Origin of the sequence: Nocardia coffeae (genome assembly GCF_019890715.1) — a bacterium.
Taxonomy (GTDB): Bacteria; Actinomycetota; Actinomycetes; order Mycobacteriales; family Mycobacteriaceae; genus Nocardia; species Nocardia jiangxiensis.
The window spans coordinates 229717-287095 of sequence record NZ_JAINZY010000001.1; the positions used below are offsets into that span (position 1 = coordinate 229717).

General features: G+C 67.4%; 55 protein-coding genes and 2 tRNA genes (2 of these 57 running past the window's edge). 20 read left to right on the forward strand and 37 right to left on the reverse strand.

All coding sequences use genetic code 11. The features are described 5' to 3' along the window. The 5 genes from K7711_RS01065 to egtA form a co-directional block, all read right to left on the reverse strand. A protein-coding gene (locus K7711_RS01065) for a Pls/PosA family non-ribosomal peptide synthetase (protein WP_308014384.1) crosses the window boundary here: on the reverse strand, positions 1-937 show its 5' end (the start). It extends 2870 nt beyond the left edge of the window; only the first 937 of its 3807 coding nucleotides appear in the window; it begins with the start codon at positions 935-937; its stop codon lies beyond the left edge, outside the window. A gap of 239 nt (positions 938-1176) precedes the next feature. Further along, positions 1177-2148, reverse strand: a complete 972-nt coding sequence (egtD, locus tag K7711_RS01070; protein WP_222964034.1) for an L-histidine N(alpha)-methyltransferase — start codon at positions 2146-2148, stop codon at positions 1177-1179. Further along, on the reverse strand, positions 2148-2942 hold the full coding sequence (gene egtC, locus K7711_RS01075; RefSeq protein WP_222964036.1) for an ergothioneine biosynthesis protein EgtC: 795 nt from the start codon (positions 2940-2942) through the stop codon (positions 2148-2150). The genes egtD and egtC overlap by 1 nt, the downstream gene beginning before the upstream one ends. Further along, on the reverse strand, positions 2942-4282 hold the full coding sequence (egtB, locus tag K7711_RS01080; RefSeq protein WP_222964038.1) for an ergothioneine biosynthesis protein EgtB: 1341 nt from the start codon (positions 4280-4282) through the stop codon (positions 2942-2944). Before egtB ends, egtC begins: the two co-directional genes overlap by 1 nt. 55 nt (positions 4283-4337) lie before the next feature. Continuing rightward, complete coding sequence (gene egtA, locus K7711_RS01085) at positions 4338-5588, reverse strand: ergothioneine biosynthesis glutamate--cysteine ligase EgtA (RefSeq protein ID WP_222964040.1); 1251 nt, start codon at positions 5586-5588, stop codon at positions 4338-4340. 340 nt (positions 5589-5928) lie between these two features. On the opposite strand from egtA, the gene K7711_RS01090 reads away from it, so the two are divergent. Beyond that, on the forward strand, positions 5929-7125 hold the full coding sequence (locus K7711_RS01090; RefSeq protein WP_222964042.1) for an aminotransferase class V-fold PLP-dependent enzyme: 1197 nt from the start codon (positions 5929-5931) through the stop codon (positions 7123-7125). Positions 7126-7141: 16 nt separating this feature from the next. Here the strand turns inward: K7711_RS01090 and K7711_RS01095 are convergent, their stop codons facing one another. From K7711_RS01095 to K7711_RS01110, 4 genes are all read right to left on the reverse strand, one after another. Further along, positions 7142-8227 carry an ADP-ribosylglycohydrolase family protein gene (locus tag K7711_RS01095; RefSeq protein ID WP_222964044.1) on the reverse strand — a complete coding sequence of 362 codons (1086 nt, stop codon included), beginning with the start codon at positions 8225-8227 and terminating at the stop codon, positions 7142-7144. Between the two features lie 88 nt (positions 8228-8315). Further along, complete coding sequence (gene pth / locus K7711_RS01100; protein ID WP_040827941.1) at positions 8316-8906, reverse strand: aminoacyl-tRNA hydrolase; 591 nt, start codon at positions 8904-8906, stop codon at positions 8316-8318. A 55-nt stretch (positions 8907-8961) separates the two neighbouring features. Beyond that, positions 8962-9561: a 50S ribosomal protein L25/general stress protein Ctc gene (locus tag K7711_RS01105; protein WP_222964046.1), complete on the reverse strand. Its 600-nt coding sequence runs from the start codon at positions 9559-9561 to the stop codon at positions 8962-8964. 372 nt (positions 9562-9933) lie between these two features. Continuing rightward, positions 9934-10287, reverse strand: coding sequence for a lysophospholipid acyltransferase family protein (locus K7711_RS01110; protein ID WP_308014385.1), 354 nt, complete (start codon positions 10285-10287; stop codon positions 9934-9936). Here K7711_RS01110 and K7711_RS01115 point away from each other — a divergent pair. The 3 genes from K7711_RS01115 (at position 10280) to K7711_RS01125 (ending at position 13093) form a co-directional block, all read left to right on the forward strand. Next, positions 10280-10546: a hypothetical protein gene (locus K7711_RS01115; RefSeq protein ID WP_222964050.1), complete on the forward strand. Its 267-nt coding sequence runs from the start codon at positions 10280-10282 to the stop codon at positions 10544-10546. The genes K7711_RS01110 and K7711_RS01115 overlap by 8 nt on opposite strands. Before the next feature lie 180 nt (positions 10547-10726). Then, positions 10727-12346 carry a peptide chain release factor 3 gene (locus K7711_RS01120; protein WP_222964052.1) on the forward strand — a complete coding sequence of 540 codons (1620 nt, stop codon included), beginning with the start codon at positions 10727-10729 and terminating at the stop codon, positions 12344-12346. A 312-nt stretch (positions 12347-12658) separates the two neighbouring features. Then, positions 12659-13093 (forward strand): ester cyclase, encoded by a 435-nt coding sequence (locus tag K7711_RS01125; RefSeq protein ID WP_222964054.1) that lies wholly within the window; start codon positions 12659-12661, stop codon positions 13091-13093. 6 nt (positions 13094-13099) lie between these two features. Here the strand turns inward: K7711_RS01125 and K7711_RS01130 are convergent, their stop codons facing one another. Continuing rightward, positions 13100-13636: a nuclear transport factor 2 family protein gene (locus K7711_RS01130; RefSeq protein WP_222964056.1), complete on the reverse strand. Its 537-nt coding sequence runs from the start codon at positions 13634-13636 to the stop codon at positions 13100-13102. Positions 13637-13721: 85 nt separating this feature from the next. Beyond that, positions 13722-14576 (reverse strand): Abi-alpha family protein, encoded by an 855-nt coding sequence (locus K7711_RS48825; protein WP_308014386.1) that lies wholly within the window; start codon positions 14574-14576, stop codon positions 13722-13724. Positions 14577-14901: 325 nt separating this feature from the next. On the opposite strand from K7711_RS48825, the gene K7711_RS01140 reads away from it, so the two are divergent. Both K7711_RS01140 and K7711_RS01145 read left to right on the forward strand, forming a co-directional pair. Then, entirely contained in the window at positions 14902-16224 is a 1323-nt protein-coding gene (locus K7711_RS01140; RefSeq protein ID WP_222964058.1) for a DUF445 domain-containing protein, read from the forward strand. Further along, entirely contained in the window at positions 16215-16955 is a 741-nt protein-coding gene (locus K7711_RS01145; protein ID WP_235746504.1) for an Abi-alpha family protein, read from the forward strand. The genes K7711_RS01140 and K7711_RS01145 overlap by 10 nt, the downstream gene beginning before the upstream one ends. A 28-nt stretch (positions 16956-16983) precedes the next feature. Here K7711_RS01145 and K7711_RS01150 read toward each other — a convergent pair whose 3' ends face one another. The 3 genes from K7711_RS01150 to K7711_RS01160 all read right to left on the reverse strand — a co-directional run bounded on the left by K7711_RS01150 (position 16984) and on the right by K7711_RS01160 (position 20130). Continuing rightward, positions 16984-18804: an ABC-F family ATP-binding cassette domain-containing protein gene (locus K7711_RS01150; protein WP_222964060.1), complete on the reverse strand. Its 1821-nt coding sequence runs from the start codon at positions 18802-18804 to the stop codon at positions 16984-16986. A 249-nt stretch (positions 18805-19053) separates the two neighbouring features. Beyond that, positions 19054-19127 (reverse strand) — tRNA-Met (locus K7711_RS01155). Positions 19128-19209: 82 nt separating this feature from the next. After that, positions 19210-20130, reverse strand: a complete 921-nt coding sequence (locus K7711_RS01160; protein ID WP_222964062.1) for a 4-(cytidine 5'-diphospho)-2-C-methyl-D-erythritol kinase — start codon at positions 20128-20130, stop codon at positions 19210-19212. A gap of 168 nt (positions 20131-20298) precedes the next feature. On the opposite strand from K7711_RS01160, the gene K7711_RS01165 reads away from it, so the two are divergent. Together K7711_RS01165 and K7711_RS01170 are read left to right on the forward strand one after the other, a co-directional pair. After that, a complete protein-coding gene (locus tag K7711_RS01165; protein WP_222964064.1) occupies positions 20299-20505 on the forward strand; it encodes a heavy-metal-associated domain-containing protein in 207 nt (68 codons plus the stop codon). Between the two features lie 58 nt (positions 20506-20563). Further along, positions 20564-22831, forward strand: coding sequence for a heavy metal translocating P-type ATPase (locus tag K7711_RS01170; protein ID WP_222964066.1), 2268 nt, complete (start codon positions 20564-20566; stop codon positions 22829-22831). A 112-nt stretch (positions 22832-22943) separates the two neighbouring features. Here K7711_RS01170 and rsmA read toward each other — a convergent pair whose 3' ends face one another. Then, a complete protein-coding gene (gene rsmA / locus K7711_RS01175; RefSeq protein ID WP_222964068.1) occupies positions 22944-23825 on the reverse strand; it encodes a 16S rRNA (adenine(1518)-N(6)/adenine(1519)-N(6))-dimethyltransferase RsmA in 882 nt (293 codons plus the stop codon). 254 nt (positions 23826-24079) lie between these two features. Then, on the reverse strand, positions 24080-25237 hold the full coding sequence (locus K7711_RS01180) for an alpha/beta fold hydrolase (RefSeq protein ID WP_222964070.1): 1158 nt from the start codon (positions 25235-25237) through the stop codon (positions 24080-24082). A gap of 186 nt (positions 25238-25423) precedes the next feature. Here K7711_RS01180 and K7711_RS01185 point away from each other — a divergent pair, with 186 nt between their 5' ends. Then, positions 25424-26191: an SDR family NAD(P)-dependent oxidoreductase gene (locus K7711_RS01185; protein ID WP_222964072.1), complete on the forward strand. Its 768-nt coding sequence runs from the start codon at positions 25424-25426 to the stop codon at positions 26189-26191. A 459-nt stretch (positions 26192-26650) separates the two neighbouring features. Here K7711_RS01185 and K7711_RS01190 read toward each other — a convergent pair whose 3' ends face one another. Beyond that, positions 26651-27778, reverse strand: a complete 1128-nt coding sequence (locus tag K7711_RS01190; protein ID WP_222964074.1) for a resuscitation-promoting factor — start codon at positions 27776-27778, stop codon at positions 26651-26653. Positions 27779-27982: 204 nt separating this feature from the next. Next, positions 27983-28816: a TatD family hydrolase gene (locus K7711_RS01195; RefSeq protein ID WP_222964076.1), complete on the reverse strand. Its 834-nt coding sequence runs from the start codon at positions 28814-28816 to the stop codon at positions 27983-27985. A 58-nt stretch (positions 28817-28874) separates the two neighbouring features. On the opposite strand from K7711_RS01195, the gene metG reads away from it, so the two are divergent. Then, on the forward strand, positions 28875-30434 hold the full coding sequence (gene metG / locus K7711_RS01200) for a methionine--tRNA ligase (protein ID WP_222964078.1): 1560 nt from the start codon (positions 28875-28877) through the stop codon (positions 30432-30434). Between the two features lie 67 nt (positions 30435-30501). Here metG and rsmI read toward each other — a convergent pair whose 3' ends face one another. Further along, positions 30502-31320 (reverse strand): 16S rRNA (cytidine(1402)-2'-O)-methyltransferase, encoded by an 819-nt coding sequence (gene rsmI, locus K7711_RS01205; RefSeq protein WP_222966524.1) that lies wholly within the window; start codon positions 31318-31320, stop codon positions 30502-30504. A gap of 69 nt (positions 31321-31389) precedes the next feature. On the opposite strand from rsmI, the gene K7711_RS01210 reads away from it, so the two are divergent. Continuing rightward, positions 31390-32970 (forward strand): dolichyl-phosphate-mannose--protein mannosyltransferase, encoded by a 1581-nt coding sequence (locus tag K7711_RS01210; RefSeq protein WP_222964080.1) that lies wholly within the window; start codon positions 31390-31392, stop codon positions 32968-32970. Positions 32971-32994: 24 nt separating this feature from the next. Here K7711_RS01210 and K7711_RS01215 read toward each other — a convergent pair whose 3' ends face one another. The 3 genes from K7711_RS01215 to arcA all read right to left on the reverse strand — a co-directional run bounded on the left by K7711_RS01215 (position 32995) and on the right by arcA (position 35805). After that, positions 32995-34062, reverse strand: a complete 1068-nt coding sequence (locus K7711_RS01215; RefSeq protein ID WP_222964082.1) for a CHASE3 domain-containing protein — start codon at positions 34060-34062, stop codon at positions 32995-32997. Positions 34063-34210: 148 nt separating this feature from the next. Then, entirely contained in the window at positions 34211-34567 is a 357-nt protein-coding gene (locus tag K7711_RS01220) for a GntR family transcriptional regulator (RefSeq protein ID WP_040827954.1), read from the reverse strand. An 8-nt stretch (positions 34568-34575) separates the two neighbouring features. Further along, positions 34576-35805, reverse strand: coding sequence for an arginine deiminase (gene arcA / locus K7711_RS01225; protein ID WP_222964084.1), 1230 nt, complete (start codon positions 35803-35805; stop codon positions 34576-34578). A gap of 124 nt (positions 35806-35929) precedes the next feature. Here arcA and soxR point away from each other — a divergent pair, with 124 nt between their 5' ends. After that, a complete protein-coding gene (gene soxR / locus K7711_RS01230) occupies positions 35930-36451 on the forward strand; it encodes a redox-sensitive transcriptional activator SoxR (RefSeq protein WP_222964086.1) in 522 nt (173 codons plus the stop codon). 83 nt (positions 36452-36534) lie between these two features. Here the strand turns inward: soxR and K7711_RS01235 are convergent, their stop codons facing one another. The 5 genes from K7711_RS01235 to K7711_RS01255 all read right to left on the reverse strand — a co-directional run bounded on the left by K7711_RS01235 (position 36535) and on the right by K7711_RS01255 (position 42031). Continuing rightward, positions 36535-37398 carry an SDR family oxidoreductase gene (locus tag K7711_RS01235; RefSeq protein ID WP_308014390.1) on the reverse strand — a complete coding sequence of 288 codons (864 nt, stop codon included), beginning with the start codon at positions 37396-37398 and terminating at the stop codon, positions 36535-36537. 114 nt (positions 37399-37512) lie between these two features. Next, entirely contained in the window at positions 37513-38640 is a 1128-nt protein-coding gene (locus K7711_RS01240) for a glycosyltransferase (protein WP_222964090.1), read from the reverse strand. Positions 38641-38803: 163 nt separating this feature from the next. Beyond that, positions 38804-40618, reverse strand: coding sequence for a putative bifunctional diguanylate cyclase/phosphodiesterase (locus tag K7711_RS01245; RefSeq protein ID WP_222966526.1), 1815 nt, complete (start codon positions 40616-40618; stop codon positions 38804-38806). Between the two features lie 538 nt (positions 40619-41156). Then, positions 41157-41591, reverse strand: a complete 435-nt coding sequence (locus K7711_RS01250) for an effector binding domain-containing protein (protein WP_222964092.1) — start codon at positions 41589-41591, stop codon at positions 41157-41159. After that, on the reverse strand, positions 41588-42031 hold the full coding sequence (locus K7711_RS01255; protein ID WP_222964094.1) for a GyrI-like domain-containing protein: 444 nt from the start codon (positions 42029-42031) through the stop codon (positions 41588-41590). Before K7711_RS01255 ends, K7711_RS01250 begins: the two co-directional genes overlap by 4 nt. Positions 42032-42349: 318 nt before the next feature. Here K7711_RS01255 and K7711_RS01260 point away from each other — a divergent pair. Further along, positions 42350-42422, forward strand: a tRNA-Ala gene (locus K7711_RS01260). 115 nt (positions 42423-42537) lie between these two features. Here the strand turns inward: K7711_RS01260 and K7711_RS01265 are convergent. Further along, entirely contained in the window at positions 42538-42996 is a 459-nt protein-coding gene (locus K7711_RS01265) for a MarR family winged helix-turn-helix transcriptional regulator (RefSeq protein WP_222964096.1), read from the reverse strand. 14 nt (positions 42997-43010) lie between these two features. On the opposite strand from K7711_RS01265, the gene K7711_RS01270 reads away from it, so the two are divergent. Then, on the forward strand, positions 43011-43454 hold the full coding sequence (locus tag K7711_RS01270; protein ID WP_222964098.1) for an SgcJ/EcaC family oxidoreductase: 444 nt from the start codon (positions 43011-43013) through the stop codon (positions 43452-43454). 84 nt (positions 43455-43538) lie between these two features. Here K7711_RS01270 and K7711_RS01275 read toward each other — a convergent pair whose 3' ends face one another. The 3 genes from K7711_RS01275 to K7711_RS01285 form a co-directional block, all read right to left on the reverse strand. Beyond that, the gene (locus K7711_RS01275) at positions 43539-43874 is read right to left on the reverse strand and encodes a YnfA family protein (protein WP_222964100.1); all 336 of its coding nucleotides are present in this window, start codon (positions 43872-43874) and stop codon (positions 43539-43541) included. 9 nt (positions 43875-43883) lie between these two features. Continuing rightward, positions 43884-44024 carry a hypothetical protein gene (locus K7711_RS01280; protein ID WP_222964102.1) on the reverse strand — a complete coding sequence of 47 codons (141 nt, stop codon included), beginning with the start codon at positions 44022-44024 and terminating at the stop codon, positions 43884-43886. Positions 44025-44160: 136 nt separating this feature from the next. Next, on the reverse strand, positions 44161-44607 hold the full coding sequence (locus K7711_RS01285) for a nitroreductase/quinone reductase family protein (protein WP_222964104.1): 447 nt from the start codon (positions 44605-44607) through the stop codon (positions 44161-44163). A gap of 132 nt (positions 44608-44739) precedes the next feature. On the opposite strand from K7711_RS01285, the gene K7711_RS01290 reads away from it, so the two are divergent. Then, positions 44740-45429, forward strand: a complete 690-nt coding sequence (locus tag K7711_RS01290; protein ID WP_222964106.1) for a TetR/AcrR family transcriptional regulator — start codon at positions 44740-44742, stop codon at positions 45427-45429. 147 nt (positions 45430-45576) lie between these two features. Here the strand turns inward: K7711_RS01290 and K7711_RS01295 are convergent, their stop codons facing one another. Beyond that, a complete protein-coding gene (locus K7711_RS01295; protein WP_222964108.1) occupies positions 45577-46440 on the reverse strand; it encodes a DUF427 domain-containing protein in 864 nt (287 codons plus the stop codon). 168 nt (positions 46441-46608) lie between these two features. On the opposite strand from K7711_RS01295, the gene K7711_RS01300 reads away from it, so the two are divergent. Both K7711_RS01300 and K7711_RS01305 read left to right on the forward strand, forming a co-directional pair. Next, positions 46609-48309 carry an MOSC and FAD-binding oxidoreductase domain-containing protein gene (locus K7711_RS01300; protein WP_222964110.1) on the forward strand — a complete coding sequence of 567 codons (1701 nt, stop codon included), beginning with the start codon at positions 46609-46611 and terminating at the stop codon, positions 48307-48309. A 100-nt stretch (positions 48310-48409) separates the two neighbouring features. Further along, positions 48410-49354 (forward strand): NADP-dependent oxidoreductase, encoded by a 945-nt coding sequence (locus K7711_RS01305; protein WP_222964112.1) that lies wholly within the window; start codon positions 48410-48412, stop codon positions 49352-49354. Between the two features lie 4 nt (positions 49355-49358). Here the strand turns inward: K7711_RS01305 and K7711_RS01310 are convergent, their stop codons facing one another. The 3 genes from K7711_RS01310 to K7711_RS01320 form a co-directional block, all read right to left on the reverse strand. Beyond that, positions 49359-51248, reverse strand: coding sequence for a hypothetical protein (locus tag K7711_RS01310; protein WP_222964114.1), 1890 nt, complete (start codon positions 51246-51248; stop codon positions 49359-49361). Continuing rightward, positions 51245-51466, reverse strand: a complete 222-nt coding sequence (locus tag K7711_RS01315; protein ID WP_222964116.1) for a hypothetical protein — start codon at positions 51464-51466, stop codon at positions 51245-51247. The genes K7711_RS01310 and K7711_RS01315 overlap by 4 nt, the downstream gene beginning before the upstream one ends. 693 nt (positions 51467-52159) lie before the next feature. After that, a complete protein-coding gene (locus K7711_RS01320; protein ID WP_222964118.1) occupies positions 52160-53128 on the reverse strand; it encodes an AsnC family transcriptional regulator in 969 nt (322 codons plus the stop codon). 251 nt (positions 53129-53379) lie between these two features. On the opposite strand from K7711_RS01320, the gene K7711_RS01325 reads away from it, so the two are divergent. From K7711_RS01325 to K7711_RS01335, 3 genes are all read left to right on the forward strand, one after another. Beyond that, complete coding sequence (locus K7711_RS01325; RefSeq protein ID WP_222964120.1) at positions 53380-54213, forward strand: LLM class F420-dependent oxidoreductase; 834 nt, start codon at positions 53380-53382, stop codon at positions 54211-54213. Between the two features lie 117 nt (positions 54214-54330). Beyond that, a complete protein-coding gene (locus tag K7711_RS01330) occupies positions 54331-54936 on the forward strand; it encodes a nitroreductase family protein (protein ID WP_222964122.1) in 606 nt (201 codons plus the stop codon). A 53-nt stretch (positions 54937-54989) separates the two neighbouring features. Beyond that, the gene (locus K7711_RS01335) at positions 54990-56090 is read left to right on the forward strand and encodes an FAD-dependent oxidoreductase (RefSeq protein ID WP_222964124.1); all 1101 of its coding nucleotides are present in this window, start codon (positions 54990-54992) and stop codon (positions 56088-56090) included. 39 nt (positions 56091-56129) lie between these two features. On the opposite strand, the gene K7711_RS01340 is transcribed toward K7711_RS01335, so the two are convergent. Further along, on the reverse strand, positions 56130-57026 hold the full coding sequence (locus tag K7711_RS01340; RefSeq protein WP_308014392.1) for an SAM-dependent methyltransferase: 897 nt from the start codon (positions 57024-57026) through the stop codon (positions 56130-56132). Further along, a protein-coding gene (gene ltrA / locus K7711_RS01345) for a group II intron reverse transcriptase/maturase (protein ID WP_222964126.1) crosses the window boundary here: on the reverse strand, positions 56996-57379 show its 3' end. The gene runs 1371 nt beyond the window's last position; 384 of the gene's 1755 nt are visible here — the last part of the coding sequence; the start codon falls outside the window, past its right edge; it ends in the stop codon at positions 56996-56998. Before ltrA ends, K7711_RS01340 begins: the two co-directional genes overlap by 31 nt.

A 57379-nucleotide genomic window follows, 5' to 3' on the forward strand; every position in this document is an offset into this window, starting at 1 on the left:
CGACCACGGCCAACTGCCAGCCGTCCAGCGGCAGTCCGATCCGCACCGGCTCGCCGTCGCGCAGCCGGGCCGCGCAGCTCACCACGGTGGCCTCCGTCGGCCCGTAGGTGTTCCAGACCTCGCGATCGTCATCGGCGAAGCGCCGCACCACTTCTGGCGGGCAGGGTTCGCCGCCGACGATCAGCAGCCGCACCCCGGCGAGCATCTCCGGCGACCACAGGGCGGCCAGACTGGGCACCGTGGACACCACGGTGATCCGTCGCCGCACGAGCCACGGGCCGAGATCCGCCCCGGTGCGCACCAGCGACCGCGACACCGGGACCAGACAGGCGCCGTGCCGCCAGGCCAGCCACATCTCCTCGCAGGAGGCGTCGAACGCCACCGAGAGCCCCGCCAGCACCCGGTCCCCGGGACCGATCGGCGCGTCGCGCAGGAACAACCGGGCCTCGGCATCCGCGAAAGCCGCGGCCGAGCGATGACTCACCGCGACCGCCTTGGCCTTCCCGGTGGAACCGGAGGTGAAGATGATCCACGCGTCGTCACCGGGTTCGAGCTCGCGGACAGAACAGACCCGCTCGGTGAGCTCCCGCACCGTGATACCGCCGTCCGCGCCGAGCACGGCCCGCACGCCCGCCTCCTGCCAGATCAGCTCGGCGCGTTCATCCGGATCGTCGGCATCCACCGGCACGTACGCCGCACCCGCCGCCAGCACGGTCAGGATCGCCACATACAGCTCGGTCGAACCGGACGCCATCCGCACGCCGACCCGATCACCGACCTGGATCCCCCGCATCCGCAGCGCACCGGCCCCCGCACGCACGACGCGATCGAGGCGCCGATACGACAGCCGATGTTCCCCGTCATCGATCGCCATCTCGTCCGGCCAGGCGCACACCGAGTGGTTCAGCACATCGAGCAGAGTCGTGGACCTCGGCACCGACCTACCGGGGTAAACCGCTGCATCGGAAGTTGAGATAGGCGTGTCGACTGTCACCGCGAAACCTTTCCGTGGCGACAAGTCGGCCACAAATCGGGTTCCACCACATTTTATCCACGGTCCCACCAGGGAATACAGGGAAGAAAGCACCCGTGCGGCGGCCTTTCGCCCCCGAGGTCGCAGGAACGCGGACGCAGCCCGGACCATGAGCGGTCCGGGCTACGTGGATGTGCGGTGCGTCAGCGGCGGGCGGCCAGCACGAGGGCGAAGCGATCGTCCGGGTCGGTCCAGATGCGCTCGGTGTCGAAACCCGCGGTGTCCAGTTCCGCGGCGAGTCCCTCGCGGCGGAATTTCGCGGAGATCTCGGTGCGCATCTGCTCACCCTTCGCGAAGTGGACGGTGAGGTCCAGGTCGGGGACGGTGACGGTCATGTCCCGGGTGGCTTCCAGGCGCATCTCGATCCACTCGTTCCGCGCGTCCCACACCGCGACGTGGGTGAAGGCGTCGGGGGCGAAATCGGCGCGCAGGCGAGAGTTCAACACGTGCAGGACATTTCGGTTGAATTCGGCGGTGACTCCGGCGGCGTCGTCGTAGGCGGGGACGAGGACGGCGGGGTCGATGACCAGGCCCGCGCCGAGCAGCAGCTGCTCCCCCGGTTCCAGGACCGCGGCGACACCGGCGAGGAATTCCGCGCGCTCGGCGGGGATCAGATTGCCGATCGTGCCGCCGAGGAAGGCGATCATGCGGCGGCCCCCGCGCGGCAGGTTGTGCAGCGTGTCGGTGAAATCGCTGACCACGCCGTGCACGGCCAGGCCCGGGAATTCCGCACCGACCTGCTCGGCCGCACCGCGTAGCGCCGACTCCGAGACATCCTGGGGCACATATGTTTTCAGCGGTCCAGCCGCGCCGAGGGCGGACAGCAGCAGGCGGGTCTTGGCTGCGGACCCGGCGCCGAGTTCCACCAGGACCTCGGCCTGCGCGAGCTGTGCGATCTCCCCGACGACGCGTTCGAGCAACGCACGCTCGGTGCGGGTCGGGTAGTACTCGGGCAGACGGGTGATCTCCTCGAACAGCTCGCTGCCGCGGGCATCGTAGAACCACTTGGGCGGCAAGGTCTTCGGATCCGAGGTCAGCCCGCGTCGCGCGTCCGAGCGCAACGCCTCGGTGAGATCGGCATCGGTGAGGTGAATTTCCAGCGTAGGTGCGGTCATCACAGCGCCCTTTCGGAATCTTCGGTATCGAGCGGAACGATCGACAGGTGGCCGGGACGCAGCGTCACCAGCTGCCGGTCCGCGACCGCCCGCCAGCGCGGATCGTCGTCGTACGGTTCGGAGGCCACCACCGCCGTCTCCTCGGTGACCAGCACCGACAACGCATGGTGAACGGTTGTGGCCCAGAGTGTTTCGCCATCGCCCAGCAGCAGGTTCAGGCGCGATTCGGGCGAGAGGTCCAGTACGGCCCGGATCACCCGCGGCAGCACCGCGGCCGGATCCGCGACCGACGAACCGAATTCGCCCGCATCGCCGGACTTCTCCAGCAGATCACGCACGATCACCCACAATGTCGCCGCATCCGTGCGTGATTCGGCCTCGATCAACGACGGCGTGCCGAATTCCGCGGCCAGCCGGGTGAGCACCGGCTGCCAGTCCGGTATCCGCCCGTTGTGGCTGAACGCCCAGCGCCCACCGGTGAACGGCGCGCACGCATTGCGTTCCACCGACAGCGAATTGGTGGCCGAGCGGACCGCACCCAGCACCGCGGTCGAATTCAGTTGCGGCAGTACTTCTTCCACGGCCGGATCGGTCCAGATCGCCGAAGAGTTGCGATACCGGCTCACCTCGCCGCCGGGCAGCCACCAGGCCACCCCGAAACCGTCGGCGTTGATGGTGCCGCCGCCGCGCATGTCGTGCGGGGCCCATGCCTGCGTGTACAGCGAATGCGCACCGCGCGTGAGGATCTCGCCGACCGGTGCGAGCGGACCGAGATATCCCAGATGACGGCACATCAGCGTTCCACCGCTCGCAGATCGCGGGCGAGCCGGAACCCGGAGAAGATCTGCCGCCGAATCGGGTGATCCCAGTTGCGGAACGTGCCGCGACACGCGACCTGATCGGTGCCGAAACTCCCGCCGCGAAGCACCCGGTAATCCCCGCCGAAGAACACCTGCGAGTACTCCGGATACGGGAACATCTCGAAACCCGGATACGGCTCGAACCCCGAGGAGGTCCACTCCCACACATCCCCGATCAGCTGATGCACCCCGGACGGTGACGCCCCCGCCGGATACGCGCCCACCTCCGCCGGTTCGAGATGCCGCTGACCGAGATTGGCGGTGGTCTCATCGGGATCCGCATCGCCCCACGGATATCGGCGCGAGCGCCCGGTGGCCGGATCGAACCGGGCCGCCTTCTCCCATTCCGCCTCGGTGGGCAGCCGCTTGTCGGCCCAGGTGGCATACGCCTGCGCCTCGAACCAGCACACGTGCACCACCGGCTGCTGCGGACGCAACGGCGTCATCGTGCCGAAAACCCTTCGCCACCAGGTATTCCCACCGTCACACTCCCAGAACTGCGGCGCGGTCAGATCCGCCCGGACCCGATGCGCCCAGCCCTGCTCGGACCACAGCTCCGGACGACGGTAACCGCCGTCGGAGATGAACTCCAGATATTGCGCATTGGTCACCGGCGCGGCATCGATCGCGAACCCGGGCATTCGCACAGGGTGGGCGGGCCGTTCGTTGTCCAGCGCCCACGGATCGGTCGAGGTGCCCATTGTGAATTCCCCTGCGGGAAAGATGATCTCGCCCGACACCGGAACCGCGGCGGTGGGCGCGGGCGAGCCCGGGAGCACCGCGCCACCGGCGCGCAGTTGATGGGTGGCCAGCATCGTCTCGTCGTGCTGCTGTTCGTGCTGGGCGATCATGCCGAAAGCGAAACCGCCGGAGATCAGTCGATCACCACGTAGATCACTGTCCGCCAGCACGTCCCACACCTTCGCGCGCACCGCACCGGTGTAGTCGCGGGCCTCGGCGGGATCCAGCAGCGGCAGGGCGGGACGGTCGGCGCGCGGATGCCGGAACGCGTCGTACAGCTGATCGATATCGGCGCGCACCGGCTCCCGCCCGCCGACATCGCGCACCAGCCACAGCTCCTCCTGATTGCCGATATGTGCCAGATCCCACACCAGTGGGCTCATCAGCCGCGAATGCTGGGCCACCAGCTCGGCCTCGTCGACGCAGTCGGTGAGCCCGGCGGTACGCTCGCGCGCCCTGGTGAGCACCCGGGCGATCTGCTCGCGTGATCGTTCGGTTTCGGCGTGGTCGGTTCCGGAAAGATGAACGGTCATGAAAGAACTCCGAGAGTGAGGTGAATGACGACGCGACAGCGGCGCGCGAGCGGGTTCAGCGCGCGGTGGGCATGAGTCCGGCACGACATCGGCGCACCGCGGCGTGCACCGTATCGGCCGCTTCGGGAGCTGCGGCGGCAGCGGCGATTTCCAGCAGATCCACTGCGACCGAACGAATTTCGGGATCGGTCAGACCACAGCGGGCGGCCTCGAGCCAGCAGTCCGCCACCGGCGCGGCCGCGCGGGTCGCCGCGGCGACCACCTCCGGCGCGGACATGAGCGCTTCGATCACGTGGATCGGCACCGACCAGTCCTGGCCGGGCTGCGCGTCGATATAGCGCACCTCGAGATATCCCGAGGCCCGCACCGGCGGGAACATCGTGGTCAGGTGATAGTCCAGGTCGGCGGCGTCGGGGCGGCGGCCGATCTCGTCGTCGAGAGCGCCGCACAGCCAATCCGCGAAGGTCGCGCCGGGCGGGGCCGCCCAGTCGTCCTCATGGTCGGACCGGCGCACGCACAGCAGCGGGACATCCAGCACCCAGCGGGCGTACGCGGTGATCGGATCGGGCCAGTCCAGCACGGGCGGCCTGGTCCGGGCGTGGTCCAGGCGCAGCCAGGCGCGCATTCGCTGGGAAGCCCACGAACCGGCCGGGGCATCGTGCAGATCCGGTGAGCAGGCGAAGGCGGCCAGCAGGGCCGGGCCGACGGTGTTCAGTGCGGTCCACCGCGCCGCGATCTCGGCGTGATCGGCCCCCGCATCGACGCTGACCTGCGTTGCCGCGGTGTTGCACATCATGAGCTTGCCGAACGGGCCGATTCCGGCGAAGGAGCGCTCCATGGCCCGATAGCGCGGGGACTGCAGCACTCGCCGCGGCGGACGGATGCCGTCGGCCGCGGCGGAGAACGTTCGGATGGAACGGGATTCGAGCAATCGTTCGAGATGGCGGGCATCGGCCCGCAGGCTCGCACACAATTCGGCGGCTGATTCGAACGGAGCACTGGAGAGTTCGACCTGCCCACCGGGTTCGACGGTGACCCGGCTGCCTCCAGGCAGGGGTAGAGCGGGAGATTCAGGCGAAATCGTGGACGGCGCGTACGGCCCCAATGCCTCCGCGAGCGCCGTCGGCTCGGGACGCGGGGCGGGCGCCGAACACTCACCGGATTCGGTGAGCCACTCGAGCTCGGCGCCGATCAGACAGGGTGGCCCCTGTTTGAAACAGACGCCGCCGACATACGCCTCGGCCGCGGCGCGTGAGGTCAAATTGCCCCCCGCTCCGACCGCGGCCCGGACCGCCGTGACTGCCATGTCAACCTCCGCTCCGCCGCGGGCGCTACTCGCGCCGCGGCAGCCGTGCTGCTCCTAGCTGTGTCGCCCGGCGGCTCGTCCGGCCGGGCGGACCTGAACCGGCCACCCGGGGGAACTCGATTCCGCCGACCCGGACCAGAGTAGCGGCGGCTACCGACAAGAAATCTGACGAAACGATAACGGTGCGTTATCACCACGCCCGACCAGCGCGAATCGCCCCGAACCGACCTCGGCGCGAGCACGGATCCGCCGCGCGGCGCGTGCGACACCCGCGTTCGCCGCGCCGGATTCGGCGAGTTGGCCGCACACGCGATGCCCGGCATCTTCTATCGTCGATTGGGTGCTCGATCTGACTCGCCTTCGCGCCGACATCCCGGCCTACGACAACGTCACCTGGCCGACACCGGTATTTCTGGACAGTGCCGGATCGTCGCTGCCGCCCCGGCCGGTCCTGGACGCGGTGACCGGACATCTACGCCGGGAGACCGAGATCGGCGGCTACCGCGCCGCGAACGAGCGCCTGGACGATCTGGAATCGGTCAAGACCGCGATCGGCACGCTGATCAACGCCGACCCGTCGGGTATCGCGTTGAGCGACAGCGCGACCCGGGCCTGGTCCGATTTCTTCTACGCGGTGCCGCTCGCGCCCGGCGACCGCATCCTGATCTCCGAGGCCGACTACGCCAGCAACGCCATCGCGACGCTGCAACGCGCACAGGCCACCGGCGCGGTGGTCGAGCAGATCCCCAGCGACGAGGCCGGTCAACTCGACCTGGATGCCCTGGCCGCGATGCTCGACGAACGCGTGAAACTGGTGTCGCTGGTGCACGCGCCCACCAACGGCGGCCTGGTCAACCCGGTCGGCGAGGCGGCCCGGATCGCGCACCGGGTGGATGCGCTGGTCCTGCTGGACGCCTGCCAGTCCGCCGGTCAGCTCCCGCTGGACGTGGCCGAACTCGATGTCGACGCGATGTCGGCGACCGGCCGCAAATGGTTGCGCGGCCCGCGCGGCACCGGATTCCTGTACGTGCGACCGGAATTGGCCGCGACCATGGAACCGACCCGCTTGGACCTGCACAGCGCCGCGTGGGTGGGACCGCGCGAGTACCGCCTGGCCGCCGACGCCAGCCGCTTCGAATTCTGGGAGTGCGACGTCGCCGCGCGTCTGGGCCTGGGCGCGGCCGTGCGCTATCTGCTGGACCACGGACCCGACGAGGTCTACGCCGCGATCGCGGCCAACGCCCAGCAGTTGCGCAAAACCCTCGCGGAGATTCCCGAGGTGACCGTCCGCGATCTGGGCGCCCGGCACAGCGGCATCGTCTCGTTCACCATCGACGGCTGGATTCCGGTGGACATCCGCGATCGGCTACTGGCGCAGGACATCACCGTCACCGTGAGCCATCGCGGATCCACGCTGCTGGACATGTCCGCGCGCCGGTTGGACTCGGTGGTGCGCGCCTCGCCGCACTGCTTCGTCAGCCCCGACGAGCTGGAGCGTTTCACCGAGGCCGTGACCGGGCTTGCCACCGGCCGATGAGCCGGGTGCGGGCCGGTCAGTGCACCGGCGCGTCGAGCGGGTAGCGGGCGGGCAGATGGCTGCGGTCGCCGACGTGGAAGGCCAGGATCAGATCGTCGGCGACCTGGACCAACTCGTCGCGTCCCTCCACCCGGCCGGCCATGTCCAGCGGCAACGCGGACAGTCCGTGCGCCGCGCCGATCAGATTTCCCGCGACCGCGCCGGTGGAGTCCGAGTCACCGGAGTGGTTCACCGAAAGCAGCAGTGCCGCACGGGGATCCGCGGTCCGATCGGCGATCAGCGCGCAGTACACCGCGATCGCGAGGCATTCCTCCGCGATCCATCCCGCGCCGACCTGTTCGACGCGATCGGCCGTGGCCTCGCCCTCCTCGGCGGTGCCGACCGCGCGCTGCAGCGCCGCGACGGTCTCCTCCGCGCCGGGACCGCCGGTGATCTGAGCGATGCTCTGCTGCACCGCATCTCGCAGCGGGATTCCCGCCACCACGCGATCGATCAGCGCGGCGAAGATGCCCGCCGACAGATAGCCGGTCGGGTGGCCGTGCGTGAGCTGAGCGCAGCGCGCGGCCATGGCGAACGCGACATCGGGACCCAGGCGGGCCAGCCCGAACGGCGCGGACCGCACCACCGTCCCGCACCCCTTGGAGTCGGGGTTGACCGGACCCGGCACACCCAGTTGATGCGGTTCGCAGTACTGCTCCTGCTGCCGATTCAGTCCGCTCATGCACGCGTTCCCGGGTGAGCGCCGGGCGTAGAGGAACGGCCGGCTCGACAGCCAGCCGTCGGGCACGGGATCCGGGTCGTCCTGCCGCTGGGTCCGCAGCCAGCGCAGATAGGCCCGCTGCAACGCCGGGGCCGGATCGGTGCCCGGCGCCAGCCGCAACAACCCCTCCGCGGTGAACAGTGTCATCTGGGTGTCATCGGTGATCTGCTGCGGCGCGTCGGAAACGCGACCGGGCAGAAAATCCGTCACGCCGTCCGGACCGTGGAATTCACGGATCGCGTCCAGCTCGTAGAACTCGATCGGCCACCCCAGCGCGTCACCGATAGCCCCACCGAGCAGTGACCCACGGACCCGATCCACCAGTTTCGTGTACTCCTGCACACATCCGATCATGGCAGCCCGCCGACGATCTCACTCGAGCAGACCTCAATCCGGGCCTCGCACAACGCAATCGGCGTTGGTATGTACCTCAGTGCACCTGGTTCTGCGCGGCTTCCAGGCCCACTCGGAGCAGCAATTCCACTGCGTCCGCCGCTTGTTCGACGATGACGGGCAGTTCCTTGCGCTCGACGCTCGAGAACGGTTTGAGAACGTAGTCGGCCGGATCCTGGCGGCCGGGCGGGCGGCCGATGCCGAATCGGACGCGCAGATAGTCCTTGGTGGTGAGGGCATTGGAGACCGACCGCAGGCCGTTGTGGCCGCCCTCACCGCCGCCGCGTTTGAGGCGGACGGTGCCGAACTCGAGATCCAGTTCGTCGTGCACGACGATCACCTCGGTCGGCGGAATGGAGAAGAAGCGGGCCAGCGCGGCGACCGGACGGCCGGAGACGTTCATGAACGAACGCGGCTTGGCCACCAGCACCTTGCGCCCGTCCAGACGCGCCTCGAGCAGGTCCGCGCCGGACTTCTTGTGCACGGTGAAACGGCCGCCGACGCGCCCAGCCAGCACGTCGGCGACCATGAAACCCGCATTGTGCCTGGTGCGCTCGTATTCGGATCCGGGATTACCCAGGCCGATCACGAGCGCGGGTCCCGTCGGACGCTCCGTATCGGACGTCATTCTCTCGGGCATCTCAGGCATTCGACTCGGTCAGGAAAACCGTTGGGCAGCAGCCTTACTCGGCGGCTTCGCCCTCGGCCTCACCCTCGGCTTCCCCCTCGGCCTCGGCGGCCGGCGCGACGATGATGTTCACGATCAGCGTCTCGGCATCGGCGGCCAGGGTGACGCCCTTGGGCAGCGTGATGTCGGCAGCGGTGATCTGGGTACCCGCCTCGACGCCCTCGACCGAAACCTCGATCTGCTCCGGAATGTTCAACGCGTCGGCCTCGACCGACAGGGTGGTCGACTCCTGGGTGACCAGGGTGCCGGGGGCCGCGTCACCGACCAGGGTGACGTGCACGTCGGTGACGACCTTCTCGCCGCGCTTGACGATCAGCAGGTCGGCGTGCTCGATGTACCGACGGATCGGGTGCACGACAACGGACTTGGTCAGCGCGAACTGCTTGGTGCCCTCGATCTCCAGGTTCACCACGGCGTTGGTGCCCTGCTCACGCAGGATGGCGGCGAAGGCCTGGGCGTTGATGGCCAGATGCTTGGGAGCCTCACCGTGGCCGTACAGCACGGCCGGAACGTTGCCGTCGCGGCGGGTGCGGCGCGCGGCGCCCTTGCCGAATTCGGTACGTACGGTGGCTTCGAGAAGGCTGGTGTCGGACATGAGGGGAAGTTCTCCTACGGCTTTCCGGGGCGGGTGTACCTATCTGGCCAGGGACTGCCCTGGCAAAGGGTCTGCTCGTCGGGCGAAAGAACGAACGAGAACGGCGGAAAAGCCGAGCCGCGTCGATCACGGTGTGTGCACATCTGTGCCTCACACCCTCGCCGAGACAACCCGAAGAGAATAACACGCACGACGGAGCACCCCGAACCGGACCCCGCGCCATGAACGGTGCTCACATCCGCACGCCGACCGGCGCACCGTGCCTCCGCCACCCTACCGTCCCGAGCGCCGATGTACAGGGGTTCGAATCCTTCGAATCGAATCCCCGCAACGTCACGCCCGGGCACCTGCGCCGTTGTCGGAGAAGACGGTTCACTGCCGCGAGGCAGCCTCGAACCGCTTCGCGTAGTGATCGACATAGCGACGCCCCGACCGCTGCACCAACTCGGCCATCAGCGCATCGGTCGCACCGCGCACCCCGTCCCGGTCCGCGGGCCGGAAATACCGCGGCGCACCGAAACCGATCCGCACCCTGGCGAACCGCCAACCGCGCCGCCCCATCGGATTCACCCGATCGGTCCCCGAGAGCACCACCGGAATCACCGGCGCACCGGTCCGCATGGCCACCCGGATCACACCGGTGCGCCCGCGATACACCCGCCCGTCGGGCGAGCGGGTGCCTTCCGGATAGATCCCCCACACTCCACCGTCGTCGAGAATGCGCACCGCCGCCAACGCCGGAGCCGACGATCGCATCGCGGGCACCGGTGAGAACGTGCGGCAGCGGGCCGTGCCGATCTACCGGCTGTGGGCGGATCTGGTGCATGCCTGCGCACCGGATCGATCGGGCGAGCGGGCGCTGGGACTGTGGACGAATCTGCACGGTATCGCGACCGTCGTCGCCAATCGCAGTATCGAATTGATCGCCCCGCAGGCCGATATCGAGGAATTGGTCCGGACCGCGATAGCGCGATACCTGGATTGAGCCGGACCGGTATCGACCCGGCTTCGTTCTTCTCGTGGTGCGCTCCCGGTCATCAGAGTAGTGCGGTCGAGTGCCGTCGGAACGAATCGAATGTCGCGAGCGAGCGGACCGAGACATGCGGAGAAGGGCCGGTCAAGTAGCCTGAAGGGGTTGTCTATCCCGCGAACAGGAGCCCGTGCCGTGAATTCCCCTTCCCCGAACGCGACCACGTCCGGGCGGTTGGCACAGGAAGTCGCGCGGCGGCGCACCTTCGCGGTGATCTCCCATCCCGACGCGGGTAAATCCACTCTCACCGAAGCCCTCGCACTGCACGCCAAGGTGATCGCCGAAGCCGGTGCGATCCACGGCAAGTCCGGGCGCAAGTCGACCGTCTCGGACTGGATGGAGATGGAGAAGGCGCGCGGCATCTCGGTGAGTTCGACCGCGCTGCAGTTCGAATACGGCGACTGCGTGATCAACCTGGTCGACACCCCCGGTCACTCGGATTTCTCCGAGGACACCTATCGGGTGCTGACCGCCGTCGACGCCGCGGTCATGCTCATCGACGCCGCCAAGGGCCTCGAGCCGCAGACGCTCAAACTGTTCCAGGTGTGCCGTCACCGCGGGATTCCGGTGATCACCGTCATCAACAAGTGGGACCGGCCCGGCCGCGCGCCGCTGGAACTGCTCGACGAGATCAGCGAGCGCATCGGCCTGACCCCGACCCCGCTGTTCCTGCCGGTCGGCATCGCGGGCGATTTCCGCGGGCTGCTGCGTCGCGGCGACGAGGGCGCGGCCACCGAATACATCCACTTCACCCGCACCGCCGGTGGCGCGACGATCGCGCCCGAGGAGTCCTACGACGTCGCGCAGGCGAGCGGACGTGAGGGCGAGGTGTGGACCACCGCGGCCGAGGAGAGCGAACTGCTCTCGGCCACCGGGCAGGACCACGATCAGGAACTGTTTCTGGCCGGGCAGACCTCGCCGGTCATCTACGCCTCGGCGATGCTGAACTTCGGGGTGCGCCAACTGCTGGAAACCCTTGTGTCCCTTGCTCCCCCGCCCGGACCGCGGGATGACGTGAGCGGCTCGGCCCGGGAGACCACCGATCCGTTCAGCGCGGTCGTGTTCAAGGTGCAGGCCGGTATGGACACCGCGCACCGCGATCGGCTGGCGTTCATGCGCATCGTGTCCGGGGAATTCGAGCGCGGCATGGTCGTCACGCACGCCCAGACCGGGCGGCCGTTCGCGACCAAATACGCGCTGACCGTCTTCGGCCGCGAACGTTCCACGGTCGACACGGCCTTTCCGGGTGATGTGGTCGGTCTGGTGAACGCGACCGCCCTGGCCCCCGGGCACACGCTGTTCGTGGACAAGAAGGTCGAATTCCCGCCGATCCCGTCCTTCGCGCCGGAACATTTCGCCACGTTGCGAGCGCGCAGCGCGGGTAAGTACAAGCAGTTCCGCAAGGCCATCGATCAGCTCGACTCCGAGGGCGTGGTGCAGGTGCTGCGCAACGACACCCGCGGTGACGCCTCCCCCGTGCTGGCCGCGGTCGGTCCCATGCAGTTCGAGGTGGTCACCGCCCGCATGCAGGCCGAATTCACCGTCGAGACACAACTGGACTTCCTGCCCTATCAGCTGGCCCGGCGCACCGACGCGGAATCCGCACCCGAGCTCGACCGCCAGCGCGGCGTCGAGGTCTTCACCCGCACCGACGGCGTGATCCTGGCCCTGTTCAGCGACAAATGGCGCTTGCAGTACATCCAGAAGGAAATGCCCGACCTGACCATGGATCCGCTGGTCGCCACCGCGGACTAGCAAGGGCCCGGAACAGGGCCGCAGCAGTGTCCTTGTTCCCTTCCTGCGCGCGGAGAGAAGGCGCAAAATGACTGCTGTACACCGGTTTCAAGGTTCGTGATCGGTGGCTGGTCGGTTGTCTGCCGACAACACTCGGACGCATTCCGCCGTGATGGCAGCGCCCCGGTACCAGGCCGCGGCACGTCTGGATTTCCCGTCGGCATCGCAGCCGCACGTCACGTCATAGTCAACGTCGGTCGTCGCGAATGCTGCCCGTTGCGGCTACGTGCCGCCCTCGCGAGTTCGGCGCACCAGCAATGGACAGGAAGCAGCATGTCAGAGCAGAACAAGGCCGCCGCCAAGCGCATCTTCGACGCATGGAACACCCGAGACTTCGAGGTATTCGACGAGGTGCTCGCGGCCGATTACATCGACCACAGTCCGCAGAACCCGTACGCCGACACCCACGGCCCCGAAGGCATCAAACGGTTCGCGCGGATGTACATCGACGCGATCTCGGATCAACGGTTCCTGGTCAACGAACAGATCGCCGAAGGGGACTTGGTCACTACCCGATGGACGGGGACAGGAACGAACGACGGCGAGATCATGGGGATGCCCGCGACCGGCAAATCGGCGGTCGTTCAGGGAATCACGATGCAGCGTTTCCAGGACGGCAAGGCTGTCGAGGGCTGGACATGCTGGGACACGCTCGGCATGATGCAGCAACTCGGCCTCGTCCAGCAGGCGCACACCGCGGCATCCTGACGCGGACTAGCCCATCGTTTCTTCTTCCGAGGTGCTGGAGGATCGACCGTCGCTGCCCGCGACCTCGCCGGTCTCCGGTTCGGCGGCGATCAGGCCCCAGCGGCTCGAGGTGAGGCGCAGGCTCGGTAGATCCGACAGGGACAGCACCACCTCGTAGGTGCGTTCGTAGCCGGTGTGGGCAATGCGCCAGTTGCCGTCCTCGCAGCGGACGTAGCGGTCCGAATAGAAGGCCGCGCCGCGCAGCAGCATGTTGTGGCCGGGGATGAGCACCGTATCGGCCAGATACCAGGTGCCGGTGGCCTCGTCACCGTCGACGTCGATCTCCGGATGATCGCAGTGGTGTTCGGTGATCACGTGCGGGCCGAGCGTATTACGCATGAACGCCAGGAACGCGTCACGCGATTCGAACTGCAGGTACTCGCTGTAGGTCGCGGTCGCGTCCGGGACCATGGTGTCGGCGAAATCGTCCCAGGCCTTGGTATCGAGTGCCCGCAGGTAGCGGAACTTCAGCCGACTGATTGCGGAGACGGCATCGGAGTCCATACCTCAACAATCCCATCCGGACACCGACTTCTCCGTGATTTGGGAGATCTGTACCGAATCGCTATACGCGGCCTGGTTCGGCGCACTACCCGTCGGTGCGCTGGGTGGGTGCGGCCTCGCCCGGAAGGGTGAAGCAGATGCGGCAGAAGTCCTCGCCGAATTCGGTGAGGCGCAGGCTCTTTCGCACGATCTTGGGAACGCGTCCGGCGGCCTTGAGGGCCGTTTCGACGATCGGCTGGACCTCGAGCACCATGTAGCGGCTCAACAGGACCGGATCGTCGGAGTTCATCAGCAGGCCGAGCCGGTTGAGGTTGATCAGGTAATGGCGTGAGCGGTCCGGGTAGCGCACCCCGGCCTGCTCGGGCACCGAGGTCAGATCACCGGACACGAGTTCCGAACCGATGCCCAGGGGGCGGTTGGTGCGGACGTCGACCGAGGGCTGCGGGCCGTTCTGCGCCATGAATCGCAGGATGCGGGCCTCGTCGGGGGCGAGCTGATCGAGGATCCGGTCGTAGGCCGGATGCACTTCCTCGGTGAAGTACACATCGGCCGAACGGGCCAGCAGCGCGTCACCGCGACGACGCAGATCGTCCATCGTCGTGGACCGGACGTAACCGCCGGTGGTAATGGCCTGCGGCGTATGCCCGTTGGCGGTCGGCACGTAGCTGACGATCTCGCGCACCGACCCCTCGGTGACGCCCAGCACACTGCGAGCGACCGATTGCAGTGCCTGCCCGGCGCGCTCGGCGATCTCGGTGGAGGATTCGCCGTCCAGGGCCGCCTGGGTGATCTGCCGGGTCACCTCGTAGGTGGTGCCCATCGCCCACTGTCCGCCGCGCACCGCCGACCCGGCGGCGAGCCCGGCCGCGCGGAACACGCCGCGGATGAGCCTGGCCTCGTTGCTGATCTGCCGCTGCTCCACGTCCGAGGTGCGTTCCACGGAACGAGGTCCCGGGCGGACGACGTCGCGTCCGCTCCTGTCGTCTGCCACGTCCTTCTCCGAAACTCGCCAGGTGAACGAAAACGCTCACAGATTATCGCCGCCACCCGATCATCGGGCGCCTCGGCCCGGCGGGCCGTGCGAAGAGTACCGGGCAACCACGACGACCGGCTACCCGAAAGTCTCCCACTTCGGACGCCACGGACCACATCCGGCCGCAAATTCGACCATCTCCGCAATTCCGCAGTAAGGTCCACCCTGCCGACGGGTACCTTCGAGTACCGGTGAGGCGGTGGTCACCGGTACGGTTCTGCAGGAGGGTGTCGTGCTAGGCAGCTATTTTCATATCCACCCATCCATTCTGCTGGAACTGATCACCATCCCCTTGTTCACCGGCATCATCGGTTACATCACCAACTGGACCGGCATCCTGATGCTGTTCAAGCCGATCTACTTCCACGGCATTTCGGTGCCCGGCCTCAAATCACTGTTCCACTTCCTGCCCAAGCGGATTCAGGTTCTGCCGCTGCTGCGCTACGACGGGCGAATGGGCTGGCAGGGCATCGTCCCCTCGCGTGCGGACAAGATGGCTTCGATCGCCGTGGACAAGGGGCTGTCCAAACTGGGCAGCGTCAGCGATTTCTATCGCGAGCTCGAACCCGACGCGCTGGCCGAACATCTGACCACCCTCGCGCAGGAGCAGATCCGCGACATCGTCGAGGAAATCGCGATCCGCGAACATCCGCAGCTCTGGTACAACCTGCCCAACCCGGTCCGGGAGATGGTGCACGAGCGGGTGCGCGAGCAGTTGCCCGAGGTGCTCCGGGAACTGACCGTCGAGCTGGGCAACAATATCGAGCAGCTGCTCGACGTCAAGCAGATGGTGATCCGGTATTTCCAGTCTCGTCCGCAGCTGCTCAATACGGTCTTCCAGGTGCTGGGGGCCAAGGAGCTGCGATTCATGCAGAATTTCGGCTTCTACTTCGGCGCGCCGATGGGTGCGGTGCTGGTGGCCATCCTGCATCTGACGAACTGGTCCGCCCTGGTCGTGCTGCCGGTCGGCGGGGTGGTGATCGGCTGGGTGGTGAACTGGATCGGCCTGAACATGATCTTCGCCCCCGCGTACCCGAAGTGGTGGTGCCCGTGGCGGCAGGGCCTGCTGATCAAACGGCAGTCCGAGATCACCGAGGGTTATGCGGAATTGGTTGCCACCCAGATCATCACGGTCGCCAACGTCGGCGACGAACTGCTGAACGGGCCGCGCGCGGACCGCACCATGCAGGTCCTGGAGGACACCCTGCGCCCGGCCACCGACAAGGCCCTGGGCCCGGCGCGCGGGCCGGTGAAGTTCATGATGGGCCGGCGCGACTACACGACGCTGCAGGACAGTTTCGCGGACAAGGCCAAGAGCCTGGCACCGGCCGCCTTCGCCGATCCGGCCTTCAACGCACAGCAGAGTACGCAGGTCAGCCGGTATATCGCCAAGCAGATGGCGGCCCTGTCCCCACCGAGTTTCGTGGATATGCTGCGTGCGGCCATCAAACAGGACGAGTGGCTCTTGTTCGTCCATGGCGGCGTGTTGGGGCTCATCGCCGGTTACGCTCATCTTCTGATCTTCGGAACGGAAGTGGCGAGAACATGGCTTTGAGCGACCCCGTGCGCGCTGCGGCCGGGCTGGTGCAGGTGGCGGCATCGGCTGCGGCGGAAGCGACTTCGTGGAGCGTGGACACCGCCCGGGACATCACCGGGACCGTCGTGCGCGGCAGTATGGCGGGGCGGCCGCCGCGCGAACTGCTCACCGAGGCCGGTGAGCAGATGCGCGAATCGGTGCGCCAGGCGCTGGGCATCCCTGCACCGCAAGCGGATTCGGATCCGGAACCGGTCTCGAATCTGCGCGAGCGCGGTGCGGAACTACTCCGGCATTCCGCGCGGGTGCAGACCGGCGAGGGTGATCATCCGGCGTACGCGCGGATCCTGTCCGAGCTGACGCCCGACGAGGCGCGCATCCTGCGATTCCTCTACCTCGATGGCCCGCAGCCCACCCTGGATGTACGCACCGGCCGTGCGCTGACCCCGGGAACGCAGCGAATCGAGATGGGACTCAACCTGATCGGCGAGGAGGCCGCGCTGCACTCCCCCGACCGGACCGCCCACTATCTGACCAATCTGAGCCGGCTGGGCCTGATCGACTTCACCACCGAACCGCTCGACAATCCGGCTCGGTACCAGTTGCTCGAAGCCCAGCCGCAGACCAGGTCGGTGTTGTCGCGCAGCCGCCCGCGCGCCAAGATCCGGTACTGCAGCATCGTGCTGACCGGATTCGGCGGCGACTTCGTCTGCTGTTGCCTGCCGGTGCCGCCCGTCGACAAGGCGCTGTAGGACTCACGTCCTCGGCCGCGGCAACGGCTCAGCCGACCTCGTCGGCGAGTGCGAGCCAGCGTTCCTCGGTCGATTCCTTGTCCGCCTGAACCTGTTTCAGCTCCACGCCGAGGGTGACCAGCTTGTCCGGATCGGTGGCGGCCTCGGCCAGGGCGCCGTGCAGGCGCTGTTCGCGTTCGGTGAGTTTTTCCAGAGCCCGTTCCAGGCGGCCGAATTCCTTGCGGGCGGCCCGGTAGGCGGCCGAATCCGTCGCGGGGGCAGCGGAATTCGACGATCCGCCGGGGGCGGCGCCGGACGCGGAGGCGGGCCGGGCGGGGGCGGCGAGCGCGGCGCGGCGGCGGAGGTATTCCTCGATGCCGCCGGGCAGGTTGGTGAGTTTGCCGTCGCCGAACAACGCCCAGGTCGAATCGCAGATGCGCTCGATCAGGTAGCGGTCGTGGCTGATCACCACCAGTGTGCCCGCCCAGCCGTCGAGCAGGTCCTCGAGCTGCTGCAGGGTGTCGATGTCCAGGTCGTTGGTGGGCTCGTCGAGCAGCAGGACGTTCGGCTCGCCCATCAGGATGCGGGTCAGCTGCAGCCGACGCCGCTCACCACCGGACAGATCGCCGACCGGGGTGCGCTGTTTGGCCGGGGTGAAGCCGAGCCGCTCGGCCAGCTGTCCCGCGCTGACCTCCCGGTCGCCCAGCGTGATTCGCTCCGCGACATCGGATACCGCTTCCAGCACACGCATATTCGTCGGCAGATCGTCGAGTTCCTGACGCAGCCAGCCGATTCGGATGGTCTGCCCCTGGATCCGGCGGCCGGGCACCGGCTCGGTGTCACCGGCCAGCGCGCGCAGCAGCGTGGTCTTGCCCGAACCGTTCACCCCGACCAGACCGACCCGCTCACCGGGAGACAGCCGCCAGGTCAGATCGTGCACCAGTTCGCGGCCGTCGGGCGTGCTCAACGTCGCGTCCTCGAGCTCGATCACCACGCGCCCCAACCGCTTTCGCGCGAAGGCGGCCAGCTGGACGGTGTCGCGCGGCGCGGGCACGTCGGCGATCAGCGCCTCGGCGGCCTCGACGCGATAGCGCGGCTTGGAGGTCCGCGCCTGCGGGCCGCGGCGCAACCAGGCCAGTTCCTTGCGGGCCAGATTGCGGCGGCGGGCCTCGGTGGCGTCGGCCTGCCGGGCGCGTTCGGCGCGGGCGAAGATCCAGTCGTTGTAGCCGCCCTCGTAGCTTTCCACCTTGCCGCCCACCACTTCCCACGTGCGAGTGGCGACGGTGTCCAGGAACCACCGATCGTGGGTGACCACCACCAGAGCGCTGCGCCGGGCCAGCAGATGTTCGGCCAGCCACTGCACGCCCTCGACGTCGAGGTGGTTGGTGGGCTCGTCCAGCACCAGCAGATCCAGGTCGCGCACCAGGGCCGCGGCCAGCGCCACCCGACGACGCTCGCCGCCGGACAGATTGGTGACCGCCGCGTCCATGCCGAGCCCGGCGATGCCGATTCCCTCGATGACGTTGCGAATCCGCGGATCGGCGGCCCATTCGTGTTCCGCCACAACGGGATCGCTGCCTACCGTGTCGTCCGCGAGCCCGGCCAGCACCACGTCGCCGACGGTGGCGTCCTCGGGCAGCACGCCGCGCTGGGTGACCACCGCCATCCGCAGCCCGTTCATCCGGCTCACCCGCCCGCTGTCGGGCTGTTCGATGCCGGTCATCACCTCGAGCAGCGTCGTCTTGCCGCCGCCGTTCAGGCCCACGACCCCGATCCGCTCACCCTCCTGCACACCGAGAGAGACCTGATCCAGCAGCGGCGTGATCCCGAAACTCTTGCCGACCTGTTCCAGGTTGACCAGGTTCACCATGGGCTCGTCCGCCTCTCCGTATTCAGGCCAAACAGTGTGAGTGGCGTGTCATCGACTCCGGATCGCCTGCCGCGTCGGCAGCCCGTCCCCGGGGCGCTCGGCAAGCTCCTCATGATCTCACGCCGCCGCTCACGTCCCGGATCTCCCCCCGGGCGGAGCGCGGGACCGCGGTGGAGCAGCACGCGAGTCCACAACGGCCGGAGATACGACAGTGGCTCGGAAGCAATGCTTCCGAGCCACTGTCGCTAGTAGCGGGAACAGGATTTGAACCTGCGACCTCTGGGTTATGAGCCCAGCGAGCTACCGAGCTGCTCCATCCCGCGTCGTGTTTCCAACAGTACACGACGCCCCCTCCGATTACCGAATCGCGCCCGGACCAGCACCTTTGCGGCGCATTCGCGCGGGTCAGTGCTCGCCGACGATGCGGGCGCCCGGCACCGGGCCGCTGGCGGTGCGCACGCTGCGGCAGACGCCGGCGCCGGAGAGTTCGGCGGCCACCTCGATGGCCGCCTCCTCGCTCTCGCACAGGAACGCGCAGGTGGGGCCGGAACCGGAGACAAGACCGGCCAGGGCTCCCGCACCCGTGCCCGCGCGCAGGGTGCGGCGCAGATCGGGTTTCAGCGACAGCGCGGGCGCCTGCAGGTCGTTGCCGAGCAGCGGGGCCAGCTGAGCCGGATCGCCGGATGCCAAGGCCTGCAACAACTCCTGCGGTTCGGCGAGGCGGGGCGGATCGCCCTGCTCCCGTAGTCGGTCCAGTTCGCGGAATACCGTCGGCGTGGACAGGCCGTCACGAGACAGCGCCAGCACCCAGTGAAAAGTGCTGCGCGACAACACCGGAAGCAACTTCTCCCCGCGTCCGCGGCCCAGCGCCGTCCCGCCGTACAGCGCGAACGGGACGTCGCTGCCCAATTCGGCGGCCAGCGTCGCCAATTCGTCCCGGGTGAGGCCGACATCCCAGAGTTCGTTCAACCCGACCAATGCGGCGGCGGCGTCGGCGCTGCCGCCCGCCATACCGCCCGCGACCGGAATCCCCTTGCGGATCGCGATCTCCACCAGCGGCGCGCGCCCGGCGCGATGGGCCAGCCGCACCGCGGCCTGCCACACCAGATTCATCCGATCGGTGGGCACCTGATCGGCGCCCTCACCGCTCACCCGCACCGACAGCGAAGCAGCCGGAGTGATCTCGATATCGTCACTCAGCGACAACGCCTGGAAGACGGTGGTGAGCTCGTGATACCCATCGGCACGCAGGTCACCCACCCCCAGGTGCAGGTTCACCTTCGACGGCGCCCGCACGACGACAGGGCTGGGTACAACTGAAAGCACGAGCCCCAAGCGTAATGGGCGGGGCCGACATGTGCGGTCACAGCGGTCGCCAACGCGCCGCCGCGCCGGTCAGGCGGCTCGAACCACTTGCACGCAATACCCGTAGGGGGTACCTTCGGGAACGTCCGGGGATACCCCCTCACCGTATAACTCGAAGGAGTCGAGATCATGGCGAGCAGCACCTACACCGTCACCGGAATGACCTGCGGACACTGCGTGGCGTCGGTGCAGAAGGAGATCGGCCGGATCGACGGCGTCACCGGCGTCGAGGTGGACCTGGCCAGCGGGCAGGTCCAGGTGGAGTCGGCGGACCCGGTCGACCAGGCTGCCGTGGCCGCCGCCGTCGACGAGGCCGGATACCAGCTCGCGAGCTGAGGCGAACCACCGTGAGAACCATCACGAAGGAGAGCGCGACCATGAACGAGGCGCGGCGATGAGCGCACCGGTGTCCGAGCGGTCGATCGAACTGGAGATCGGCGGGATGACGTGTGCGTCCTGCGCGGCCCGGATCGAGAAGAAGCTCAACCGACTCGAGGGCGTCACCGCCTCGGTGAACTACGCCACCGAGAAGGCCATGGTCAACTTCCCGGATTCGGTCAGCCCGGAGCAGCTCATCGAGCGGGTGGTCGACACCGGGTACACCGCCCAGGTGTACGCGCCGGTCGATACCGCTGTGCCACACGAGGATCCAACGCTCTCCCCTGCCGCCGAACTGCGGAACCGGCTGCTGATCACGCTCGCGCTGGCGGTGCCGATCATCGCGCTGGCGATGGTTCCGGCGTGGCAGTTCCGCAACTGGCAGTGGCTCTCGCTGGCGCTGGCCGTGCCGGTGGTGTTCTGGGGCGGCGCGGGCTTCCACCGCGCCGCCTGGACGAACGCCCGGCACGGCGCGGCCACCATGGACACGCTGATCTCGCTGGGCACCCTGGCCGCCTTCGGCTGGTCGGTCTACGCGCTGTTCTTCGGCATGGCCGGAATGCCCGGCATGCGACACGGTTTCAGCCTGGCGGTCGAGCGCGGCGACGCGGCGTCCAACATCTACTTCGAGGTGGCCGCCGGGGTCATCGTATTCCTCTTGGCCGGAAGGTATTTCGAGACCCGCGCCAAGGAACGCGCCGGATCCGCGCTGCGGGCGCTGCTGGAGATGGGCGCGAAGGAGGTGTCCGTCCTGCGCGGGACCGCGGCGGGCGGATCCGGCACCGAAATCCGCATTCCGGTAAGTGAATTGCGTTCCGGCGAGCTGTTCCTCGTCCGTCCAGGAGAGAAGGTCGCCACGGACGGCGTTGTGGTGGAAGGCAATTCGGCCATCGATATGAGCATGCTCACCGGCGAGTCGGTGCCGGTGGAGGTCGCGCCCGGCGATCCGGTGGTCGGCGCGACGGTGAACGCGGGCGGCATGCTGACCGTGCGGGCGACCCGTGTCGGCGCGGACACCCAGCTGGCGCAGATGGCCGCACTGGTCGAGCAGGCGCAGACCGGTAAGGCCCCCGTGCAGCGGCTCGCCGATCGCGTCGCCGGGATCTTCGTGCCGATCGTGCTGGTGATCGCCGCGGCCACGCTGATCGTCTGGCTGGTCACCGGGGCGCCGGCGGCCGTGGCGTTCGGGGCCGCGGTCGCGGTGCTGATCATCGCCTGCCCCTGCGCACTCGGACTGGCCACGCCCACCGCACTTCTGGTCGGCACCGGCCGAGGCGCCCAGCTGGGCATTCTGATCAAGGGGCCGCAGGTGCTGGAGTCCACGCGGCGGATCGACACCGTCGTGCTGGACAAGACCGGGACCGTCACCACCGGCACGATGACGCTCGCCGAGGTGATCCCGGCCGAGGGCGCCGACCCCGACGAGGTGCTCAGAGTGGCCGCGTCGGTGGAACACGGCTCCGAACATCCCGTGGCGCGTGCGGTCGTGGCCGGCGCCGCCGACCGTGGGCTGCGGCCGGATCCGGTGCAGCAGTTCGTCGGTCACGGCGGTAAGGGCGTGCAGGGTCTGGTCGGTGAACGAGCGGTGGTGATCGGGCGCACCGAACTGCTGGACGACTGGTCGATCACCCTGCCCGAGGCGTTGACCGAGGCCAAGTCCGCAGCCGAATCGGCCGGGCGGACCGCGATCGTGGTCGCCTGGGACGGCGTGGCCCGCGGCGTGCTGGTGATCGCCGACGCGATCAAACCGACCAGTGCCGACGCGGTCGCCGATATGCGCGCGCTGGGCCTGACCCCGGTCCTGCTGACCGGCGACAACGCCGCCGCCGCACGCACGGTCGCGGATCAGGTCGGCATCGACGAGGTCATCGCCGAGGTCCTGCCCAGCGACAAACTCGATGTGGTCAAGCGGCTGCAGGACAGCGGCAAGGTGGTGGCCATGGTCGGCGACGGCGTCAACGACGCGGCCGCCCTCGCCCAGGCCGATCTGGGCCTGGCCATGGGCACCGGCACCGACGTCGCGATCGAGGCGGGCGACATCACCCTGGTGCGCGGCGATCTGCGCACCGTCGGCACCGCCATCCGCCTGTCCCGCATCACCCTGCGCACCATCAAGGGAAACCTGTTCTGGGCCTTCGGCTACAACGTCGCCGCCATCCCCCTGGCCGCCGCAGGTCTGCTCAACCCGATGCTCGCGGGCGCGGCCATGGCGTTGTCCAGCGTCTTCGTGGTCAGCAACAGCCTGCGCTTGCGCACGGTGTCCGTTTCGCCTCGGCCGCGCTGAGACGGAGCCCCGAAACTCACTGCCGAGCACCGCATTTCGAATTTCCCGAGTGCCCCGACAGGCTGACCGTAGCCACACGGCTGCGGTCACTCGTCGTTCGATTGCCGAGTGTTCAGCTCAGTTCCACGAGGCGCACGAAGGCCGCGGTGTCGAGGGTTTCGCCGCGGGCCGTGGGGGCGATGCCTGCGGCGACGAGGCGGCGTTCGGCCTCCGCGGGTGAGCCTGCCCAACCGCCGAGTGCGGCGCGTAATGTCTTGCGGCGCTGAGCGAATGCGGCGTCGACCACTTCGAAGACGCGGGTGCGGTGCGCCGCGTCGAGGGACCAGGGCGGTTGCGCGAAACGATCGATCCGGACCAGTCCGGACTCGACCTGCGGAACCGGCCAGAACACCTGCCGCCCCACCGATCCCGCCCGGCGGACGGCGCCGAAGAATCCGGCCTTCACACTCGGCACGCCGTAGATCCGGGAGCCCGGTTCGGCGGCGAGGCGATCGGCTACCTCGGCCTGCACCATCACCAGAGCCGTTGTGATGCTGGGCAATTCGGCCAGCAGATGCAGCAGCACGGGCACCGCGACGTTGTACGGCAGATTCGCGACCAGTGCGGTCGGCTGTGCGGGCAGGTCCTGCGCGCGCACTCGCAACGCATCCGCGCGCACCACCGAGAGCCGATCGGCCAGTTCCGGCGCGCGATCGGCCACGGTCTCCGGAAGATGTTGCGCCAGAACCGGATCGATCTCCACCGCGACCACCCGGTCCACCACGTCCAGCAGCGCCAGCGTCAGTGAACCCAGCCCCGGCCCGACCTCGAGCACCACGTCCTCGCGTCCGACTCCCGCGGCCGCCACGATCCGCCGCACGGTATTCGCATCGTGCACGAAGTTCTGCCCGAGCTGTTTGGTCGGCCGCACCCCGAACCGCTCCGCCAGCACCCGCACCTCGGCTGGACCGAGCAACCCGGCCTGACCACGGGCGACGACCTCTGATTCGGACACGCCCGTCAACCTACCAACCCGGCGGTCACACACTCCGCACCCGGCCCACCCACCACGCATACCGCTCCCCGGAGACACCACCGCACACGAGCTGCCCGCTCACCCCACGTTCAGCGGAACCGCCGCGCGAACGACTCACGGCCAGATGCCCTCAGGAAGCGGATCGGTCTACAGCCGACCGCGGTACGGAGCCCGCTCCCGATCCATTGACCGTGACGATCGAAACCCGCCGACCGCCCGCCTCCTCGAATCGGCTACGGCCGGGTGGGTGTGGACGCTATGCGTGCGGCGAAATCGCTGACCGCCGACCACATCTCGGGATTCAGCTGGCAGTGGCTGCCGCGGCCGACAACGGTGCGGAAGTCCACGCCCCCGGCGGCGAACTGGGCGGCCAGGGTGGCGTGCAGCGGACCGGGGACCGTGGTGTCGGTGATGTTGGTCAGCAGCAGGATCGGGGCGTCGTATCCGCTGGTGGGGACGGCCATGTAGGAGGTGAGTGCGGTGCGGAAGGCGTCGGTGGTCAGTTGACGGTCGAGCAGGTCGCCGATCGACGCGCCGTCGACACGGCGCATGATGGCGCCCAGGCACAGGTCCCCGATCCCGTCGACCAGGTCACGGCCGCGAGGGCTCAGATAGCTGTCGACGGCGACCTCCGGATGCGTCGCCCGCAGCCCGGCCAGGATCATAGCGATGAACGTGGTCGTGCCGGTGTCGCTCACGCCGCGGACGTTCGGCACCCACGGACCGGTCACGGGCAGCAGCGCCTCGATATCGGATTCCGGATCGACGGTGATGGTGCCGCGGAAATCCAGATCGGGCGCGTAGGTGTGCTGCAGATGCGCGGTACCCAGCGCCGCCTGCCCGCCCTGCGATCCGCCGATCACGGCCCAGGTCCGGGACAGCGCCGGATGGGTCGCGCGGGCCGCGCGCACCAGATCGATCGTGGCGGTCGCCTCGGTGTTCAGCTCCAGATACGGATGCGGGCCGGTGCGGAATCGTCCCAGGCCCAGGTAATCCGGTGCGACGACCGCGAATCCCTTGGCCAGGAAGTACTTCACGATCCGGTTGTCCTCCTGCTGACCGAGCGTGCCCGTCGCGGTGGTCTGCCCGCCGCAGCCCGCGCCCAGACCCGAGGTGCCGTGGTCGTAGGCCATGATCAGCCAGCCGCCGGCCGGTGCCCGGCCCGGCGGCACGAACAGTGCGCCACTGGCCCGCTGCGGCGTGCCGTCCGATCCGGTCATCCAGTAGTCGAGGACCGAACCGCCCGCAATGCCGCGCCAGCTGTCGGCCTGTGGCAGAACGCCGATCGCGTTCCCCGGCACGGCGGCATCCGCGGGTGCGGCCGTCGTCCACACGGCGCTCACCGCGATCGCGGCCGCCATCACCATCGGTCCCCAGCCCCGCCACCGCATCCGAACCCCTCACCGTCTCATCGGACAACGTCCGGGCGATCGTATCGATCCTTCTTGTGAACCCATTGTGAAAGTCGCGGCGTGTCGTTCCGGCGCATTGACTCAGACTGATACACGTTCTAATTTTCTGACTGACCGCATCGCAGCCGGTGCGGCCCACCCGCACCGTCGAGAGGTTGGCACACAATGCAGCGCAGGCATGAGGGACGTCGGATTCTCGTCACGGGCGCGGGTTCGGGTATCGGGCGGGGCGTCGCGCTGCGACTGCTCGCCGAGGGCGCCACGCTGGTGGCCGCCGATATCGCCGAGACCAGTCTGAAGGAAACCGCGGAGGGGGCCGCGGCCGCCGATCGCGATCGACTGCACACCGTCCGCATCGACGTCGCCGATCCCGAATCCGTCCGCGCCGGTTGCACATCGGCGCTGGACACCCTCGGCGGACTCGACGTTCTGGTGAACGCCGCGGGCATCATGCGCAGCGCGCACACCCACGAAATGCCGTTCGAGGACTGGAATCAGGTCATCGGCGTGAATCTCACCGGCACCTTCCTGATGTGCCAGGCGATGCTGCCGCGCCTGATCGAGTCCGATCATCCGGTGATCGTGAACTTCTCCTCCACCGCCGCCTTCGGCTCGAATCCGTACATGGCCGCCTATTCCGCCTCCAAGGGCGGCGTCAACGCGCTGACCCACTCGCTGGCCCTGGAATACGTCAAACACGGTCTGCGCGCGGTGAACATCGTCCCGGGCGGCATCAACACCGGCATCACCTCGGGCCTGCAACTGCCCGCCGACGCCGACTGGAACCTGATGGCCCGCCTCACCGGCTGGCTCAACAACGGCGCCCTCGGCGATCCGAAGGACATCGCGGGCGTCGTCGCGATGGTCGCCTCCGAAGAGGGCCGCTACATCACCGGCAGCGAAATCCGCGTCGACGGCGGAGCTCTCATGTAAGGAGCCAACCACCCAGCACGACACGCTCTTTCACGACAACCTCCAATACCTGGTTCTACCAACCCCGGACAACGCCAACACCTGTTCGCGGCCCGTCTCGCCGATGAGACGTGTGGCGGGTGCGAGGAACGAGTACCCGACACGGGGCCGACCGGCGAGACTCAAGGGGCCGTGAACCCGCCGGAGCGAAGCGGAGGCAATCCAACACAGTTCGCGGCCCGTCTTGCCGGTCGGACGCGTGGCGGGTGCGAGGAACGAGTGCCCGACACGGGGCCGACCGGTGAGACTCAGGGGGCCGCGAACACGCCGCAGCGAAGCGGAGGCAATCCAACACAGTTCGCGGCCCGTCTCGCCGATGAGACGCGTGGCGGGTGCGAGGACGAGTGCCCGACACGGGGCTCATCGGTGAGACTTCGGGGGCCGCGAACCGCCGGAGCGAAGCGGAGGCCAAAGATACAGCTAACCGATTCCCAATCTGCTGGTGCAGGTGGGCCAGGCGCCCCAGCCCTGGCGGGCGCGGGTCTTCTCGGCGATGGCGATCTGCTCGTTGCGGGTCGCCAGGTCGGGGCGGGGGGCGTATTTCAGGCCGCCCTGGCGTGCCCAGGTGTTCTGGTCGAACTGGACGCCGCCGAAATAGCCGTTGCCGGTGTTGATCCCCCAGTTACCGCCGGATTCGCATTTGGCCAGCGCGTCCCAGATGTGGCCGTCGCGGACCGGCGGGACCTCGGTGCCGGGTTTGGCGCCCTTGCGGATGGTCTTGGGCTGGGACGGCACGACGACCGAGCTGGAGACCTGATTCTTGCCCGTGACGATGCCGTTCACGATGGACACCGCGTACGTGACGTCCTGCACGCCGGGCTTGCCGGGATTCTCCACCGTGGTGCGATCCATGTTCATGGTCGGATCGTCGACGTCCTTCTCCGTCGGCGGCAGCGGTACCCGTTCGACGCGGTTCACGGTGCGCTTGCGAGTGACGGTGACCTGCATCCCGTCGGTCAGCGGGGTGCTCGCGACCGGTTGCACCGAGTCCTCATCGATCAGCGGCGAACCCTGAACCTTCAGCAACTGGCCGACCGTCGGCGCGGCGAGCCGGACGTACTTCGCCTTGCGGCCGTTGTCGGCCAGCAGCACCGTGTGCGGACTGGTGATCGAGAGCGTCCCGCCGGTCAGTGGGAGCGAGGTCGGGCGGGACGGCGAGACGAATACGTCGTTCGGGATCTTCAACTGGGACAACGCATCGGACACGGTGTTACCGGTGGTCCAGGCCGTCTGGGGGCTGCCGTCGACCACCACGGCGACCTGACGGCCACGATCGAAGGTGATGGTGCCCCCGTTCGCGACCTCGGAACCGGCGCTCGGGGTCACCGCATCGTGGCCGTCGATCCGGTAGCCCGCGGATTTCAGCACGCCGCGCACACTGCCCGCCATGGTCGTGAACGTGGTCGTCTGCCCGTCGACGACGAGGGTGATCGTCTTGCGGTCGATGATGGCCAGCGCCGCACCCAGGATCAACGTGATCAGCAGCGCCGCGACCGCCGTGTACAGCATCGGCGAGCGTGACGAGTTGACCCGCGCTAAAGCGGACATCCCAAACTCCGGCATGGTCACAATACGATAACGGGCAGGTCAGGGCCCGACGACCACACGTGGTAGAGCAGGCAGTTTCCAGATCACGAAGCAATATCGACAACGCAGGGGTGTAACAGGTGCCGTAATAGTAGTGACACCGGACACAATCGCGCATCTCGAGGCGTGTCGGTGTGACACATCCCACTGCGCATGCTGTACCGGTCAGGATCCGATGCGGTAGACGCGTTCGGCGTTGGCGGTGGTCTGCCTGGCGAGTTCGAACGGATCCTGGTCACGCGTCTGCGCCAGGGAACGCACTGTGTAGGGCAGGCAGTAGGGCTCGTTCGGAGCGCCGCGGAACGGATGTGGCGTCAGGAACGGGGCATCGGTCTCGACCAGGATCTGCTCATCGGGCACGAGCTTGGCGGCCTCGCGCAGGTCGTGCGCGTTCTTGAAGCTGACCGTGCCGGAGAAGGACAGCACATACCCCTCCTCCACGCAGGCCAACGCCATGTTCGCGTCCGAGGAGAAGCAGTGGAAGATCACCGTTTCGGGTGCGCCCTCGTCCAGCAGCACCGCCAGCAGGTCGTGATCGGCCTCGCGATTGTGGATCATCAGCGGTTTGCCGAGCCGTTTGGCCAGGTCGATATGCCAGCGGAAACCCTCGACCTGCTCCTCGACCCCGGCGCAGCCATCGAGTTTGCCGGGCCAGTAGTAGTCCAGACCGGTCTCCCCGACCGCGACGACGCGAGGATCGGCGGCCAGCTGCTCGAGTTCGCGCATGGCCGCATCGTCCAGGGCGTTCGCGCGGGTGGGATGCAGTGCGACCGCGGCGTACACCCGCGAATCCCAGTGCGCGGCACGCACCGCGAACCGGGCGGCATCGAGGTCGTCGGCGATCGTGACGACCCGCCCGACACCGACTGCCGCGGCCCGATCCACCACGGCGGCAACCGATTCCGCATCGGTCGCACCGCAGGCATCGAGGTGGGTGTGCGCGTCCACCAGCGGGGACAGCGGCTCGGGCGGTTCGGGTGCGGGCCGGGCGCTAGGCACGAGTACGGGGGATATTCACGCGAAGGGTCGAAGGCACGCGCATTAGAGTAGAGCCACCATGAGTGCATCCTCACGCCCCGCCTTCTACATCACCACGGCCATCGCCTACCCGAACGGTGCGCCGCACATCGGGCACGCCTACGAGTACATCTCCACCGACGCGCTGGCCCGGTTCAAGCGCCTCGACGGGTACGAGGTGTTCTTCATGACCGGCACCGACGAGCACGGCCAGAAGGTGCAGCAGGCCGCGCGGGCAGCGGACGTTCCGGTGCAGGAGTACGCCTCGCGCAACTCGGACGTGTTCGAGCGCATGGACAAGGTCCTGGACATCTCCTTCGACCGGTTCATCCGCACCACCGACGAGGATCACCAGGCCGCGTCCATCGCGATCTGGGAGCGGATGCACGCGCGGGGCGACATCTACCTGGACACCTACGCGGGCTGGTACTCGGTGCGCGACGAGGCGTTCTACACCGACGAGGAGACCACGGTCCTCGAGGACGGCACCCGGATCTCGACCGACACCCGCACCCCGGTGGAGTGGACCGAGGAGTCGAACTACTTCTTCCGGCTGTCCAACTACCAGGACAAACTGCTCGAGCTGTACGAGACGCACCCGGAGTTCATCGCGCCCGCGACGCGGCGCAACGAGATCGTCAGCTACGTCAAGGCCGGGCTGAAGGATCTGTCCATCTCGCGCACCACCTTCGACTGGGGCGTTCCGGTGCCGGGCGATCCGGAGCACGTGATGTACGTGTGGGTGGACGCGCTCACCAACTACCTCACCGGCGCCGGCTTCCCGAATACGGATTCCGCTGCGTTCCAACGGTTCTGGCCCGCCGACGTACACATCATCGGCAAGGACATCACCCGTTTCCACACGGTGTACTGGCCCGCGTTCCTGCTCTCGGCCGGAATCGAACTGCCGAAACGCGTTTTCGTGCACGGATTCCTGTACAACAAGGGCGAGAAGATGTCCAAGTCGGTCGGCAATGTGGTCGACCCGCTGGCCCTGGTCGAGGGCTACGGCCTGGACGCGGTGCGCTTCTTCCTGCTGCGGGAGATCTCCTACGGGCAGGATGGGTCCTACAGCCACGAGGCGATCGTCGGCCGGATCAATTCCGATCTGGCCAACGAATACGGCAATCTCGCCCAGCGCAGCCTGAAAATGGTAGCCCGCGACTGCAATTCGGCCGTGCCGACGCCCGGCGAGTTCACCGACGCCGATCGCGAACTGCTGGACCGCGCGAACGGTCTGCTGGGGCGCTGCCGCGCCGAATTCGACCAGCAGCAGATCCACCTCGCGCTCGAGGCGATCTGGCTGACCCTGGGCGAGACGAACCGCTACTTCTCCGCCCAACAGCCCTGGGCGCTCGCGAAATCGGGCACCCCGGAGGATCTCGCACGCGAGGCGACGGTGCTGTACGTCACCCTCGAGGTGCTGCGCATCGTCTCGATCCTGGTTCAGCCGATCATCCCCGGTTCGGCAGGCAAGATCCTCGACCTGCTCGCCCAGACCGGCCGCACCTTCGCCGACATCGCCACCCCGATCGAGGCAGGTCTGCCCCTGCCCGCGCCGGAGCCGGTCTTCCCGAAGTACATCGAACCCAAGGACTGAGATGCACCGGAGGCGATGTCCCCAGTGGATATCGCCTCCAGGACAACACAACTCGGCGGTCTTGCCTTCAGCTCGAACGCGCTGCCAGTACCGCGTCGTAGAGTTCCCGCCGCGACGCACCGTTCGCGGCGGCGACCTCGGCACAGGCATCCTTGAGGCGAAGCCCTTTGGCGACAAGGGATTCCACCCTGTCGACGAGGTCCGCGGGTTCGGCGGCCACCGGTTGTGCACCTTCCAGCACGACGGTGATCTCCCCGCGGGCCCCCTCGACGGCCCAGTCGGCGAGTTCGGCCAGCGTGCCGCGCACGACCTCCTCGTAGGTCTTGGTCAGTTCGCGGCAGACCGCGGCGCGGCGGGACGGGCCGAGAACCTCGACGGCGTCGGCGAGACAGGCCGCGAGGCGATGCGGGGCCTCGAAGAAGACCACGGCGCGCGGCTCGGCGGCCAGGGTGCCCAGCCACTGTTTGCGCTGCCCGCTCTTGCGCGGAGCGAAGCCGTCGAAGCAGAAACGTTCCATCGGCAGGCCGGACAGCGCCAGCGCGGTCGTCACCGCGGACGGGCCGGGCAGACAGGTCACCGGCAGCCCCCGCTCGACGCAGGCCGCGACCATCCGATATCCCGGATCGCTCACCGACGGCATCCCCGCATCGGTGACCAGCAGAACCGTTCGCCCCTCGGCGATCTCGTCCAGCAGGACCGGAATGCGCGCGGCCTCGACGTGATCGTAGAAACTCACCACGCGCCCGGTGATCTCCACACCCAGCGCCTTGGCCAGCGCGCGGGTGCGGCGGGTGTCCTCGGCGGCGACGACGTCGGCCGAACCGAGCGCGTCCCGCAGACGCTGTGACGCATCACCGATCTCGCCCATCGGCGTCGCCGCCAGCATCAAACGTCCGGTGCCCACAGTGGTATCCACATCGCCACCCTAGGCCCGACCCCACTTAGACTCGTCTGCGTGACCCAGCTGACGGACGTGCGACCGCCGCTCGGCGCGGGCCCCTCGAGTCCGGCTCCGCGGCGCCCCTCCCCCGATTTCGGCCCCATCGATCGCGCGCGCGGCTGGATCGTCACCGCATTCCTGACCGCGCTCGCCGCGATCACCCGGTTCACGATGCTGAACTATCCGACCGACGCGGGCACCCCGGTCTTCGACGAGAAGCATTACGCCCCACAGGCGTGGCAGATGGTCACCGGCGGCGGCATCGAGGACAATCCCGGATTCGGGCTGGTGGTGCATCCGCCCGTCGGCAAGCAGATGATCGGGCTGGGCGAGGCGCTGTTCGGCTATTCGCCGATCGGCTGGCGGTTCGCCGCGGCGGTGTTCGGGTCGGTGATCGTGCTGCTGGTCATCCGCATCACCCGCCGGATGACGCGCTCCACCCTGCTCGGCGCGATCGCCGGAATTCTGCTGATCTGCGACGGCGTGACATTCGTGTCCTCACGCATCGGCATGCTGGACATCTTCCAGGCCGGATTCGTCCTGGCGGCGTTCGGCTGCCTGATCGTCGACCGCGACGTGGTCCGCGAGCGTCTCGCGCGCGCCGATGCCGAAGGCCGAATCGCGCTGAGCCAGTGGGGTCCTCGGCTGGGCGTGCGGTGGTGGCGGTTCGGCGCGGGCCTGCTGCTGGGCATGTCGACCGGGGTGAAATGGTCGGGCCTGTACTACATCGTCGCGTTCGGACTGCTGTCGGTGTTCTTCGACCTGGCCGCCCGGCGCGCCTACGGGGTGCCGCGGCCGTGGCTGGGCACCATCGTGCGCGATGTGATCCCGGCCCTGTACGCCCTGGTCGCGATCGCGCTGCTGGTCTATCTGGGCACCTGGGGCATGTGGTTCGCCGGCGAGGACGGTTACGACCGCTACGCGGTCGGCAACGCGATCGGCACCGGCGGAACCTGGTCCTGGATACCCGACGCGCTGCGCTCGCTCTGGCACAACCAGGGCGAATCGCTGAAATTCCATGAGGGACTGACCAATTCGGCCGGCAACCACCATCCGTGGGAATCCAAGCCGTGGTCGTGGCCGATGGGCCTGCGCCCGATGCTGTACTACTACGCCGACAGCGGCGTCGCCGGCTGTGGGCAATCGGTGTGCGTGAAGGCGGTCATGCTGATCGGCACGCCGGCGATGTGGTGGCTGTCGCTGCCGATGCTGGCCTGGGCCATCTGGCGCACGGTGACCCGTTTCGACTGGCGTTATGCCGCGATGCTGGTCGGCTACCTGGCGGGCCTGCTGCCCTGGTTCATGGACCTGGACCGCCAGATGTACTTCTTCTACGCCGTACCGATGGCGCCGTTCCTGGTGATGGGCCTGGCCATCGCCCTGGGCGAAATCCTGGGCCCGGCCCCCTTCGTCCGCGCCCGCAACGGCCACCGCTTCCTGCTCACCAGCGAACGCCAGGGCCTGGGCCTACTCCTGGTCAGCCTGTACCTGGCCATCGTCATCGCGAATTACATCTGGCTCTGGCCCATCATGACCGCGTTGCCCATCACGGTCGACAGCTGGCACAACCACCTGCTCCTGCCCAGCTGGCGTTAGCCCTCGGGCCGCCGCGGTGGTCGGTCACCGTCTGTCGCGGTCCAGGCTCGACGGCGGATCCGCCGAGGCCGACGCATCGGCGACGGGTTCGTCGGCTCGGCTCAGATCGAAGATGACCGTGCGCAATTCGCTGATGATCTCGTCGGTCTCGGTGAGCAGCGGCTCGAGCGTCGATCGGGTGCCGGGATGCCGGCTCACCGCCGAGGCGAGCAGCAGCCCGAGCCCGAACACCCGGTTGATCGTGCGGTCGTGCAGGTCCGCGGCCATCCGGGTGTGCTCGTCGTACAGGGTCAGCTCGTTCTCGGCGGCCACCCGGTCATCGATGCTCGCGAGGATGCTGGCGCGCATCTGGTTGACCGCATCGGCGATGGCGGCGATCTCGACCGGCCCGTTCCGCTCGATCTCCAAGGCGTAGTTCCCTGCCGACACTTCCCGGATCTGACCGATCAGCCGCGTGACCGGCCGGTTCACCAGTCGCGGCAGCAGCGTGAAGGCCGTCACCACGATCACCACCAGCAGCCCGATCGAAACGTAGGTCGCGACCCTGGCGATCTCCTGCGTGGTCGACACCCGGTGCAGCAGACGCGCGGCCATATCGTTGGTGACCGCCTGCAACCCGGCGGACTCATCGCGAAAGGTGTCGAACAAGCCCTTGCCGGTCAGCGCCAAGGATTCGATCTGATCACTGGGCACCGGGCCCACCGTTCGAGCGGCAATCTCCGGTTGGGCAACCGTCGTCTGCCAGGCATTCCCGGCAGCCGTGGCGGCGTCCAGCGCCGCCAGGGCTCGGGCGTCACCGTCGAGCACCTGCCGTAGCCGGGTCTGCGCCTGCGCGGCGTCGGCGCGCCCCTGGTCGTAGGGCTGTAGAAACACCGGGTCACCGGTCAGCAGGAAACCGCGCTGCCCGGTCTCCTGATTGACATACGCCCGCAACAACACCAAGGCGGACCGCTGCGCCACGAAAACTCGATCGTTCAGATCGTTCACCGCCCGTCCGGCGACCACGCTGCTCACCACAGCCGACGCGGCGGACACCCCGAACAGCAGCACGATCATCACGATGATCGCCGAGAACACTCGTCGTATCGACATCCGAGCCAGCAAGGCCGATCACCGCCGATCGAAACAGAAGCAACACGACACCCGGTCCGCACCGGGGTCGATGATCTTGCCCTTCGATTCTGCGACGAGCCGGATTGCCGATCAATAGCCCTGCCCGGCGCGCGCCGACAGCGCCGGATTATTCGGCCAGGGCCGCGCGGACGTAGCGCAGCGCGGCCTCGTCATCCAGGCCCAGCCGCCGGATGACCGCGACGTAGTCGGTGGCGGCGCGGCCCGCGGCGTCCTGGGTAGGGTCGCCGGAGGAAGCGATGAAGGAGCCGAGGCGTCCGCGGGTTTCCAGGACGCCGTCCTGTTCGAGTTCGCGATAGGCGCGCGCGACCGTGTTGGGAGCCAGCCCCAGTTGGACGGCCAGGGCCCGGACGGTGGGGATCTTGGTTCCGGCGGTCAGTTCGCCCGAGCGGACCCGGGCGACGATGCCCTGTCGCAACTGTTCGTAGGGTGGGACCGCCGAATGGTGGTCGACCGGGATATCCATCGGCGCCTCTACATCTCGTCCCGGGTCAGCGGGCAGGACAGACAGCGGGGGCCACCGCGACCGGACCCCAGTTCGGAACCCGGAATCGTCAGCACCTCGACCCCCGCATCGGCCAATCGGGCATTGGTGTTCTCGTTGCGTTCGTAGGCCACGACCACCCCCGGCGCGAGGGCCAGGGTGTTGTTGCCGTCGTCCCACTGTTCGCGCTCGGCGGTGATGCCGTCCAGGCCGGTATCGATGACGCGCAGTTTGTCGATGCCCATCGCCTCGGCGGCGGCCGGGAGGAACGGCTCGGGCCCGCGCATCTCCACCGAACCGTCGTCGCGCACCGCGATCGTGAAGGCGCACAGCGAATCCCGCACCGCGGGATACATCACCACCGCATCGGAGTCGACCATCGTGCACACGGTGTCCAGATGCATGGTGGCGCGGTTCTGCGCGATCGGCACCACCAGCACGGTGTGCGCGAGACTGTCCTCGAACAGGCTGCGCGCCAACGCCTCCGCACCCGCCGGCGAGGTGCGCTCCCCCACGCCGATGGCCACCACGCCCGGCGCGAGCAGCAGGACGTCGCCGCCCTCCATCGGCGCGGTGTGCGATTCGTACGCCCGGCGCACGCCCAGGAACCGCGGATGGAAGGCGTAGATCAGATCGGTGAGCGTGGTCTCCCGGGCGCGGGCGGGCAGCGCGAGCGAGGTGATGGCCACCTTGCGCCCCACCCAGAAGGAGGAGTCCCGGGTGAACAGCAGATTCGGCAGCGGATCGATGACGAAGTCGGTGCCGTGATGCATGCGCCGCACCAGCGAGGTGGTGTCGGGCGCGACGGGCAGTTCGTCGAATGTCATACCCGCCATGAGGATTCGGGCCAGTTCCGGCGCGGGCACCCCGCGCAGATGGGCCCGGAGTTCCTCGGCGAGGGTGAATCCGATGCGTCGCGCGTCGACCGCGGCGGTGATGCCCATACTGCGGCCCGCGCCGCTGACCGCCAGGGTGTCGGTGAGCAGGTCCGCCAGCAGCAGCACCTCGACCCCGCGACCGCGCAGCACCTCGACGAACGTGTCGTGCTCCTGCTGGGCCCGCTCCACCCACGGAATGGCATCGAACAGCAACTGGTCGTTGTTGCGCGGGGTGAGCCGGCGCAGTTCGTCGCCGGGCCGGTGCAGCAGTACCGAACGCAGCGTCCCGACCTCGGATGTCACGGAAAACGGTCGCCCCTCCGGCACACCATCGATTTCCATGATTCGACCGTAGTAGGCCACAGCGTCATTGGCACGGAATTGGCTGGGTGGGTGCTGTGCGGGCCCCGTAGATCACCCTGGCGATTCCGGGCCGGACACCGTATACCTCGAGTATTGTCGAGGTATGCAGCACACCACCTGGCAGGCGAAGGAGCTCACTCCCGGACAACTGTCCGAACGTAGTGGAGTCGCGGTGTCGGCGCTGCATTTCTACGAACGCGAGGGCCTCATCAGCAGCCGCCGCACGAGCGGCAATCAGCGCCGGTATCCACGGGAGACATTGCGGCGAGTCGCGTTCATCCGCATCTCGCAGCGAGTCGGCATACCGCTCAGCGAGATTCGCGAGGCACTGCACACCCTACCGGAGAGCCGCACCCCCAATCGCAAGGACTGGGAGCGCCTGTCCACGATCTGGCGGCAGGATCTCGATCAGCGCATCGAACAGCTGATCCGCCTGCGCGACAGCGTCAGCAGCTGCATCGGCTGCGGCTGCCTGTCCCTGGCCAGCTGCCGCATCGTCAACTTCCACGACCGCCTCGGCGACGAGGGTCCCGGCGCGCGAGTGCTGGACGTCAACCTCAACAACGAGTGCGGCCCGGCCTGCGACCAACAGGTCGAGCCCTGCGCGGAGAAAGCGGGAGCCTGAGCCGCGAACCCAGCAGCAACCCGTACACCCGTTCCGCTGACCCCGGACGACGCGAACCCGCCGGAGCGAAGCGGAGGCCAAAATTAGCTGCGTGTTACTCGCTGGTAGATGCTGTCGAAGCCGTCGTTGGCCTTGCGCATCACGATCTCGTACGGCCAGGCGAACTTTCGCGCCCACCAGTAACCGAATCGCACGTCGAACGAGGTGTGCACCAGGAAGCGGTTGCGCTCGATACCCCGCAGGATGATCGCGGCCACCTGCTCGGGCATCTTGGCGTGCCGCTGAAACTGCTTGATATACCGCTGAATCCGCGGATCGTCCTGGTTCACCCCGGCGATCTCCACGCTGCGCACCAGCGGAGTGTCCACCGCGCCGGGCACCACCAGCCGCACCGAGATGCCGTGTCGCGCCAGATCGAACCGCAGCACCTCCGACAGCCCGCGCACACCGAATTTGGACGCGCTGTACGCCGCATGCCACGGGAAGGCCAGCAGTCCGGCCGCCGAGGACACGTTCACCAGCGCACCGCCGCGCCCGGCCCGCACCATCGGCGGCACGAAATTCTCGATGACGTGGATCGGGCCCATCAGATTGACATCGACCATCCGGCGCCAGTGCCGGTGTTCGAGATTCTCCACCGTGCCCCAGGCCGAGGTCCCGGCGATATTCATCACCACGTCGAGACTGCCGTGCTGGTCGTGCACCTCGGTCGCGAAGGCGGTGACCGCGTCGTAATCGGTGAGGTCCAGGTCCCGGGCGAGCAACACCTTGCCGCCGTCGTCGCCGATGGCCCGGACCGTGTCCGCCAGCCCGTCGGCGTCGATATCGGTCAGCACCAGTTCCGCACCCTCGCGCGCGGCGGCCAGCGCCGTCGCCCGGCCGATGCCGCTGGCGGCTCCGGTGATCAGAACCTTCTTACCGCTCACGGATTTCAGGCGATCGTGCACACCGTTCCTCTGCTCATGCGGACGCCGAACCGATCCGATGATCGGCGCTCGGCCACTTGCCGTGCTCCCCAGGAGCATACGGGGTGCACCCGTACGCGGACCCGGATCCGTCCCCTATGCGCCCAGCACGTGCAGCATCCGGGACACGGCCGCGGGCCAGGTGAACTGCTCGGCACGACTGCGCGCGGCACGCCGGCGATCGGCCGACGGGCGCGCGAGCACCTCGGTCACCGCCCGCGCGAAGTCCGCCGGATCGTTCGCCGCGACCGCACCACATTCGGCGGTCACGATATCGGCCAGCGCCGAGGACCGGCTGGCCACCACCGGCGTCCCGGCCGCCAGCGCCTCGAGCGCGGCCAGACCGAACGTCTCGTGCGGTCCGGGAGCCAGCGAGACGTCGGCGCTGGCCAGCAGGGTCGCCAACCGGGTGCGTTCGGCGATGAAACCGGTGAAGTGCACCGCGGAACGACCATCGGGCAGCGGCGTCAGCCCGCGCGCCCGGCGCTCGAGCGCTTCGCGGCGCGGACCGTCCCCGGCCACGATCAGCCGTGCGTCCACCCCGTCCCGGCGCAGCGCGCTGATCGCCTCGATACTGCGATCCACCCGCTTCTCCACCGACAACCGCCCGCAGTGCACCAGCAGCGGATTGCCCGCGGCGGCGAAACTCGCCCGCACCAGCCCGTCGTGCCGATGCGGCGCGAACATCTCCAGATCCACGCCCAGCGGCACCAACTCGACGTTCGGCGCGTCGATCCGCGCGAACTCCGCCCGCGCGAACTCCGTTGTGCACACCACGATGTCGTAGTCCTGGGCGGTTCGCCGATTGGCGACGTCGGCGGCCCGGCGGGCCATCGGCCCGGGCAGCGCCTGGCCGATCAGCCGGTCCAGCCGTTCGTGCGAGATCATCACCCCGGCCACGTCCCGCTTGCGCGCCCAGCGCCCGAAACCCCGCAGCGTCAACCGATCCGACACCTCGAGGACGTCGGGCCGCAATCCGCTCAGCACATCGGCGACCCGGCGCGGATCGACCGCGCGGTAGCCGTGCGTCCAGGGAATCTGCAAGGCGGGCAAAGTGATTCGAAGTACTCCACCGGGCAGGATCTGTTCGTCCCGACGCGGTCCGGGCACGATCAACACGACCTCGTGTCCGGCGGCCACATATCCCGATCCGAGATGATGCAGCGACGTTCGTAGTCCCCCCGACCGCGGCCCGTAGAAGTTGGCGAGCTGAACGATGCGCACGCGCCTGATCGTCCAGCGGTATACAGCCCAACGGGGCAACACCGCGTGAACAAGGATGGAAGTATCGCCGACCGACTGGTGCGGCCCGCCCCGGGATCGGTTCGCACGGTATGTCCGAATGGGATCGCCGCAGCTCCGACCGCGCCGCGATCCCCCGGCGAAGCTACTGCTTGGCGGTCCGCGACACCCGGGGAAGTTCCAGATCGAGCGGAATCCGCCCGGCCGACAGATGCGTCCGGACGGCCTCGGGCGGCAGCGGCCGCGCGATCAGGAAGCCTTGGGCTCGATAGCAGCCCAGCCCGACCAGGGTGCGCGCGGCGACCGCGGTCTCCACACCCTCGCCCACCACGCCGAGCCCGAACGACCCGGCCAGGCCGACGATGGATTTCACGATCGCCAGATCGTCGGTGCTGACCCCGAGCCGCTGCACGAATCCGCGATCGATCTTCACCGCGTCCACCGGCAGTGCCTTGAGGTGCGAGAGCGAACTGTAGCCCGTGCCGAAATCGTCGATCGCGATCTGCACGCCCATCCGCTTGAGCCCGCGCAGGGTCAGCTGGGTGCGCGCGAGATCCTGCACCACGACGTGTTCGGTGATCTCCAGGCAGACCGAACTGCCGTCGATTCCGTTGCTGCGCAGGGTGTCCTCGATCGACTCCACGAAATCCAGGCTGACCAGCTGCACCGGCGAGACGTTGATCCGGATCACGACGTTGGAGGCCAGGCCCTGCTGACGCCACTGCGCGAATTGCGCACAGGCGGTTCGGATCACCCAGCGCCCGAGTTCCCCGGCCAGATTCGTCGCCTCGGCCACCCCGACGAACGCACCCGGCGGCAGCAGTCCGCGAGTGGGATGCTGCCACCGCACCAGGGCCTCGAGCGCCACGATCCGCCCGGTGCGCAGATCGACCTCGGGCTGATAGTGCAGCAGCAGCGAACCGTCCGAGACCGCGCTGCGCAGGTTGAGTTCGACGTCGTCCTGCAGTTCGAACTGCGCGCGCATCGCGTCGGTGAACACCGCGACCCCGTTGCCGCCGCCGGACTTCGCCGAGAGCAGCGCGTGATCGGCCCGGCGCAGCACGTCGGCGACGGTCGCCTCGCCGGGAATCCCCACGGCCACACCGACGCTCGCGGCCCGGCTGACCGACTCCTCCCCGACGGTGACGCGCCGGGCGATGAGCTGCTGCAAGCGGGTGCCTTCGAGTTCGGCCTCGACCGCCTCCATGGGTTTGGCCGGGACGATGACGAACTCGTCGCCACCGAGGCGCGCGATCATATCGGCCGGATCCAGATGTTCGCGCAGTCGCGTGGAGAGCGTGCGGATGAAGTTGTCGCCCGCGGTGTGTCCGAGGAAGTCGTTGAGCGCCTTGAGCCGATCCAGATCCAGGAAGAACGCGGCGACCGGCCCCGGATTGCCCGGTTGCAGCCGCTCCTCCATGTATTCCAGCAGGGCCCGCCGGTTCGCCAGGCCGGTCAGATCGTCGTGCATGGCGATGTAGCGCAGCCGCTCCTCGGCCTCGACCCGCGCCTGCAACTGCGCGAACAGCGAGGCGATCGCCTTGAGCACGTTGAGTTCGCGAGTGCTCCACTCGCGGTCACCCAGTTTGATGAAGCCCAGCAGCCCGATCGGCTCGCCGCGGGACAGCAGCGGGACGGCCGCGGAGGTCAGCTCGGTGATACCGGCGGTGCGGCGGGCGAGGTCGCGATACGGGGTGAACGCCTTGCCAGGCCGCACGATGACCGGCTCGGTGGCGTGTTCGAAGGCCTTGAACGCGGGGTCCGGGTCGTCGAAGTAGACGATTCCCAGCGGGTCCGGGTCCGGCACGCACTGCCGCGGCGGCCACTCGGCGACCAGGATGGTGGCGCGACGCTCACGATCGGTCCGTCGCAGATAACAGAAGTCCACGTCGAAATGCTCGATCAAGCTTGCGAGCACACGTTCCGTCGCCGCCACCAGGGTGGTGGCGTCGACACCCATCAACTCCGAGGCGACCTGTGTCACCAGTGAGTCGAGTGTCCGCCGAGGCACCTTATCTCCGATCGCGTCAGCTGCGGGAACTCATGCCCGGCACCGGGAACCGCCTGCTGCGGACCGTAGTGCGGGCGGCATACCTCAGACGGAACACCAACGCCATGATCTCATGGACAGGCCCGTCCAGTAGGCCCAGGAAACTGTCCTCGAGTGACGCCAGTGTATCGGCGAACTCCCGGGAAATCCCTGCGAACACGGGGTTCCGGGCCGCTGCGACTGTCATGAATTCCTACTCCGTTGCTGCGCGATACCGCGCCCTTCCCGAGACCCTCCCCGTATCGGCCGGAGCGCGGCCGTTGGCCGGGGTTGGTCGCTAAGGCAGTATCCGTCATCGAACAGGAATTGACCAGACATCCGGCAAATCTTCCGGAACCGAGGGCCAAGGTCCTGAATAGTCCCTGGTCAGAGCAGTGACTTTGGTAATCGGGCGGAACGGGAAGACCGGTTGGTTCTAAAATGGCTACCCGGTAGCTATCCGCGCTGGTTACACCAGGATCGAGATGTACAACTCGACCTTCGGCCCGCGCCAGATCTCGATCTCCTCGTGGTAGGCCCGGGTGATCTCGGCCGAGGCGGTCGCATCGTCGACCTGGGCCCACACATCCTCCACCGGATCGTGGTAGTCCCCGTTCGGCTCGAACCGCGCGTATACGCCCTTGGGCACCCGGACCAGCACGTCACCGGCCGGGATCACGTCCACGACCGGATAGTCGTAACTGACCAGAACGTTGTAGTTCCCGGCCGGATCCGGGACGTACACGGTATACAGCGGCCGGTCGGCGGCGTCGTCGCGGTCGCGCAGCCGGTCGCGCAGGAATTCGATCAGTTCGCTGTTGCTGACCTTGAAACTGGGCCGCACCCGCGGCACCACCAGACCACCGTAGATCGCCTGGTCACGCAGTACGATCGTGTAACTCATCGCGGATCGACCGCCAGATACAGCTCGATCTTGTAGGCATGCGGATAGCACTCGAGATCCCCGGTATGAGTCCGCTTGATCTGGTTGTGTTCCTCGGCGTAGGCGATCTGCGTCCACAGGTCGGTCATGATCTGCGGAAAGTTCCCCACCGAGGAGAACCGCGCATACACACCCCGCGGTAACCGCGCCACGATATGCCCCCGGGTGACCTGGTCGAACGAGCTGCACCGATATCCGACGATCTGCGTGTTGAACGTGCTCATATCCGCCGAATAATCGGCATACGCGCAGGCCAGGGGCCCGCCGAGCTCCTGGTGCAGAACCGCGCCCCACGCCGCGTCCAGATTCCGATCACGCAGTTCTCCGAGCGCGCGCCTGGGGCTTCGCACGGGCAGCCCCGCAACCCACGTCTCGTCCCGCTCGACGATCTCAAACTGCATGGCAGACAACTCTTTCGAAAGTATTCGCGCAGGCAAGCACGCATGCGCAGCCGGACACGTCCGCCCAGGACCGTCATGCTATCAACCCGCTCTGTGAGATATATCCGACACGAGCCCCCGCCAACCCCCCGGTTTGCCACCCACCACCCACACCCGGATCGCAAATTATCGGCAATTTCGCCCCGCCCCTCCCCACATCCCACCATGTGAACCCCACCTCACCTCCCACCCGCCAACAAACCCCTCCCCACCAGCCGATTCGGAGTCTCCCCCACCCACCTGCTAGAGTTCTCCAACGTCGGTTCGGAAACGAACCGCGGGGCTATAGCGCAGTTGGTAGCGCGTCTCGTTCGCATCGAGAAGGTCAGGGGTTCGATTCCCCTTAGCTCCACAACACAGCAATCGGCCCTGACCTGCAAATAGGTCAGGGCCGATTGTTGTCTCAGGGCTATTGGGCGGGCTTACGATTCGGCGCATCCTCGGGGCCACGACAATTGGGCGTGTCCTCAGCCGTGGGACGTACCCGCGGAGCTGATTTCCCCTGCCGCCTGTTGGAGGGCGTCGGCCGCGCGGGCGAAGTAGTCGAACAGGAACTCGCGCTGTTCGGGTGAATACCCGCCGATGATCTCGCCGATCTTCCGGCGGGCCGGCGCGAGCACTGTGTCGAGGTCCGCGGGCTGGGCGATCGGTTCGACGATGACCTTGCGGCGGTCGCCGGGATCGGTGGCGCGGCGCACATAACCGGCCCGTTCGAGGCGGTCGATGAGTCTGGTGGTGGGGCCGGTGGTGAGGCCCGTGCGGGTGCCGAGTTCGCCGGGCGTCATGGCTCCGCTCAGTTCCAGGATGTTGAGGGCGTACAGGTCGGTGGCGCCCAGCCGGTCGTACTCACCAGCCGCGGCAATCAATTGTTCACTGCCGCACTGCGGCTCATTCCGCGCGATGCCGCCTTGGCCTTGCTCGCTCATTGAAGGGAAACCATATGAACGCCACCACCGACACCGCCGACATTCGCGCCCTCATCGAGCGCAGCGCCGACGCCTGGAACCGCGGCGACGGCACCGCCTACGGTGAATGTTTCACCGCCGATGCCACCGACGTCACCTATACGGGCACCGTCTACCACGACGGCGCGGAGATCGGCCGCGGCCACCAGGCACTGTTCGACAGCTTCCTGAAAGACACCCGGCTCACCGTCGAGATCACCGAAATCCGCAGGTACGGAGACGATACCGCGATTGTGGTGACGCGCGGCGAGTCCTCGAAGAAGGCACCCAAGCTGCTGGGCAAGCTCGCCACCTACACCGTGGTCCGCGATTCCGACCGCCAGTGGCGGATCGCGGCGGTGCAGAAGACCCAGCGCAAGCGGCTCATGGAGGCGCTCACCTTCACATTCCAACCCGACTCCCGACCGGCCGCCCGCTGATGAGCACCATCGCAGTCATCGGGGCCGGGTCGGAAAGCCCACCGCCCGGCCCGCTCGGGCTCGACTCGATCGGCGGTTGCCGAGTCAGTCGGGGCGGGGTGCGTACATGATGACCGCAACGCCGATCAAGCAGATGGCGGCGCCGGTGACGTCCCAACGGTCGGGCCGGAAACCGTCCAAGGCCATGGCCCACAGCAGCGATCCGGCAACGAACACCCCGCCGTAGGCGGCGAGGATGCGCCCGAAGTTCGCGTCCGGTTGCAAGGTGGCGACGAAGCCGTAGATCCCCAGGGCGATGACACCGGCACCGATCCAGGCCCAGCCACGGTGTTCGCGCACACCCTGCCACACCAGCCACGCACCCCCGATCTCGGCGACGGCGGCCAAGACGAACAGCAGGATGGAGCGCACGACGGTCATGACCGCAGCCTAGAGCCCGGACCGGCCTCGTCGATCGTGGTGCAGCCGCAGGTTGTCGCATCCGGCGGCCGGCGCGGCGCGCAGGCTGTCGCGGACCGCGGTCGGCTCGGCGAGCTTCGCGTCGATATCGGAGAAATCACTGTGCGCCAATGGATTCCGGCCGATGCCATCAAGTTGCCAACCACCGAGGAACTGCGGCCATGAGAGTCCCCGCCGCCCTGGCATTGCGTGCCAGGGCGATAGCTGCGCAGGGATGGCTCACTCGCGCGCCCGCTGCGTGCGGGATTCAGGAGAGTGCGAAGACGGGGAAACCCGGTGCGATCTCGGCCAATTCGGCGTCGGTGGCGTGTTTGGTGACGCCCTCGAAGAAGCGGCCGACCTCCCAGCCCCAGCGATCGAGGTATTCGCGCAGCACCGGGATCTTGTCGGCATCGAGGACCTCGGTGGCGGTGAAGGCTTCGGACCTGCGGCCCAGACGGAGTTCGCCCGCGCCGGAGACGCGCAGGTTGCGGACCCACTGCGTGTGGCCGCGCGGGGCCACCAGGTAACGGCGGCCGTCGGCGGCGGTGAGGACATTGACCAGGGTGGTGCGCCATTGGCCACTCTTGCGACCACGCACGGCCAGCAGACGGGAACCGGCGAGGCTGATGCCCAGCTTGGGTAGCAGGTTGAAGAAGCGATTCATGATCGGGTCGAGGCCGGACGGGCCGATGTAGCGGGTGGTGGCGTCCATGAGGGTTCCTTCGGGAGTTCAATTCGAGAGCGGTGCTCTCCAAGTGAGAACAGTGTGCGCGCGTCACCTCGACTAGTCAAGAGCAGTGCTCTCGAAACATTCCGGCGCTCCGAAACGTGGCACACTATCTGAATGAGTGTGCCCAGAACCGCCCGAGCCCGAGCCCGAGCCGAGATCACCCGTGAGATCGCGGATGCCGCGCGCCGCCAACTCGCCGAATCCGGGGCCGCCGCCCTGTCCCTGCGTGCCATCGCCCGAGAACTCGGCATGGCTTCCTCGGCGCTCTACCGCTACTTCCCGAGCCGCGACGACCTGCTCACCACGCTGATCGTCGAGGCGTACACCGCCCTGGGAAACGAAGTCGACGAGGCGATCGACGCAGCTACGGCACCGCGTGCGCAGTGGCGCGCCGCGGCAACGGCGGTGCGGCACTGGGCCATTGCACATCCGCACGAGTACGCGCTGCTCTACGGCTCACCGGTGCCCGGCTATAAAGCCCCAGAGGCCACCATCGCCCCCGGTTCGCGAATTCCCGTCGCAGTGCTCGGCATCATCGGAAAGGCCTGGGGAAGCGGTACTCTCGCAACTCCCGGCGACGAGCTCACCCAGGCACTGAGCACACAGCTCGCGGTAATCGCCGAGCAGCTCGCTCCCGGCGTGCCGGAGGCGATCCTGGCGCGGGCGGTCATTGCCTGGACCCAGCTGTTCGGGGTCGTCAGCTTCGAGCTGACCGGCCAATACGTCGGCAGCGTCGATCCCACCGAAGCGTTCTTCGACTATTCGGTCGAGACCATGGCAGACCTGATCGGCCTGCGCCGCTGACCTGCCGGAATTCGTTGCCGCGCGGCACTCTCGCACTTGTATCGCAGGGCGGAGCCGGTGGAGATTCCGGTCACGGAGGTAGGCCACCGGCCGGTCATTGCCGATAATGGGCTCGACCACCAGCCGCCCCGTAGGGAATTGATGACCTTATCGCCGCGCGAGGATCTCGCCGGGGTCGAGGCCGCGGTCGAGGCCGTGCGCCATTACCGCTTGGCCGGGCGCGAGCTCGAGCCGGTTCCCGTCGAGATAGACCTCGATCTTGTCGGGCTCGAACGACACCGACCCGCGTACGCGATCCACCTCCGGCCAGGCATCCAGGTATGACCATGCGGCGCGCTTGTGCTCGCCGATGTCGTAGTAGCTGGCCAGGCCCTTGTACGGGCAGAAGGTTTGACCGTCCACGGGTGTGAGTTCAGTTCCGTCGACGTCCTCTCGTGGCACGTACCAGCGGGGCGCGAATCCCGACTCGTACAGCACCACCGGTTGGTGGGTTTCCGCGATGGTGCGCTGCCCGTCGCGGATGACCAGATGTCGTGATGTGGCACGGATGTCGTTGCGGTGATACGGGTCGGCGGCATGTCCGACGATCCGTTCGTCCTCTTCGTAGAAGGCGTCCATTGCGCGCCAGGCGAAGCCGACGTGATCGCGCAACTCGCTCGCGTGGTCGGGCAACTCGATGTGCTGCCAGGCGGCCCGCTCGGCGCTGCGGTCTCCCGCCATCACGGTGAACCAGGCAGTCGCGCCGAGATCGTGGTGCTGTGTTCGGCGATCCGTGTGCCGTAAGACACCATCTTCGACACCATCGAGTGGGAAGTAGGCCACCGGATAATGCCCCGGCTCGTGGAGCAGGACCACATCATCGCTTTCGGCGATCCATTCGTCACCGAACCGCACACGCATGCGCCGACGCAGTGGCTCTGCGAACAACAACCGCTCGGGTAGCGGCTGCTCGGTCAGGAACCGTCCGACCGATCTCGGTGAAAGTGGTCCCTGCTGCCATGACAGCCCCATAACTCAGCTCCCTCCACTCGGACACGCTCGACTCGTCGCACGTTCCAGGCCTGGCGGTGCGGCTACCAGCGTAATCCGGCCGATTGCCATCGAGCATCCGCGACGGCCTCGGACCTTCCGGCGCGCCGGAGTAGCTTGAATACAACAACAACCGTGGAGACGAAACCCATGGCTTCATTGCTCTCGGTCAACGTTGGTATGCCCAAAGATCTCGCCTGGCAAGGGCGAACGGTCCACTCCGGGATATTCAAGTCGCCGGTCAACGGTTCGGCGATGGTGCACAAACTGAATATCGATGGTGATGGCCAGGGCGACCTCAACGGCCACGGCGGCGAGCAGCGCGCTGTGCTCGTCTACCAGATCGAATCGATCCGGTATTGGCAGCACTACTTCGGGCACACGGGTTTCGAATTCGGCCAGTTCGGCGAGAACTTCACCGTGGCGGGGCTCAGTGACCAGGATGTATGCATCGGCGACCGGTACCGGATCGGGGAGGCCGAGTTCGAAGTGACCCAACCCCGGGTCACCTGCTTTCGCGTCGGCATGCGGCTCGGCATCCCGACATTGCCGGCACTGCTGGTTGCCCACCACCGGCCGGGTTTCTATTTCCGGGTCATCAGTGAGGGGCGGGTTCAGGCCGGCGACCCGATCACTCGTACCCGGCGTGGCGCGCACCGAATGAGTGTCGCGGGGATCGACGCACTGCTCTATCTTCCCGACCGCGATGCGAACGACCTCGAGAACGCACTCGACATTCCGGCACTCAGCCCGGGATGGCGGCAATCGTTCCGGGAGTTACTGTCCAGCGAAACCATCGACGCGTCGACTACCGGTGTCGAACCGAGCTGGCGCGGCTTCCGCGCGATGAAGGTTGTCGATATCGTCCGCGAGAGTTCGACGATAACGTCGGTGTACCTCGCGGCGGATGACGGAGCCGACCTGCCCAGCGCGCGGCCCGGCCAGTACCTCACACTCCGCTTCCCCGGCGCTGGAGACCCCGCGCCCGTCCGCAGCTACTCACTGTCTTGCGCACCTGGCAGCGACACCTACCGCATCAGTGTCAAGCGTGAGGGAGTGGTCAGCAGTTATGTGCACACCCAACTGCGCACCGGCACCATCGTTGCGGTCGCCGCCCCGCGCGGTGACTTCGTGCTCACGGCGGCTACCGAACCTGTGCTGCTGATATCCGCGGGCGTCGGCGTCACGCCGGTACTCGCGATGCTGCATCATCTCGCCGCCCAGCACAGCGACCGTGAGGTGTGGTGGCTGCATACCGCACACAACATCGACGAGCAGGCGTTCGCCGATGAGGCACACCACTTGCTGCAATCACTACCCACCGCCCATGAGCACGTGTTCCACACTGCTCCGGCCGCCGGGATCCCGCCCCACCGATTGACTGCCGAAGCGCTCGCGACTCTCGGTCTGCCTTCGGACGCCACGGCTTACGTGTGCGGACCGCAACGCTTCATGACCGACATCGGCGAAGCGCTCACCGGACTAGGGATCACCCGCATCCACACCGAACTGTTCGGCACACGGACACCGATCAACCCTGGGGTGACCACCGTGTCGAGCACCCCACCCCACCAGCCACCAGGTACGCCGGGCACCGGCCCGGGGGTCACATTCGCTCGCAGTGGCCTGTCCACACACTGGCAACTCGATACCGGATCACTGCTCGAACTCGCCGAGGCCTGCGACGTGCCCACCCGATGGTCATGCCGCACCGGCGTGTGCCACACCTGCATCACCCCGCTCCTGGCCGGAGCCACCAGCTACCTACCGGACCCACTGGAAGCCCCCGACAACGGTCAGGTGCTGATTTGCTGCGCCCGCCCGGACAGCGACATCGTGCTGGATCTGTAACAGCCCGACCGTGCCCGTCATCGAAAGCGTGGGCCGAAACGGCAGCAGCAAATGGCAAGAACACCGAGACAACGGAGTGTCACAGAGAAAGGGGAGTCACATGAAAGCGATTGTGGTGACGGACCGGGCCGCGGGAACGGCGGGGATGACGCTGACGGAGCGGCCCGAGCCGGACGCGGCCAGGCTCGCCGGACTCGAGAGCGCGAACTACGGCGATGTCGTCGTCGAAGTTCATGCGTCGGGATTCACCGGGGATGAACTGGAGTGGCCATCGACCTGGATCGATCGCCTCGGCCGTGACCGCACACCGTCGATCCCCGGCCACGAGGTGGCCGGCGTGGTCACCGCTCTGAGCTATGGAACGGCGGGGCTGTCGGTGGGGCAGCGGGTGTTCGGCCTCACGGACTGGACCCGCGACGGCACGCTGGCGGAGTACGTCGTCGTCGAGGCTCGCAACCTTGCGCCGCTGCCGGGCGACATCGATTTCACGGTGGGCGCGAGCGTCGCGATGACGGGCCTGACCGCGTGGCAAGGACTGTTCGATCACGGACGTCTTCAGGCGGGGCAGAGCGTCCTGGTGCACGGCGCGGCCGGCGCAGTCGGTTCGATGGCCACACAGCTCGCCCGCGAGGCCGGTGCCTACGTGATCGGTACCGGACGCGGGGCCCACCGTCGCACGGCGCTCGACTTCGGCGCCCAGGAGTTCGTCGACCTCGAGAACGACGCGCTGAAAGATGTCGGCGGCGTCGATCTGGTATTCGACATCTTCGGCGGAGACATCGGGAAACGGTCCGCGGGTCTGGTCCGAGCCGGAGGAACACTGGTGACCATCGCCGGGCCGCCCGAGACACGACCGGCCGACGGCCTGGCGGTCGACTTCGTTGTCGTGCCCGATCGCGCCCAACTGGGTCAGATCGCCCGGCGGGTGTGGGATGGCCGGCTGCGGACGAACATCGGCCGTGTCGCAACCCTCGACGACGCCGTCGCTGCCTTCAACCCGACCGAGCGAATCAACGGGAAGACGATCATCCGCGTTCGTCCATGAGAGCTCACCGCGGGACTCCTCGAAGGATTATCTGGGTCGGCGGTTTTTCGCGGGCGATGGTGCCGTCACTGTTGCTGGTGAAGGTGACCGGGGTGGAGTCGCTGCATGGTTGGAAGCTGTTCTCAGGCGTTCTGTTGATGAGGGGCAACTGCTTCGAAACGCTTCGGGGATCGAGCGGCGCGGTGGGGGTGGTGGCTGCCTGGATCGCTTGCGTGAGGGACAGTACGGCGTCCCGGGTCAGGCATCCGTAGACGCTGGGAATCGTGGTGTCGGTGTGCGGGGGAACGTTGTAGAAGACGGCGTTGAGGTTGGCGGCGTAAGCAGTCCACCCGGGCGGCGGTGTGTTCGCGCTGGAGTCGTCCGGTGAGGGGTGGTTCGGGTAGGGGTATGCCGAACTGGCGTAGATCACCGACATCCCCGCACCCCGCAATGTCTGCCCCTGGTCGTCGATGCTGCTCATCGCTGCGCCGACAGTGAGGATCACCGATGGTTCGTGGGACCCGCAGGAGGTGGTCAGCCATGCGATCAGGTTCCTCAAGTCGGCATCGCGACCGGCGAAGGCCAGGACGTCCGCTGTGCAGACTTCGTGGGGAAACTCTTGGGAGGCAACACCGTTCGAGGTGCTCTGCTTCGCCTGGGTCACACCGTTGAACGTCTGCACATGCGGTCCGATGGCGATGTGCGGCGCCGACTCGAAGTCTTTCTTCAAGGATTCGACGTACAGATCGTTGGCGTCGATCAGACCCTGGTCCAGGAGCTCGACCGCTGGGTGCGAGGGGTAGTGGTCGCCGATCCAGGTGTCCAGCGCCGTGATGAGGTTCGTGGTGCGGGGCATCATCGACACGACCCGGGGGTCGAGAATGTCGAGGTCGGCGTTGGCGATGGGGCCCAGATCGGTGATGCTGTCCGCTTGCCACAGTTGTTTGGCGGCGTCGTTGGTACCGACCACGCTGGTGGTGAGCGTGGTGGTGGCGAGCAGTCGGCCGTGCCCGGCAGCCAGGTTTTCCGCCATGAGTTTCATCAGGCCGATCGGCTGCGTCCAATCCTTCGGCGCCTGCTGCACACCGACATCACCCAGCGCCAGCTGAACCTTCGATGCGCTCCCGTTCTTGTTGTGCTGTGCCTGGCCGGTTGCGGCACCACCGAGCAGCTGCTGCAGCTGTACGTCGTTGAGCTGCCCCTGTTCGCCCGAATCGCTGGACAGCAGCGGCATCGGTACGGGCACCCCGATGCTGTTGAAGGCCGGCGCCGTCGCGGCGTCCTTGTTGTTGGCGATGATGGCTTCGACAGCCGGCTGCATATCGGCGGGCAGCTGGTCGGCATCGATGCACACACCGTCGGAACCGATGATGCCCTTGGTGACACAATCCTCGGCCTGCTGCGCAGTCGTCATCGCGGCAGCCACCACTTCCGATGCGTGCGAGCTCATACGATCGGTGACCACAGCCACCGCACCAACTGCCACCGCCAGCACCACCACGACACCGCCCGCGATCAGCACGCGCTTCTTGCGCTGCCACACAGCAGGTTCCGGAGGGACCGGGCCGCCCGATGGGCCTTCGGGAGGATTTGCCGGTGGTTCGTCCACTGGGCCCGGCTTTCTCTGGGCGTCGTGTGCGGCCTTCCAGCGCGTTTCCCAATCATTCTGCGCTGCAGCAAGTTCGGCGGGATCCAGGGACGGGTCGAGCCGCCGCAGGCATGTCGACACGATCGCCTTGCCCACGCCCTCCCACGTAGGCAGCGGGTGGTCTCCGAGCGCCTTGGACAGAGCAGAGGCGGAGACCGCCGCCAACTCCGCCAGCCGCCCCTGGCTCGAACTGCCTCTGGCCGTATCGACCAATTCCTTCAGCTGCTGCTTGAATTCCAGCACTTGTGGCGGGCGTGGCGCGGTCACCGCTGCGGCTCCGGCGTAGCGGCCAGCAGTCCGGCCGCAGTTCTGACCGCGATCACCCCGGCCGCGCCGACCACCCACACAGCGGCCTGCGGTTCGACGTGGCACGCGATCAGGACGATCACGCCGATCAGAACGATCACGAAGATGACCACCCGCACCCGAACCGCCCTCGGCGGGAACAGTTTCCGCGGATGCAGTGCTTGCAGTATGTCGACCATTGTTCGACCTCCCCTTGCGACGAATGCCGTCTCGTTCTCGACCCGGACGGACTTTCCAGTGACAACTCCGCGCCACCCCGTCGATCCCCGAAAGCCACAGCGACCGCCTGCAAGCAGGCTGTGCGGGTCCCGACGGCCGTGGCGCGTGCCACAACAGTTCCACCCCGGACGACCCCCAGCCAAGGGAAGCCGCCGTTCCAGTCGTTGCCTATCATTTCCATGCGGCAGCGGCCGAGTATTGCCTCCATCGTGACCGACACCACAGGCCCGAAAAATGTCCGGTAACAAGCAGATCCGGGCACAGATCAGGTCACGGAACGGTCTCGGGCGGTCGGCGCGGGCACGGAAACGCTTCCCGGCCGATCCGGAATGCTTTCCGGCTCTACGGAAACGCCTCCACATCCCGCGGAAACGTTTCTGTCCCAACGGAAACGTTTCTCATGTTCCGGAACCCCCTGGACGGCGCTCGGATGCGGCCACGAAACTGGGACGGGCGCATCGGATCTGCGAGAGTTCCGTGCGCCCTCCCCGACGGCCCGAACTTTCCCTTGACCCGGACGGACCGTTACCGAGCGGGTCCATCGCTGCAACGATGGACCCGCTCACCCGAACCCCGCCGACACGACTCGGCCGGGCAGACCGGCAGCCGAATCATGACCCGTGCGCCACGTGATGGGGAGGTGACCGGGAACCTCAGGCCGGTGCGTCCGAGGCATCCGATGACTCGGACGAGTAGCGCGCAAGGTGCTTGCCGAGGGTGTCGGCCAACTCCTGAACTCGCAGGACCAGGTCTTCCCGGTAGGTGATGACGTTGTTCCAGTACAGGCAGAGGGTGCCGCGTCGGGTGTCGCCATTGCACACCGGCATGCCCAGCCAGCTGTGGAAACCTTCGGATGCAACGAGGTCGGTCACCGATCGGAAGAGCGGATCGGTTCGGGCGTCGGCCACGAAGACGTGTTGGTTGTGTTTGACGATGTTGGGTAGGACGATCCCCTCGGCCTGACCTTTGATGCGGATTTCCTCGACGTAGCGAGAAGAGAGACCCCGCCAGCGCATCGTGGACGGCCACGGGGACGACGCCGGATCGGCGGGCCACACGTTCCCGGCGGCCACGTGGACCCGGTCGGCGCCCAGCGACGCGGTGGCCACGTCGCAGGCGAGGTCGAGCAGTTCGGACAGGCTGCCGACGCTCGACGCCTGCTCGTCGAACTGCTCGAAGTGGTCCGGCCGGGTAGTGCTCCGGGTGATCGTCTCGACGACGTGCGTCGAGACCGACTGCGCGATTCCAGGTCCCTGCTCGATGTGGCGGACGTAGAACTCGAGCGCGTCGCTGTCGGATTCGAACGACGCCAGGACGATCATTTCGTAGGCGCCGGTGGTCAGGTGGACCTCATCCACCTGGGGCATCGACGCCAGGCGATCGGCGACGACGAACCGCTGGCCCGACTCGACCCGGACCAGGACGATGAGCCGCGACGGAGGCGTTTCGAGGTCCATGGTGGCGACGACCCGCATACCGTCGCGCTCGATCAATCGGCGGATCCGCTGACGTACGGTCTTCTCCGACACCCCGACCTGGGCGGCGACCTCGAGGTTGGACATGCGCCCGTTCTCGGCCAGCAGTCCGAAAATCTTCGTATCCAGCGCGTCGAGTTCGCGCACATGAACCTCCTTGGCTCGGACACCACAGCGTAACCGAAATCCGAATATCGACCAATTGACTTTCGTGTTTCGGTGGACGTACTTTATACTAGTCCGAATCTCGTCCTCAATTGGGTCGATATTCGGACCTGACGGCCACAACGTCAAAGGGCGTGAGTTGGCCGGACTTCGACGCATCACCCGGTGCCCGCGATGGGTCAGCCGATCCGCGGTGAGCAACGAAGGAACCCGGAGAGAGGACGCAGCAGGGCATGCGATTCGCATTCAGGACAGCCCCTCAGAACACCACCTGGGCCGAGATACTCACCGTCTGGCAGGCGGCCGACGACATCGAGGTGTTCGAGTCGGGATGGACCTTCGACCACTTCTATCCCATCTTCTCCGACAGCCGAGGGCCGTGCCTGGAAGGCTGGACGGTCACGACCGCCCTGGCCCAGGCGACCGAGCGGCTCCGATTCGGAACCCTCGTGACCGGGATCCCCTACCGACATCCCGCCGTCCTCGCCAACATGGCGACGGCCCTGGACATCATTTCCGGGGGTCGGCTGGAGCTGGGGATCGGAGCCGGGTGGAACGAAGAGGAATCGGCCGCGTACGGCATTGCGCTCGGTACGCCCGCGCAGCGCAGCGACCGGTTCGAGGAGGCCTGTGAGGTGCTCACCAGCCTCATGAGCCAGGAGACGACCACCTTCCGGGGCGAGTACTACCAACTCACCGACGCCCGCAACGAACCCAAAGGCGTCCAGCGCCCCCACCCGCCCCTCTGCATCGGGGGTAACGGCGAGAAGCGCACCCTGCGCACGGCGGCCCGTTTCGCTCAGCATTGGAGCTTCCTCGGCGGGACCCCACAGGAATTCGCCCGCAAAAGGGATGTCCTGCATGCCCATTGCGAGGACCTGGGTAGAGATCCGAGCGAGATTCTGCTGTCGAGCCCCGTGATATTCGACGGCGACGTGGGAGCCACCGCCGCATCGGCTGCCGCGCTGGGTGAGGAAGGGCTGGGGCTGGCCATCATCCCGCTGCGGCCACCGCTCGACCCGGCGGTACTCGAGCCTCTCGCCTCCGCCCTCTCCGAGATCGACTAGCCACCCTCGCGCGGCGGAGACATCGGCGCCTCATGTGCTGGGGTGCCCCGGCTTTCCGGGTGGACGAATCCAAGTGACCGCAGACCAGTTCGAAAAACGAGATCGTGGAGGCAGAGCATGGATGTGTTCGAGGCGATGGGGTCGGCCATGACCATGCGGTGGTTGTCCGGCGAGCCGGTACCGGATGAGCTGATCGAGAAACTGATCTGGGCCGGCACCAGAGCGTCGAGTCCGGAGAACTCTCAACTCTGGGACTTCATTGTGGTCAGGTCACCGGAACAGCGTGCGCGTCTGCACGAGACCATCGTTCCCGACCTCTCGTCACTCGACGCCGTCCGCCGGCGGATGGCAGGTGCTGCCGACCCGGTGAAGCGTCGTATGGGAGAGGGTGGGTCTCACCTGTTGGCCACTCTCCGAGAGGCTCCGGTTCTGATCTTCGTCTGCGGATCCTCGTATGTTCCCGGCGATCCGAGAGAGGACCGCTACCAATACGCCGCAATTTACGGAGCGTCGCAGAACATGCTCGTAGCCGGCCGGGCGCTGGGCTTGGGAGTCGCCCCGACCGGCATACACAACCTCAACAGCAGGGGCGTCCGGCAAGTGCTCGACGTGCCGGATCACAAGATCATCGGTGTGACCATGGCGGTGGGGTGGCCTGCGCGTCCGTTCCGTCCGGTGAAACGCAAGCCGATCGCGGACGTAATGCACTTCGATACCTGGTGAACGTGCTGCGCACCACCATCACTCGTTCGGCATTTTCCGGTAGGAGGACCGAGATGGGCCGGGTGATCATCGCCGGCGCGGGAATCGTCGGGCTGAGCACCGCACTTTCCTTGCGCCAGGCCGGTTTCGAGGTCGCGGTCCGGGAGAGGGCGCCGCGGATCAGGGAGACCGGCGCCGTTCTCGGGGTGTGGCCGCATACGATCCGGGAACTCGAACGACTCGGGCTCGGCGCGCGACTGGCCGAGATCGAAGCGGAACGAAGTTTCGTACGCTATCGCGATTTCTCCGGCGCCGAACTCGCCACGACCGACATGCCACCGGTCCGGACGGTGTATCGACCCAGGCTCAGCGCGTTGCTCGCCTCCGCTGTCGGTGCGGACGCCCTGCGATCCGGCAAGGAACTCGTCGATTACGTCGAAGACCGTGATGGGGTCACCGTGCACTACGCCGATGGCGACCACGAACGCGCGGACCTGCTCGTCGGCGCCGACGGCCTGAATTCGCGAGTGCGTGCGATTCTCGCCCCGGGCACCGAGAGCCATCACCAGGGAGGGCACCATGTGTGGCGAGCGGTACTGCCCTTCGACGGCGAGATCGGCGACGACTGTCCCGTGCTCGGGCGCAACCGCACCCGAGGGACGCTCGTGCGCCTCGCCGACGGTTCTTGTTGCTGGGTGATCGCCCAATTCGGCGCCACCATCGGTACCGCGACGAACAGCAAGGAAGAAGCGCTCGCGAGGGTATCGAACCTGCACGACGGGACCTGGCCGTTCGCGCTGCGCGAGGCCGTCCTGGCCACCCCGGAGGACTCGGTCCTGCACAGCCGGGTCGCCGTGGTACCCGCCATTTCTCGCTGGACCGGCGCCCGGGTGGTGCTCGCCGGAGACGCGGCGCACGCCATGTCCCCGCACATCGGGTCCGGGGCCTCGCTGGGTATCGAGGACGCGCGCGTCCTCGGTGACTGCCTCGTCCGCGCCGACATCGCACCCGCATTGGCCGCGTACCAGGACAACCGGCTCGACCGTTACCAGCACGTACGGCGGTACGCGGACGCCATGGCCGCGGCGCCGACACCGTCGGCCTACGTGGAACGATTCTCCGAATACCTGAACTGGCTGCACCACAGCCGAACCCACCCGGTCGAGCGGCAATGACGAGGTGCCTGGGTGCAGGAAAGCACCGATAGCGCCGCGCTAGATGCGGGCGACCGCCGCGTACAACGACGCCTGGGCGTCCAGGCTCGCGGGCGGCTCGATGTCGTCGGGCTTCCAACGGTGCGCCGACACGACGCCGGGCTCGAGCAGTTCGCGGCCCTGGAACAGCTGATGGAACTCCTCGCGGCTGCGCGCCTGCAGCGGCACGCCCTGTTCGTTGTAGATACGCGTGAGTTCACGGATCGCGGGCGGGTCGAAATCACTGCTCACATGCGAGAGCACCAGATAGGACCCCGGCGCCAATGCGTCGGCCAGGGTGGCGATGATCTCGTGCGGGTTTTGGTCGTCGGGGATGAAATGCAGCAGCGCGATCAGACTCAACGCGACCGGCTGGGACAGATCGAGCACCTCGCCCAGCTGGGGTGAGTCGAGGATCGACTGCGGCGATCGGGCATCGGCCTGGATATAGTCGGTACGCCCCTGGGCCGTGCTGACCAGCAGCGCTCTGGCGTGAGTCAGCACGATCGGGTCGTTGTCGACATAGACCACCCGGGCGGTGGGATCGACCTGCTGCGCGATCTCGTGCAGATTCGGCCGCGTCGGGATACCGGTCCCGATATCGAGAAATTGCCGGACCCCCTGGCGTGCGAGGAACCGCGTGGCGCGACGCATGAACTCGCGGTTGACCCGCGTTGCGACCACCACGGTGGGCCATTGCTGTTTGACCTGCTCGGCAGCTTCTCGGTCGGCGGCATAGTTGTCCTTCCCGCCGAGGAGTCGGGTAAGGACGGCGCGTTGCCGCGCCGTCCTCCCCTCAGAACCGTGCGTGCGAGTTGTCCCCGCACACGGCTCAAGCAAGCCTCGAGGGCTTCGCAGGTCTCGCAAATGTACGCCGGTCCGGTGGTTCACTGCGGATTTCCCGCATTGCGGTGACACCGGGAATGTGTCAAGCGGCTCCTGCCGTGTCCGTTTGCCGAAGTGCCGTCCCGTCGGATGAACTGCATTTGCAGCGCCTTTCGGGTAGTCGCGAGCCATTGCTCCCACTGCTGGGGGCTGTTTGGTTCGTGATCGGCGTGGAGCAGGAAGTCACCACACAACGTGCACCGCCCTTTCTGCATGGTGAGCAGACGGAGGGTGGATTTGGTCAGCGGGAAATTCTTGCTCTTCTTGCGGCGTCGGTCTGCCCAGTACTGGGCCAGCGACGGATCATCCGGGGATGCACCGCCTTTGACCGAGACATGACGGACGATGCGAGTCCAGGCGAACTTGCCCAGGTAGGCCCCGGTGCG

Coding starts and splice junctions, on each gene's coding strand:
- egtB (WP_222964038.1), bottom strand. CDS start 4,282: ATGACCGTTCATCTTTCCGGAACCGACCACGCCGAAACCGAACGATCA.
- K7711_RS01185 (WP_222964072.1), top strand. CDS start 25,424: ATGCAGCGCAGGCATGAGGGACGTCGGATTCTCGTCACGGGCGCGGGT.
- pth (WP_040827941.1), bottom strand. CDS start 8,906: ATGACGTCCGATACGGAGCGTCCGACGGGACCCGCGCTCGTGATCGGC.
- rsmI (WP_222966524.1), bottom strand. CDS start 31,320: ATGCTGGCGGCGACGCCGATGGGCGAGATCGGTGATGCGTCACAGCGT.
- egtD (WP_222964034.1), bottom strand. CDS start 2,148: ATGACCGCACCTACGCTGGAAATTCACCTCACCGATGCCGATCTCACC.
- K7711_RS01245 (WP_222966526.1), bottom strand. CDS start 40,618: ATGGGTGTCGACGCCACCACCCTGGTGGCGGCGACGGAACGTGTGCTC.
- egtA (WP_222964040.1), bottom strand. CDS start 5,588: ATGGCAGTCACGGCGGTCCGGGCCGCGGTCGGAGCGGGGGGCAATTTG.
- K7711_RS01285 (WP_222964104.1), bottom strand. CDS start 44,607: ATGGACGCCACCACCCGCTACATCGGCCCGTCCGGCCTCGACCCGATC.
- K7711_RS01130 (WP_222964056.1), bottom strand. CDS start 13,636: ATGGACTCCGATGCCGTCTCCGCAATCAGTCGGCTGAAGTTCCGCTAC.
- K7711_RS01270 (WP_222964098.1), top strand. CDS start 43,011: ATGAACGCCACCACCGACACCGCCGACATTCGCGCCCTCATCGAGCGC.
- arcA (WP_222964084.1), bottom strand. CDS start 35,805: ATGGAAATCGATGGTGTGCCGGAGGGGCGACCGTTTTCCGTGACATCC.
- K7711_RS01150 (WP_222964060.1), bottom strand. CDS start 18,804: ATGGTGAACCTGGTCAACCTGGAACAGGTCGGCAAGAGTTTCGGGATC.
- K7711_RS01215 (WP_222964082.1), bottom strand. CDS start 34,062: ATGTCGATACGACGAGTGTTCTCGGCGATCATCGTGATGATCGTGCTG.
- K7711_RS01115 (WP_222964050.1), top strand. CDS start 10,280: ATGCGCACCGCCGCCAACGCCGGAGCCGACGATCGCATCGCGGGCACC.
- K7711_RS01330 (WP_222964122.1), top strand. CDS start 54,331: ATGGATGTGTTCGAGGCGATGGGGTCGGCCATGACCATGCGGTGGTTG.
- K7711_RS01165 (WP_222964064.1), top strand. CDS start 20,299: ATGGCGAGCAGCACCTACACCGTCACCGGAATGACCTGCGGACACTGC.
- K7711_RS01275 (WP_222964100.1), bottom strand. CDS start 43,874: ATGACCGTCGTGCGCTCCATCCTGCTGTTCGTCTTGGCCGCCGTCGCC.
- K7711_RS01145 (WP_235746504.1), top strand. CDS start 16,215: ATGGCTTTGAGCGACCCCGTGCGCGCTGCGGCCGGGCTGGTGCAGGTG.
- K7711_RS01290 (WP_222964106.1), top strand. CDS start 44,740: ATGAGTGTGCCCAGAACCGCCCGAGCCCGAGCCCGAGCCGAGATCACC.
- K7711_RS01255 (WP_222964094.1), bottom strand. CDS start 42,031: ATGCAGTTTGAGATCGTCGAGCGGGACGAGACGTGGGTTGCGGGGCTG.
- K7711_RS01305 (WP_222964112.1), top strand. CDS start 48,410: ATGAAAGCGATTGTGGTGACGGACCGGGCCGCGGGAACGGCGGGGATG.
- K7711_RS01190 (WP_222964074.1), bottom strand. CDS start 27,778: ATGTCCGCTTTAGCGCGGGTCAACTCGTCACGCTCGCCGATGCTGTAC.
- K7711_RS01265 (WP_222964096.1), bottom strand. CDS start 42,996: ATGAGCGAGCAAGGCCAAGGCGGCATCGCGCGGAATGAGCCGCAGTGC.
- K7711_RS01315 (WP_222964116.1), bottom strand. CDS start 51,466: ATGGTCGACATACTGCAAGCACTGCATCCGCGGAAACTGTTCCCGCCG.
- K7711_RS01170 (WP_222964066.1), top strand. CDS start 20,564: ATGAGCGCACCGGTGTCCGAGCGGTCGATCGAACTGGAGATCGGCGGG.
- K7711_RS01125 (WP_222964054.1), top strand. CDS start 12,659: ATGTCAGAGCAGAACAAGGCCGCCGCCAAGCGCATCTTCGACGCATGG.
- K7711_RS01295 (WP_222964108.1), bottom strand. CDS start 46,440: ATGGGGCTGTCATGGCAGCAGGGACCACTTTCACCGAGATCGGTCGGA.
- K7711_RS01325 (WP_222964120.1), top strand. CDS start 53,380: ATGCGATTCGCATTCAGGACAGCCCCTCAGAACACCACCTGGGCCGAG.
- K7711_RS01105 (WP_222964046.1), bottom strand. CDS start 9,561: ATGTCCGACACCAGCCTTCTCGAAGCCACCGTACGTACCGAATTCGGC.
- K7711_RS01220 (WP_040827954.1), bottom strand. CDS start 34,567: ATGGATATCCCGGTCGACCACCATTCGGCGGTCCCACCCTACGAACAG.
- K7711_RS01335 (WP_222964124.1), top strand. CDS start 54,990: ATGGGCCGGGTGATCATCGCCGGCGCGGGAATCGTCGGGCTGAGCACC.
- soxR (WP_222964086.1), top strand. CDS start 35,930: ATGCAGCACACCACCTGGCAGGCGAAGGAGCTCACTCCCGGACAACTG.
- egtC (WP_222964036.1), bottom strand. CDS start 2,942: ATGTGCCGTCATCTGGGATATCTCGGTCCGCTCGCACCGGTCGGCGAG.
- K7711_RS01250 (WP_222964092.1), bottom strand. CDS start 41,591: ATGAGTTACACGATCGTACTGCGTGACCAGGCGATCTACGGTGGTCTG.
- K7711_RS01300 (WP_222964110.1), top strand. CDS start 46,609: ATGGCTTCATTGCTCTCGGTCAACGTTGGTATGCCCAAAGATCTCGCC.
- K7711_RS01180 (WP_222964070.1), bottom strand. CDS start 25,237: ATGCGGTGGCGGGGCTGGGGACCGATGGTGATGGCGGCCGCGATCGCG.
- metG (WP_222964078.1), top strand. CDS start 28,875: ATGAGTGCATCCTCACGCCCCGCCTTCTACATCACCACGGCCATCGCC.